56 protein-coding genes, 1 tRNA gene and 2 rRNA genes (2 of these 59 running past the window's edge) are annotated in these 54426 nt (G+C 56.1%); 21 read left to right on the forward strand and 38 right to left on the reverse strand.

The genetic code is table 11. From position 1 onward, the window contains the following. The 3 genes in view from L1065_RS06280 to argH are tightly spaced (at most 1 nt apart) and all read right to left on the reverse strand, a layout consistent with a single transcriptional unit that may run on beyond the window. Positions 1-272: the 5' portion of a DUF2834 domain-containing protein gene (locus L1065_RS06280; RefSeq protein ID WP_237094620.1), read on the reverse strand. 46 nt of this gene lie to the left of the window's left edge; the window shows 272 of its 318 coding nt (coding positions 1-272); its start codon is at positions 270-272; the stop codon falls past the left edge of the window. Between the two features lies 1 nt (position 273). Continuing rightward, positions 274-444, reverse strand: a complete 171-nt coding sequence (locus L1065_RS06285) for a hypothetical protein (protein WP_237094621.1) — start codon at positions 442-444, stop codon at positions 274-276. Further along, complete coding sequence (gene argH, locus L1065_RS06290) at positions 441-1832, reverse strand: argininosuccinate lyase (protein ID WP_237094622.1); 1392 nt, start codon at positions 1830-1832, stop codon at positions 441-443. Before argH ends, L1065_RS06285 begins: the two co-directional genes overlap by 4 nt. Positions 1833-1859: 27 nt before the next feature. On the opposite strand from argH, the gene L1065_RS06295 reads away from it, so the two are divergent. Beyond that, on the forward strand, positions 1860-2504 hold the full coding sequence (locus tag L1065_RS06295; RefSeq protein ID WP_237094623.1) for a TlpA disulfide reductase family protein: 645 nt from the start codon (positions 1860-1862) through the stop codon (positions 2502-2504). On the opposite strand, the gene L1065_RS06300 is transcribed toward L1065_RS06295, so the two are convergent. Beyond that, positions 2446-3030, reverse strand: coding sequence for a DNA-3-methyladenine glycosylase I (locus L1065_RS06300; RefSeq protein WP_237094624.1), 585 nt, complete (start codon positions 3028-3030; stop codon positions 2446-2448). The genes L1065_RS06295 and L1065_RS06300 overlap by 59 nt on opposite strands. 117 nt (positions 3031-3147) lie before the next feature. On the opposite strand from L1065_RS06300, the gene L1065_RS06305 reads away from it, so the two are divergent. The 5 genes from L1065_RS06305 to L1065_RS06325 all read left to right on the forward strand — a co-directional run bounded on the left by L1065_RS06305 (position 3148) and on the right by L1065_RS06325 (position 8399). Then, positions 3148-4005 (forward strand): EAL domain-containing protein, encoded by an 858-nt coding sequence (locus L1065_RS06305; RefSeq protein WP_237094625.1) that lies wholly within the window; start codon positions 3148-3150, stop codon positions 4003-4005. Positions 4006-4213: 208 nt separating this feature from the next. After that, positions 4214-5389, forward strand: coding sequence for an acetyl-CoA C-acetyltransferase (locus L1065_RS06310; protein WP_237094626.1), 1176 nt, complete (start codon positions 4214-4216; stop codon positions 5387-5389). Positions 5390-5443: 54 nt separating this feature from the next. After that, on the forward strand, positions 5444-6169 hold the full coding sequence (gene phbB, locus L1065_RS06315) for an acetoacetyl-CoA reductase (protein WP_237094627.1): 726 nt from the start codon (positions 5444-5446) through the stop codon (positions 6167-6169). Between the two features lie 416 nt (positions 6170-6585). Continuing rightward, a complete protein-coding gene (locus tag L1065_RS06320) occupies positions 6586-7527 on the forward strand; it encodes a transcriptional regulator GcvA (RefSeq protein ID WP_237094628.1) in 942 nt (313 codons plus the stop codon). Further along, complete coding sequence (locus L1065_RS06325; protein ID WP_237094629.1) at positions 7524-8399, forward strand: DMT family transporter; 876 nt, start codon at positions 7524-7526, stop codon at positions 8397-8399. The genes L1065_RS06320 and L1065_RS06325 overlap by 4 nt, the downstream gene beginning before the upstream one ends. Positions 8400-8402: 3 nt before the next feature. On the opposite strand, the gene L1065_RS06330 is transcribed toward L1065_RS06325, so the two are convergent. The 3 genes from L1065_RS06330 to L1065_RS06340 all read right to left on the reverse strand — a co-directional run bounded on the left by L1065_RS06330 (position 8403) and on the right by L1065_RS06340 (position 9643). Beyond that, positions 8403-8570: a YdcH family protein gene (locus L1065_RS06330; protein WP_237094630.1), complete on the reverse strand. Its 168-nt coding sequence runs from the start codon at positions 8568-8570 to the stop codon at positions 8403-8405. Between the two features lie 126 nt (positions 8571-8696). Beyond that, positions 8697-9428, reverse strand: coding sequence for a tRNA1(Val) (adenine(37)-N6)-methyltransferase (locus L1065_RS06335; RefSeq protein WP_237094631.1), 732 nt, complete (start codon positions 9426-9428; stop codon positions 8697-8699). After that, a complete protein-coding gene (locus L1065_RS06340) occupies positions 9428-9643 on the reverse strand; it encodes a DUF2007 domain-containing protein (protein WP_237094632.1) in 216 nt (71 codons plus the stop codon). The genes L1065_RS06335 and L1065_RS06340 overlap by 1 nt, the downstream gene beginning before the upstream one ends. Positions 9644-9696: 53 nt before the next feature. Here L1065_RS06340 and L1065_RS06345 point away from each other — a divergent pair, with 53 nt between their 5' ends. Beyond that, positions 9697-10698 carry a polyprenyl synthetase family protein gene (locus tag L1065_RS06345; RefSeq protein ID WP_237094633.1) on the forward strand — a complete coding sequence of 334 codons (1002 nt, stop codon included), beginning with the start codon at positions 9697-9699 and terminating at the stop codon, positions 10696-10698. Here the strand turns inward: L1065_RS06345 and L1065_RS06350 are convergent. The 3 genes from L1065_RS06350 to L1065_RS06360 form a co-directional block, all read right to left on the reverse strand. Further along, entirely contained in the window at positions 10691-11518 is an 828-nt protein-coding gene (locus L1065_RS06350; protein ID WP_237094634.1) for a 4-(cytidine 5'-diphospho)-2-C-methyl-D-erythritol kinase, read from the reverse strand. The two genes, L1065_RS06345 and L1065_RS06350, sit on opposite strands and share 8 nt — an antisense overlap. Positions 11519-11557: 39 nt before the next feature. After that, positions 11558-13252 (reverse strand): tetratricopeptide repeat protein, encoded by a 1695-nt coding sequence (locus L1065_RS06355; protein WP_237094635.1) that lies wholly within the window; start codon positions 13250-13252, stop codon positions 11558-11560. 102 nt (positions 13253-13354) lie between these two features. After that, entirely contained in the window at positions 13355-15007 is a 1653-nt protein-coding gene (locus tag L1065_RS06360) for an electron transfer flavoprotein-ubiquinone oxidoreductase (RefSeq protein WP_237094636.1), read from the reverse strand. Between the two features lie 246 nt (positions 15008-15253). Between L1065_RS06360 and greA the strand changes: the two genes are divergently transcribed. Together greA and L1065_RS06370 are read left to right on the forward strand one after the other, a co-directional pair. Further along, positions 15254-15724, forward strand: coding sequence for a transcription elongation factor GreA (greA, locus tag L1065_RS06365; RefSeq protein WP_237094637.1), 471 nt, complete (start codon positions 15254-15256; stop codon positions 15722-15724). 3 nt (positions 15725-15727) lie between these two features. Beyond that, positions 15728-16717: a hypothetical protein gene (locus L1065_RS06370; protein WP_237094638.1), complete on the forward strand. Its 990-nt coding sequence runs from the start codon at positions 15728-15730 to the stop codon at positions 16715-16717. On the opposite strand, the gene glp is transcribed toward L1065_RS06370, so the two are convergent. From glp to L1065_RS06390, 4 genes are read right to left on the reverse strand one after another with little or no spacing between them, the layout of a single operon-like run. Next, positions 16710-18803, reverse strand: a complete 2094-nt coding sequence (glp, locus tag L1065_RS06375; RefSeq protein WP_237094639.1) for a gephyrin-like molybdotransferase Glp — start codon at positions 18801-18803, stop codon at positions 16710-16712. The genes L1065_RS06370 and glp overlap by 8 nt on opposite strands. Further along, positions 18803-19288: a molybdopterin-guanine dinucleotide biosynthesis protein B gene (mobB, locus tag L1065_RS06380; protein WP_237094640.1), complete on the reverse strand. Its 486-nt coding sequence runs from the start codon at positions 19286-19288 to the stop codon at positions 18803-18805. Before mobB ends, glp begins: the two co-directional genes overlap by 1 nt. Beyond that, positions 19288-19878 carry a molybdenum cofactor guanylyltransferase MobA gene (mobA, locus tag L1065_RS06385; RefSeq protein WP_237094641.1) on the reverse strand — a complete coding sequence of 197 codons (591 nt, stop codon included), beginning with the start codon at positions 19876-19878 and terminating at the stop codon, positions 19288-19290. The genes mobB and mobA overlap by 1 nt, the downstream gene beginning before the upstream one ends. Further along, positions 19875-20744 carry a formate dehydrogenase accessory sulfurtransferase FdhD gene (locus tag L1065_RS06390; protein ID WP_237094642.1) on the reverse strand — a complete coding sequence of 290 codons (870 nt, stop codon included), beginning with the start codon at positions 20742-20744 and terminating at the stop codon, positions 19875-19877. The genes mobA and L1065_RS06390 overlap by 4 nt, the downstream gene beginning before the upstream one ends. A gap of 59 nt (positions 20745-20803) precedes the next feature. Here L1065_RS06390 and L1065_RS06395 point away from each other — a divergent pair, with 59 nt between their 5' ends. Next, positions 20804-21514, forward strand: coding sequence for an AzlC family ABC transporter permease (locus L1065_RS06395; protein ID WP_237094643.1), 711 nt, complete (start codon positions 20804-20806; stop codon positions 21512-21514). After that, complete coding sequence (locus tag L1065_RS06400) at positions 21511-21840, forward strand: AzlD domain-containing protein (RefSeq protein ID WP_237094644.1); 330 nt, start codon at positions 21511-21513, stop codon at positions 21838-21840. The genes L1065_RS06395 and L1065_RS06400 overlap by 4 nt, the downstream gene beginning before the upstream one ends. Here L1065_RS06400 and L1065_RS06405 read toward each other — a convergent pair. The 4 genes from L1065_RS06405 to L1065_RS06420 all read right to left on the reverse strand — a co-directional run bounded on the left by L1065_RS06405 (position 21829) and on the right by L1065_RS06420 (position 25444). Next, a complete protein-coding gene (locus tag L1065_RS06405; protein WP_237094645.1) occupies positions 21829-22446 on the reverse strand; it encodes a hypothetical protein in 618 nt (205 codons plus the stop codon). The two genes, L1065_RS06400 and L1065_RS06405, sit on opposite strands and share 12 nt — an antisense overlap. Positions 22447-22450: 4 nt before the next feature. Then, positions 22451-22585 carry an aa3-type cytochrome c oxidase subunit IV gene (locus L1065_RS06410; RefSeq protein WP_237094646.1) on the reverse strand — a complete coding sequence of 45 codons (135 nt, stop codon included), beginning with the start codon at positions 22583-22585 and terminating at the stop codon, positions 22451-22453. A gap of 120 nt (positions 22586-22705) precedes the next feature. After that, positions 22706-23734, reverse strand: coding sequence for an MBL fold metallo-hydrolase (locus tag L1065_RS06415; RefSeq protein WP_237094647.1), 1029 nt, complete (start codon positions 23732-23734; stop codon positions 22706-22708). A 9-nt stretch (positions 23735-23743) separates the two neighbouring features. Beyond that, positions 23744-25444, reverse strand: a complete 1701-nt coding sequence (locus tag L1065_RS06420) for an acyl-CoA dehydrogenase (RefSeq protein WP_237094648.1) — start codon at positions 25442-25444, stop codon at positions 23744-23746. Positions 25445-25569: 125 nt separating this feature from the next. On the opposite strand from L1065_RS06420, the gene L1065_RS06425 reads away from it, so the two are divergent. Then, on the forward strand, positions 25570-26487 hold the full coding sequence (locus L1065_RS06425; RefSeq protein WP_237094649.1) for an L-threonylcarbamoyladenylate synthase: 918 nt from the start codon (positions 25570-25572) through the stop codon (positions 26485-26487). Here the strand turns inward: L1065_RS06425 and L1065_RS06430 are convergent. Beyond that, entirely contained in the window at positions 26484-27050 is a 567-nt protein-coding gene (locus L1065_RS06430; protein WP_237094650.1) for a YqgE/AlgH family protein, read from the reverse strand. The genes L1065_RS06425 and L1065_RS06430 overlap by 4 nt on opposite strands. Before the next feature lie 174 nt (positions 27051-27224). Here L1065_RS06430 and L1065_RS06435 point away from each other — a divergent pair, with 174 nt between their 5' ends. Next, complete coding sequence (locus tag L1065_RS06435) at positions 27225-27968, forward strand: protein-disulfide reductase DsbD domain-containing protein (protein WP_237094651.1); 744 nt, start codon at positions 27225-27227, stop codon at positions 27966-27968. Here L1065_RS06435 and L1065_RS06440 read toward each other — a convergent pair. From L1065_RS06440 to L1065_RS06455, 4 genes are all read right to left on the reverse strand, one after another. Further along, complete coding sequence (locus L1065_RS06440; RefSeq protein WP_237094652.1) at positions 27965-31342, reverse strand: efflux RND transporter permease subunit; 3378 nt, start codon at positions 31340-31342, stop codon at positions 27965-27967. The two genes, L1065_RS06435 and L1065_RS06440, sit on opposite strands and share 4 nt — an antisense overlap. Further along, positions 31342-32796, reverse strand: coding sequence for an efflux RND transporter periplasmic adaptor subunit (locus L1065_RS06445; protein ID WP_237094653.1), 1455 nt, complete (start codon positions 32794-32796; stop codon positions 31342-31344). The genes L1065_RS06440 and L1065_RS06445 overlap by 1 nt, the downstream gene beginning before the upstream one ends. Positions 32797-32902: 106 nt before the next feature. Next, the gene (gene moaB, locus L1065_RS06450) at positions 32903-33445 is read right to left on the reverse strand and encodes a molybdenum cofactor biosynthesis protein B (RefSeq protein ID WP_237094654.1); all 543 of its coding nucleotides are present in this window, start codon (positions 33443-33445) and stop codon (positions 32903-32905) included. Next, positions 33442-34218, reverse strand: a complete 777-nt coding sequence (locus tag L1065_RS06455) for a uracil-DNA glycosylase (protein ID WP_237094655.1) — start codon at positions 34216-34218, stop codon at positions 33442-33444. The genes moaB and L1065_RS06455 overlap by 4 nt, the downstream gene beginning before the upstream one ends. Positions 34219-34331: 113 nt before the next feature. On the opposite strand from L1065_RS06455, the gene L1065_RS06460 reads away from it, so the two are divergent. From L1065_RS06460 to plsY, 5 genes are all read left to right on the forward strand, one after another. Further along, positions 34332-35282, forward strand: coding sequence for an aspartate carbamoyltransferase catalytic subunit (locus tag L1065_RS06460; protein ID WP_237094656.1), 951 nt, complete (start codon positions 34332-34334; stop codon positions 35280-35282). Beyond that, complete coding sequence (locus L1065_RS06465) at positions 35279-35674, forward strand: hypothetical protein (protein ID WP_237094657.1); 396 nt, start codon at positions 35279-35281, stop codon at positions 35672-35674. The genes L1065_RS06460 and L1065_RS06465 overlap by 4 nt, the downstream gene beginning before the upstream one ends. Next, positions 35671-36222 carry a hypothetical protein gene (locus L1065_RS06470; RefSeq protein ID WP_237094658.1) on the forward strand — a complete coding sequence of 184 codons (552 nt, stop codon included), beginning with the start codon at positions 35671-35673 and terminating at the stop codon, positions 36220-36222. Before L1065_RS06465 ends, L1065_RS06470 begins: the two co-directional genes overlap by 4 nt. A 64-nt stretch (positions 36223-36286) precedes the next feature. Then, positions 36287-37579 (forward strand): dihydroorotase, encoded by a 1293-nt coding sequence (pyrC, locus tag L1065_RS06475; RefSeq protein WP_237094659.1) that lies wholly within the window; start codon positions 36287-36289, stop codon positions 37577-37579. Next, complete coding sequence (gene plsY, locus L1065_RS06480) at positions 37576-38187, forward strand: glycerol-3-phosphate 1-O-acyltransferase PlsY (RefSeq protein ID WP_237094660.1); 612 nt, start codon at positions 37576-37578, stop codon at positions 38185-38187. The genes pyrC and plsY overlap by 4 nt, the downstream gene beginning before the upstream one ends. On the opposite strand, the gene L1065_RS06485 is transcribed toward plsY, so the two are convergent. The 3 genes from L1065_RS06485 to L1065_RS06495 form a co-directional block, all read right to left on the reverse strand. Further along, positions 38188-39558, reverse strand: a complete 1371-nt coding sequence (locus L1065_RS06485) for a glutamate--cysteine ligase (protein WP_237094661.1) — start codon at positions 39556-39558, stop codon at positions 38188-38190. Positions 39559-39620: 62 nt separating this feature from the next. Next, the gene (locus L1065_RS06490) at positions 39621-40142 is read right to left on the reverse strand and encodes a hypothetical protein (RefSeq protein ID WP_237094662.1); all 522 of its coding nucleotides are present in this window, start codon (positions 40140-40142) and stop codon (positions 39621-39623) included. Continuing rightward, the gene (locus tag L1065_RS06495; RefSeq protein WP_237094663.1) at positions 40139-40861 is read right to left on the reverse strand and encodes a 16S rRNA (uracil(1498)-N(3))-methyltransferase; all 723 of its coding nucleotides are present in this window, start codon (positions 40859-40861) and stop codon (positions 40139-40141) included. The genes L1065_RS06490 and L1065_RS06495 overlap by 4 nt, the downstream gene beginning before the upstream one ends. Before the next feature lie 12 nt (positions 40862-40873). On the opposite strand from L1065_RS06495, the gene ubiA reads away from it, so the two are divergent. From ubiA to L1065_RS06510, 3 genes are all read left to right on the forward strand, one after another. Beyond that, positions 40874-41854 (forward strand): 4-hydroxybenzoate octaprenyltransferase, encoded by a 981-nt coding sequence (gene ubiA / locus L1065_RS06500; protein WP_237094664.1) that lies wholly within the window; start codon positions 40874-40876, stop codon positions 41852-41854. Positions 41855-41917: 63 nt separating this feature from the next. Next, entirely contained in the window at positions 41918-43774 is a 1857-nt protein-coding gene (locus tag L1065_RS06505; protein WP_237094665.1) for an OmpA family protein, read from the forward strand. Beyond that, complete coding sequence (locus tag L1065_RS06510) at positions 43761-44087, forward strand: hypothetical protein (protein ID WP_237094666.1); 327 nt, start codon at positions 43761-43763, stop codon at positions 44085-44087. Before L1065_RS06505 ends, L1065_RS06510 begins: the two co-directional genes overlap by 14 nt. 84 nt (positions 44088-44171) lie before the next feature. Here the strand turns inward: L1065_RS06510 and L1065_RS06515 are convergent, their stop codons facing one another. The 12 genes from L1065_RS06515 to L1065_RS06570 form a co-directional block, all read right to left on the reverse strand. Then, entirely contained in the window at positions 44172-44612 is a 441-nt protein-coding gene (locus L1065_RS06515) for a molybdenum cofactor biosynthesis protein MoaE (protein WP_237094667.1), read from the reverse strand. Further along, a complete protein-coding gene (gene moaD / locus L1065_RS06520) occupies positions 44612-44857 on the reverse strand; it encodes a molybdopterin converting factor subunit 1 (RefSeq protein WP_237094668.1) in 246 nt (81 codons plus the stop codon). The genes L1065_RS06515 and moaD overlap by 1 nt, the downstream gene beginning before the upstream one ends. Beyond that, complete coding sequence (gene pgsA, locus L1065_RS06525; protein WP_237094669.1) at positions 44857-45519, reverse strand: CDP-diacylglycerol--glycerol-3-phosphate 3-phosphatidyltransferase; 663 nt, start codon at positions 45517-45519, stop codon at positions 44857-44859. The genes moaD and pgsA overlap by 1 nt, the downstream gene beginning before the upstream one ends. Before the next feature lie 149 nt (positions 45520-45668). Further along, complete coding sequence (gene uvrC / locus L1065_RS06530) at positions 45669-47528, reverse strand: excinuclease ABC subunit UvrC (protein ID WP_237094670.1); 1860 nt, start codon at positions 47526-47528, stop codon at positions 45669-45671. A gap of 290 nt (positions 47529-47818) precedes the next feature. Continuing rightward, the gene (locus L1065_RS06535; protein WP_237094671.1) at positions 47819-48598 is read right to left on the reverse strand and encodes an SDR family oxidoreductase; all 780 of its coding nucleotides are present in this window, start codon (positions 48596-48598) and stop codon (positions 47819-47821) included. Positions 48599-48608: 10 nt separating this feature from the next. Further along, a complete protein-coding gene (locus tag L1065_RS06540; protein WP_237095171.1) occupies positions 48609-49547 on the reverse strand; it encodes a calcium/sodium antiporter in 939 nt (312 codons plus the stop codon). Positions 49548-49715: 168 nt separating this feature from the next. Further along, complete coding sequence (locus tag L1065_RS06545) at positions 49716-50507, reverse strand: S49 family peptidase (RefSeq protein WP_237094672.1); 792 nt, start codon at positions 50505-50507, stop codon at positions 49716-49718. Between the two features lie 65 nt (positions 50508-50572). Next, positions 50573-51334 carry an ABC transporter permease gene (locus L1065_RS06550; protein WP_237094673.1) on the reverse strand — a complete coding sequence of 254 codons (762 nt, stop codon included), beginning with the start codon at positions 51332-51334 and terminating at the stop codon, positions 50573-50575. Then, a complete protein-coding gene (locus L1065_RS06555; protein ID WP_237094674.1) occupies positions 51331-52257 on the reverse strand; it encodes an ABC transporter ATP-binding protein in 927 nt (308 codons plus the stop codon). The genes L1065_RS06550 and L1065_RS06555 overlap by 4 nt, the downstream gene beginning before the upstream one ends. 119 nt (positions 52258-52376) lie before the next feature. After that, positions 52377-52453, reverse strand: a tRNA-Met gene (locus L1065_RS06560). A gap of 79 nt (positions 52454-52532) precedes the next feature. Beyond that, positions 52533-52647, reverse strand: a 5S ribosomal RNA gene (rrf, locus tag L1065_RS06565). Positions 52648-52753: 106 nt separating this feature from the next. Further along, positions 52754-54426 (reverse strand): 23S ribosomal RNA (locus L1065_RS06570) (it continues 1159 nt past the right edge of the window).

Raw genomic sequence — 54426 nt, forward strand, 5'->3', positions numbered from 1 at the left:
GGCAATCCACAGCTGACCCCGATGCAAAACGTGGCAGGGATCACCAGAAGATAGCGCCACATTCGGGTCGTCGCGGCCTCATAAATAACCCATACCGTCAGCGCAACGGCGGCAACAGTCAGATCCCAAACCAGACCACTGCTGGCGTCATTGGCGTGCCATGCGTCTACCATCGGGCCAAGCGCATATCCTTCGGCCTCAAACCAGCTGATGAAATAATACATCGGATGGATCGTGCCCCAGACCGCCAGCGCCAAAAACAACCAGCGCATGTTACAGCCCGATCCGCACGTTCACAGGACCCGCTTTGGCCCCGACACTTGCCGATGTGCGCACACCGTTAGGCCCAACGTTCACATTTACGCCGCCTGTGGGTTTCACAGGTTCGCCGTCCGCACCGCACGCCGCCAGCGCCAAAGCCGCCAAGACAATCAATTTCTTCATTCCAAAATCTCCTTCCAAGCCGCAATCTGCTTGCGTACCTCGCTTGGTGCTGTTCCGCCAAACGACGTGCGCGATGCAACTGAATTATGTACGCCCAAAACACCAAACACATCATCCGTAATCTGATCATGAACTGACTTCATCTGTGCAAGCGTCAAGTCAGGCAAATCGCACCCCTGCTTTTCGGCCATCGCAACCAAAGCGCCCGTGACATGGTGGGCATCGCGAAACGGCAGGTTCAATTCGCGCACCAGCCAATCGGCCAGATCCGTCGCGGTGCTGAACCCTGTGGCGGCCGCTGCTTCCAGCGCCTCCACATTCGCGGTCATATCCCGCACCATCCCGTCCATGACAGCAAGCGACAACATCAGGTTGTCGGCAGCATCAAACACTTGCTCTTTGTCTTCTTGCATGTCTTTCGAATAGGCCAGCGGCAGGCCCTTCATCACCGTCATCAGTGCGACATTCGCCCCAAAAATCCGCCCGATCTTGGAGCGAAGCAATTCAGCCGCATCAGGGTTGCGCTTTTGCGGCATAATACTGCTGCCTGTAGACCACTCATCACTGATGCGCACAAAATTGAACTGCGCGGTCGACCAGATCACAAGCTCTTCTGCAAAGCGGCTCAGGTGCATGGCGCAGATGCTCGCGCAGCTTAGGAATTCCAGCGCAAAGTCGCGGTCACTTACCGCGTCCAGCGAATTGGCTGTCGGGCGGTCAAACCCAAGCGCCTTCGCCGTCATATCGCGATCAATCGGAAATCCCGTGCCAGCCAGTGCCGCCGATCCGAGTGGCGAGGTATTCATCCGCGCGCGCGCATCGGCAAATCGCGAACGATCCCGCGCCAGCATCTCGACATAGGCCATCATGTGATGGCCCCACGTAACGGGCTGCGCGACTTGCAGATGGGTGAACCCGGGCATGACCCAATCGGCACCCGCCTCTGCTTGCCCAAGGAAGGCTTGCATAAGCCTGACAAGCGCCGCATCCACCGCATCGAACTGATCACGCACCCACAGCTTAAAGTCCGTCGCCACCTGATCATTGCGCGACCGCCCCGTGTGAAGGCGGCCTGCAGGTTCGCCGATCACCTCTTTCAGGCGGGCTTCCACATTCATGTGAATGTCCTCAAGCTCTTTGGAGAACGGAAACTTTCCTGTTTCAATCTCTGACAAGACTGTGAGAAGCCCTTCACGCATCGCTTCCGCCTCGTTAGGTGTCACAATGCCTGTGGCGCCCAACATTGCGGCATGGGCCCTTGAGCCTGCAATATCTTGCGCCGCCATCCGCTGGTCAAAATCAATGCTCGCATTAATTGCTTGCATGATATCCGAGTTACCAGCGGCAAAACGGCCACCCCACATCTGGTTTGAGGATTTGTCTGACATCGTGCAAAAGCCCTTCGAGGTAGAAATATGCGTCTTTTCGGTTTGAACCCCCTTTATCTTGGGCTTGGCATCGGTGCAATCGCAGTGGTGGGCTTTCTGGCCAGCCAAGACGCATCTGCCCCCGCCAATGAAACCGCGCAGGCGCGCGATTACAGCGGTGCTGCAGGGTTGCTTGATGGCTCAATGAAAAAGCTGCAATTTCGCAGCGCCCCCACACCTGTCTCAAGCGTGGCGTTTACGTCTTCCGAAGGTGCCGAGCTGACCTTACAGGAGTATGCGGGAAAATACACGGTCGTGAATTTTTGGGCCACATGGTGCGCGCCCTGCCGCAAAGAGATGCCGATGCTGTCAGAATTGCAAAGTGAATTCGGCGGGGACGATTTTGAAGTGGTGACAATCGCCACCGGGCGCAACAACCCCATGGGAATCAAGTCATTCTTCAAGGAAGTCGGCGTCGGCAATCTGCCCCGTCATCAAGACGCCAAACAAGCCCTTGCGCGTGATATGGCCGTGCTTGGCCTGCCTGTTACCATCATCATCGATCCATCTGGCCGTGAAATTGCACGCATGACTGGCGATGCAGACTGGGCCAGCCCCTCCGCCAAGGACATGATCAAAACCCTTCTGGCCGGACCCCAAGATCAGCGCAGCGCCGATGTTGCGGGCAACTGACTTCGTGATCGTTCACCAACCCGCAGGCTTGCATCCACGCATAAACAATCGTCGGACCGCAAAATTTGAAGCCCTCTTTCTTTAGACTTTTAGAGAGTTTTTCGCTTTCAGACGTCTGTGTCGGCCTCAGATTTTCACGATCAAATGCGTTTTGCCGCGGGACGCCACCGACATGGGACCACACAAAAGAGGCAAAGCCATCGCGTGCTTCAATTCGCAGGTAGGCCTGCGCCTTGCCGATGGTGGCGGCAATTTTCCCACGGTGTCGCACGATACCTTTGTCTTGCAGCAGCCTTTCGATGTCTGCATCACCCCACATGGAAATCACTTTGGGATCAAAGCCTTGGAAGGCCGCGCGAAACGCATCACGCTTGTTCAGAATGGTTGACCACGACAGACCTGCCTGAAACCCGTCAAGGATCAGCTTTTCCCATAGGGCACGGCCATCCCATTCAGGCACGCCCCATTCCGTATCATGATAGGCCTGCATTTTTGGATCGCTGCCAGCCCATGCGCACCTGTCCATACCCGATCTCCCTAAAATTCAAGACAATCAATCCTCGAAATTTAGGAAAATGACAGCCTTTACCTTTCGTTCAGTCGATTGCGCCAAACACAAGCCAACTTGGAAAGGGAACTTCAAATGGGACTGCACCCAAATTCCAAAGCCATGTTCGGCTCGCAGCACGTCCGCACCAATCCGTTGGATTGCGCCGTCCAGTCGCGTGATAAACACACCTTGGACATGGTCGAAGCCGCCTTGCGCCATAAAGAAACGATGCTGGCCTTTCAGCCAATCGTGGCCAGAAACACGCCGAACAAAGCAGTGATGTACGAAGGCCTGATCCGTGTGCTGGACGCAACCGGGCGCATCATCCCGGCCAAAGATTTCATGCCCGTGGTTGAGGATCTTGAGATTGGGCGGATGATTGATTGCGTGGCTTTGGAATTGGGTTTGCAATCGCTGACCGTGCAACCCGATTTACGGCTGTCCATCAATATGTCCGCCCGCTCTGTCGGCTATCAACCCTGGATGCGCACGCTTGAAACCGGGTTGCGTGCAGATCCCACTGTTGGCGAACGGCTGATCCTCGAAATCACCGAAAGCTCTGCAATGCTGTTGCCCGAAGTGGTCATCAGCTTCATGGCACAGATGCAAAACCACGGAATCGCCTTTGCGATGGATGACTTCGGGGCTGGCTATACCTCGTTTCGCTATCTGCGTGATTTCATGTTCGATATCATCAAGATCGACGGGACATTCATTCGCGGTGTTGCACGCGACCCCGACAATCAGGTCTTGCTGGCGGCCCTGATGTCCATCGCCGAACAATTTGACATGCTCACAATCGCCGAAAGTATCGAAACGGTCGAAGATGACGCTTACCTGCGCGCCACACCAATCGATTGTCTGCAGGGGTATTTCTACGGCGCACCAACCATTTCACCCCCGTGGCGCCAGACAGATCGCAAACGCGCCAGATCGCGAAGAACAGCCTAAGGCGCTTGGTCGCGCATGCTGCGTCGCAGCATATCTGGCGGAAAGAAATACCTATACGCTTGTAAACAAAGGCCAGTGACACTCTGTCCCTTTGAAGGAATCGCCAAATTCTCGTAGCTGTCCGACCCAAGCTGGTTGAGTGGTTTGGGTGCATCCTGTGCCCTTTCATGATCTCGACCAGATTGAGAAAGAAAAAAGGACAGACCCCATGACGAATGTTGTCATCGCCTCTGCCGCCCGAACTGCCGTTGGTAGCTTCGGAGGCAGCTTTGCAAACACCCCCGCCCATGATCTGGGTGCCACAGTGCTCGCCGAAGTCGTCGCGCGCGCAGGTGTCGACAAGGCGGAAGTGTCCGAAACCATTCTGGGTCAGGTTCTCACAGCGGCGCAGGGCCAAAACCCCGCACGCCAGGCGCATATCAACGCAGGCCTTCCCCAAGAAGGGGCCGCATGGAGCCTTAACCAAGTGTGCGGCTCTGGCCTTCGCGCCGTGGCATTGGGCGCACAACACATCATGCTTGGCGATGCCGACATCGTCTGCGCAGGCGGTCAGGAAAATATGACGCTGAGCCCCCATGCCGCAAACCTGCGCGCAGGTCACAAAATGGGCGACATGAAATACATCGATACCATGATCCGCGATGGCCTTTGGGACGCGTTCAACGGCTACCACATGGGCCAAACCGCCGAAAACGTGGCCGAGCAATGGCAAATCAGCCGCGAAGACCAAGATAACTTCGCCGTTGCTTCGCAAAACAAAGCTGAAGCCGCTCAAAAAGCTGGCAAATTCGCCGATGAAATCGTGCCCTTCACCGTAAAGACCCGCAAGGGCGACATCATCGTAGACAGCGACGAATACATCCGCCACGGGGCCAACATCGAAGCGATGGCAAAAATGCGCCCCGCGTTCACCAAAGATGGCTCCGTCACCGCGGCAAACGCATCTGGCCTGAACGATGGCGCCGCTGCGACCTTGCTTATGTCGGCTGAAAACGCAGAAAAGCGCGGCATCAAACCATTGGCACGCATTGCATCTTATGCAACAGCCGGTCTTGATCCGTCGATCATGGGCGTTGGTCCTATCTACGCTTCGCGCAAAGCACTCGACAAAGCAGGGTGGTCCGTCAGCGATCTGGATCTGGTCGAAGCCAACGAAGCATTCGCGGCCCAGGCCTGCGCCGTTAACAAAGACATGGGATGGGACCCTGCAATCGTAAACGTCAACGGCGGCGCGATTGCGATTGGTCACCCCATCGGTGCCTCTGGGTGCCGCGTTCTGAACACTCTGCTGTTCGAAATGCAACGCCGCGACGCCAAAAAAGGCCTCGCAACGCTTTGTATCGGCGGCGGTATGGGCGTTGCCCTTTGCGTCGAACGCGATTGATCACATCAGGCGGGCCAAGCGCCCGCCTTTTTTAATACCTAGAGGAGGAATATCATGGGTAAAGTAGCACTCGTCACAGGTGGCTCGCGCGGTATCGGCGCAGCGATCGCACAAAAACTTAAGGCCGATGGCTACACCGTTGCCGCAACATACGCGGGCAACGATGAAAAGGCAGCGGCCTTCACTGCCGAAACGGGCATCAAAACATACAAATGGAACGTGGCCGACTACGACGCATGCAAAGCAGGTGTCGCACAAATCGAAGCTGATCTGGGCCCCGTGGAAATTCTGGTCAACAACGCAGGCATCACCCGCGATGCGCCTTTCCACAAAATGACCCCGCAACAGTGGCATGAATGTATCGACACCAACCTGAATGGTGTGTTCAACATGACCCACAATGTCTGGGGCGGCATGCGTGATCGCAAATTCGGACGCATCGTGACGATTTCATCGATCAACGGTCAGAAGGGGCAGTTCGCGCAAGCCAACTATGCCGCGACCAAAGCAGGCGACATCGGCTTCACAAAATCACTGGCCCAAGAAGGCGCGCGCGCTGGCATCACGGTGAACATCGTGGCCCCCGGCTACATCAACACCGAGATGATGAGCACGATTCCCGAAAAGGTCATGAACGAAGTGATCTTGCCCCAGATTCCAGTGGGTCGCTTGGGCGAACCAGAAGAAATGGCACGCGCCGTTGCCTTCCTTGTGTCCGATGATGCGGGCTTCATCACAGGCTCCACAATCTCGGCAAATGGCGGTCAATACCTCGCTTAACGCGCCGCGCCTCATGGCAAAACGTCTGACGCATTGCCATACCGTGAGCAGACGCTAGGCCATACACGAAATGTACGACAAAAAGGGCCGCTCCGATTGCACGGGGCGGCCCTTTTCCTTGGCTGGTTCGGATGTGCTGACACCTGTCGCAACAGATGCCCAAGACCTCCGCAGCCAGCGCCTCTCGGGGGATCTTCAGATGCGCCCGCGCAACCAGTTCCAAAGCTCGCCCAAGGCTTTGCCACGCTCTTCGTGGGCACGGCGGTTGGCGTCTCGGGTGCGGGTGTCTGTGTTGGTCTCAATCATGGGTCAATTCCTTTAAACTGTTGCCTTAAGCTTGATGTGAATATGACCATGAAATGCAGGTTCCACAAACGAGACTTCACATAGCTTCAGTTAAGCTATATTAAACTGAAATGCCTGATCGCCTTCCCCCTCTTACCGCCTTACGTGCCTTTGAGGCCGCGGCGCGACACATGTCTTTTGCCGCCGCAGCTGCCGAACTCAACGTGACGCCGGCAGCCCTTTCTTATCAAATCAAGGCGCTGGAAACCGACCTTGGCACACCTGTTTTTCACCGCCTCAATCGCGCGGTAGAGCTTACCGAAGCAGGCCGCGCCCTGGCCCCGGGTGTGACCGATGGGTTTTCTGCAATCGCTGCGTCATGGCGTAACACACAGCGTTTAAACGACAATTCTACACTCACCATCACGGCGGGCCCTGCTTTCACCTCAAAATGGCTGGCCCCAAGATTGTTTGACTTTGCACAAGCCCATCCCGACATTGATCTGCGTTTTTCCGCAAGCCTGCGTCTGATTGACTTTGATCGAGATGAAGTGGATGTGGCCATTCGGTTCGGGCTTGGCCATGACAAGGATGTCTTTTCAGCCCCACTGATCCGCGAATGGATGACGCCGATGATGGCGCCCCAACTGGCCGATCAGTTCAATTCTCCTCAAGCGTTGAAAGACGCAACCCTCATCCATGATGACAGTATCAGCTTTTTCAAAACACCCACGGATTGGCCCGCATGGTGCAAAGCTGCGGGCATCACATTCGACACCTCGCATGGCGTGCGGTTTAGTCAAGCCGACCATGCACTGGATGCAGCAATTGCAGGCGCGGGTGTCGTTCTGGGCCGTGTGTCCCTTGCCACCCGCGCGCTTGAGCAAGGCCGCCTTGTCGCGCCCTTCAACGTAGGGCTTGTCACGGACGCCCAATTCAGGTTCATCTGCCCCCAAGGTCACGAGGCAAGACCCAACGTAAAAGCGTTTCATGATTGGGTCATGTCCGAAATCGAAGCGTCGAAACCATTTGAAAACGGCAGAACCTTCATCGATGCCAAATCATTGAAATGAAAAAAGAAACCGCAACATTTCTTGGGTTTGGCGCTGTGCTGCTTTGGGCTTTGCTGGCTTTGTTCACCACGGCCTCCGCCCCTATTCCGCCATTGCAACTCAACGCGATGTGCTTTGCGATCGGCGGCACACTTGGCCTGATCTGGATCACCGCGCAGGGCCGCTTGGCAGAGCTGACCCGCGTGCCACTCAAGGTCTATGCTTTTGGCACCCTCGGGCTCTTTGGCTATCATTTTCTATATTTCAGCGCCCTGCGCATGGCACCGCCCGCACAGGCAGGTCTGATTGCTTATCTCTGGCCTTTGTTGATTGTTTTGTTTTCAGGTTTGCTACCGAATGAAACCCTGCGCAAAGGCCACATTTTCGGGGCGGTCATTGGCTTTTCGGGAGCCGCTTTGATCATCGCATCGGACCTTGGCACGGTTAGTGCCTCTTCCTTGCCGGGTTACGGATTGGCCCTTCTCTGCGCGCTGACATGGTCAGGCTATTCCGTGGGCTCACGGGTATTCGGCGCGGTGCCCACATCCAGTGTCGTGGTGTTTTGCCTTACAACCGCCATCTTGTCAGGCTTTGCCCATAGCGTTTTAGAAGACACGCATTGGCCCATCGCACCCACCGCATGGTTGGCGACGATTGGGCTTGGCCTTGGCCCTGTTGGGTTGGCGTTTTTTGTCTGGGATATCGGCGTCAAAAAGGGTGATATCCAGCTTCTTGGCACCGCATCTTATGCAGCACCCCTTTTGTCGACACTTGCGTTGGTTGTGGCAGGGGTTGCGGCACCCACTCTAACCCTTGCCATAGCCGCAGTACTGATTACTGGCGGCGCGGTATTGGCCGCGCGGGCAAGTCGCGCGACCAATTATACGGATTAAGACCTAGGCCGAGACGAGCCGCTCAATCTCTTCCTTCAGTTTGAGCTTCTCTTTTTTCATGGCTGCAATTTGCAGATCGTCAACCGCGGGACTTCGTTGAAGCTGTTCGACTGTTTCGGACAGGTTATTGTGCTTTTTCCTCAGTTCCTGAATACGGGACTCTAAAGCCATGCGGTTACCTCTCTGTCATGTGTTGCAATGCTTTATCTGAGCACATCCGACCCCATCGTGTCACGCTGCACCGCCAAACAGTCTCCCTGTAGCAGCGCAGCATCGCTGAATTTTATAGCGCAAATTTTAGCGATTGATCGCAAATGGGGCGCCATGCCGCAGCATATCAGACACCTCAGGCGTGTAGTGATCCGCGTCACTTAGATGTTTGTCGCCTTCATGCAGAATCAAAGGTGCGTTCAATTTGAATGGCGCACGACTGGATTTAACAGCCTGAAGAATGATCAAATGCGCTGCCCGCCCGACACGCGGGGCAATAGGCTGCACCGTTACCTGCCCAAGACGATCATCGATGGCCTTAAGCATATCAGCCAGACGGGACGCATCTTGGATCATCGTAAGCACGCCTTTGGGGGCCAGTCGCCGTGTTGCGGCATCAATCCAGGACGCAAGTGGCGTATCCTCGCCCCGCGCCGCTTCGCGCAGGGCACCATCCGATTTCGCACCAAGAGCGCGATCAAAATAAGGGGGGTTAAAGATGACATGGTCGAAATCACGTTGCCGCACATCATCTGGCATCTGCGCCACGTCGCCGACAACGACATTCAGCCCATTGCGTTCAGCCAATTTCGCGTAGTCTGCCTCGCGCTCCAGACCAATCACTGACACACCGGGAACACGGGCCTGAACGCACAGCGACGCCACGCCTACCCCGCACCCCAGTTCCAGCAAACGATCACCTGATTGTGCAGGCACGGACGCGGCCAGCAACACGGCATCTATGCCCGCGCGGTAGCCTTTGGCGGGTTGCCACGCTTGCACCCGTCCACCAAGAAAATCGTTGCGCGTTACATCCATTATTCCGAAACAGTCAGCCCGTTGTCGCGCAAGGCCGCAGCCGCCAGGAAATGATCACTTTTGCGCACCAGAAGGCGGCGCGGCATTATGCCGATACTGCCTTCGAGGATGCTCATATTTACGTCCATTTCAAAGCAGTCTATACCCTCGCCCGAGAGCAGAGCTTTGGCAAAGGCGATGACCGTAGGGTCCGTACTGCGCAACAGTTCTTTCATATCCCCGACTTAAGGCCACAAAGCCGCGATTGTCGAGCAAAGGAAATTGCCCAATGGGTCTGGACCACGCCGCAACCAAACCGCACGAGCAATTGGCCGCAACGCTGGCCACGCAAATGGACGCCGTCAACGCGCTGATCCGCGAGCGCATGGCCTCTGAACATGCGCCGCGCATTCCCGAAGTCAGCGCCCATCTGGTTGAAGCCGGCGGCAAGCGTTTGCGCCCGATGCTGACTTTGGCCGCCGCTGAGATGTGTGGCTATGACGGGCCGTATCATGTCCATCTGGCTGCAACAGTTGAGTTTATTCACACAGCCACATTGCTACATGACGATGTGGTCGATGAAAGCGGCCAACGACGCGGGCGGCCCACGGCCAACATTTTGTTCGACAACAAATCCAGCATTCTGGTGGGCGACTATCTGTTTGCCCGGTCTTTTCAGTTGATGGTGGAAACAGGGTCCATGCGGGTCTTGGACATTCTTGCCAATGCTTCGGCCACCATCGCGGAAGGCGAAGTGCTTCAACTGACAGCAGCGCAGGACTTGGCCACAGACGAAAACATCTACCTAAAAGTGGTGCGCGGCAAAACGGCTGCTCTTTTTTCCGCGGCGACCGAAGTGGGCGGCGTGATCGCCGGCGCACCAGAAGAACAGGTCAGGGCATTACATGAATATGGTGATGCGCTTGGTATCGCCTTTCAGATTGTCGATGATCTGTTGGACTACGGCGGTGACGCCAGCAATACAGGCAAAAACATCGGTGACGATTTTCGCGAACGCAAACTGACCCTGCCTGTGATTAAGGCCGTTGCAAAAGCAAATGCCGATGAACGTGCGTTTTGGGAGCGGACAATCGAAAAGGGGCGTCAGCAAGACGGTGATTTGGAGCATGCACTGTCTTTGCTGGCCCGCCATGCGACGATGGAAGCCACGCGCCAGGATGCGCTTGCGTGGACGGCCAAGGCGAAATCTGCACTGGCGCTTTTGCCCGCGTCCGACTTGCGCCAGATGTTGATTGATCTTGCTGATTACGTGGTGGCCCGCGTCAAGTAAGCGTTGCGGGTTGTATCCACCAATCAGTATGCGCCGCACCCAATTCGTAAGCCGCAAAATGCGCTGCCTTCATATCGGGGTATATTGCGAAACAGGTCGCGCCTGATCCGGACATACGCGCAAGGCAACACTGCCGCGTACTCTCAAGGTCAGACAAGGCCCGAGCAATCAAAGGTTCGATGGTGATTGCGGCCAGCTCCAGGTCATTGCGTTGCCCTGCCAGCCATTCGGCGCAATCGACTGGTCCCGAAAAACGCGGGATGGTCACTGGCATCGGAGCATTGGTTTTTTGCTTTATCGCAGAGAACACCGCACCGGTTGGCACTTCGACCAAGGGGTTCACCAGCAACACAGGCAGCGGAGGCAAAGAGACGGGTGCGATCACCTCGCCAATCCCCGACATGCGGCTGGCGCGGGCCTCAAAGCACACGGGAAAATCAGCCCCGAGTTCTAGAAGTGCGCGCGCATCAAGGGGGGGATGTCCCATTGCACTGAGCCCGCGGAGCACCGCCGTCGCATCAGAAGACCCGCCCCCGATGCCCGCGGCGGCAGGAAGTGTTTTTACCAGCTCCATATCAACCGTCGCGCCAGCGCGTTCCGCCGCTTGCCACATCAGGTTGCGGCGGTCGTTAGGGACACCTTGTGCCCTTGGGCCGCTAACCCTCAGACCCATTTGATCTGCTTGCCGAAGGGTGACCTGATCCCCCACATCCGCAAAGGCCACCAGACTATCCAGCAGATGATACCCGTCAGGTCGTTGCCCGGTAATATGCAATGTCAGATTAACCTTGGCTGGCGCAAGGCTGGTAAAGGTCTTCATTGATGGGTCTTCATTTCTGGTATGGCTTTGGCAGAGACCTCAGCCATCTTGATCGGCTTTGGGCAAGGGCGGCTCGCCTTCTTCTTCAAGCACAATATCAAGGCCAACCTCCAGTTTGCGTCTGATCCGTTCGGCGTCGTCTTCTTCGGGATCAAAAGACAAGGCGCGCGACCATTGGAAACGTGCCTCTGTCTGGCGACCAACGGCCCACAGGACATCACCCAAATGATCGTTGACGATAGGATCAACTGGCATCAGCGCTGCCGCCTTTTCCATAGGCTCTACAGCTTCTTGGTATCGACCCAGGCGATAAAATACCCAACCAAGGCTATCGAGAATATAGCCACTGTCAGGGCGGGCTTCAGCGGCTTGCTCAATCATCTCAAGCGCTTCGTCCAGCTTCATATCTTTTTCAACAAGTGAATAACCCAGATAGTTTAGAACCGACGGTTGGCCCGGGCGCAATTCCAGCGCCTTGCGGAAATCTTCTTCTGCTTTGAACCAACGGTCCTCGCGCTCGTGGGTGATGCCGCGCGCATAGTGCAAAAACCATGCGTTAGGATCGTCAGATGGCGTCAAATCCAACGCCCGATCATAGGCTTGGGAGGCATCATCATAGCGTTCTTCACGGCGGAAAATATCGCCAAGGGTAGAGTGGACAACCGCAATGTCCCCATGCGTTTCCATAAGCTGCTGCATCACCTCGATCGCGGCATCCGGATTGCCACCGCTATAAAGCGCCTCTGCGCGGCCAATCTCAGCGGCATGAAAGCTTAGGTGATCACGTGGCACGCGGTCATAAGCGGCAACGGCCAGCGGATAGTTCTCAAGCTCTTCAAGCAGTTGTGCTGACATGATCACGGCATCGACAAAATCGCTGCGGATATAGTCTGCCGTTCGTGCGTATAGCAAAGTGTAATCTGGGCTTGTTTCGTTGCGAAGCGCGGCAGCGACGGTAAAGAATACTTCTGCCAAACCGTCCTGCGCGGAAGTGACCCCTGTAAACGGCACCATCTGTCCGTCTGCAAGCTTCATGCGAAGATCGCGCAGACCTGGGTCCAGATCACCATCAAACGCCGTTTCCAGCAATTCAATCGCGTCGGTGTTTCGATCCAACTGACTGAGCATCTCGGCGCGCATCATGACGCTTCGGCGTGTGTTGGCGAGGCTGCCAGCCGTCTCTGGACCAAACAGGGCCAACGCCCCTTCAAAATCTCCGACCACGGCGGTGGCAAGCGCCTTGTGATAATTGGCAAAACCACCAAGGCCCTGTTGCTGCGATACGGTGTCGAATTGCTCCATCGCACCTGTGACATCGCCTTCACCCAACGCAGCCCACCCAAGCAGAAGCCCGTCAACCAAAGGCCCGATTTCACGCCCTGCCGTCAGATCCTCGGCAAGTCTTGCAAAATTACCGGATGCGGCTTGCTCGGCGGTATAGACGATGTTGGAAACCTGGTTCTGCGCACCTGTCAAATTGAACCGATTGGCCAGCGTAATCGCTCGGGCCATATCGCCCTGGTTCACAAACGCGATAAGTGCCGCCTCGACCATCCGCGGATTGGAAGAATCGCGCCGAAGGGCATCAGCGTAGTATTCACCAATCGCTGCAAAATCATTTTCATATTGGGCCTGACGGCCAGCCAAATAGGAACCCGCAACACCCTGGGCCTCGGCAACAAATGGCGTGAGCAACGAAAGACTTAACGCAATAGCGCATAGATGACGGGTCATGAGGTCTCCAACACTTTAGGGCTATAGCTTGCAACAGAAGTGCGCGCCCCACAAGGAAAGGGCGCCCGACAGGCGCCCTTTGGAGATAAAATCTTTGTCAAACTACATATTGGGGTAGTTGGGACCATCACCGCCCTGCGGCGTTGTCCAGTTAATGTTCTGGCTTGGATCTTTGATATCGCAGGTTTTGCAGTGAACACAGTTCTGGAAGTTGATCACAAAACGGGTGTCTTTGCCCTCTTCCTCAACAAACTCGTAGACCCCTGCAGGACAATACCGCGCGGATGGCCCGCCGTATTTTGGCAGATTGATGGACACAGGGATGCTTGCGTCCTTAAGCTTCAGGTGCGCGGGTTGGCTTTCCTCGTGGTTGGTCATCGCAAAGCTGACGTTGGTCAGACGGTCAAATGACAAGACACCATCAGGCTTGGGATACTCAATGGGTTTATACTTGGCCGCTTCGCCTGTCGCGTCCGCGTCTGACTTTCCGTGTTTCATCGTGCCCAGAACAGACAGACCAAACAGATTGTTTGTCCACATATCGAACCCGCCAAGCGTGAGAGATGCCGCCAACCCGTACTTTGACCAAAGCGGTTTTACATTACGCACCTTCTTGAGGTCTTTTGCAATCGGTCCGTTATGAACGCGTTTGGCGTATCCATCCAGCGTATCACCGCTGCGGTCCGTTTTGATCGCTTCAATCGCAGCTTCGGCCGCGGCGATGCCTGACAACATGGCGTTATGATTACCTTTGATGCGGGGCACGTTCACCATACCAGCCGAACAGCCAAGCAAGGCACCGCCTGGAAAGGCCAGTTCTGGCATCGCTTGATAGCCACCTTCTGTGATCGCCCGCGCGCCATATGCCACCCGCTTACCGCCTTTCAAAAGGTCAGCGACCATCGGATGATGCTTGAAACGCTGGAATTCCATATAAGGGAAAAGATGCGGGTTTTCGTAGTTCAGATGGACCACGAACCCGACATATACCTGATTGTTATCAAGGTGATAGATGAACGACCCGCCGCCTGCATTTCCGTTCAATGGCCAACCCATTGTATGCGTGACAGTGCCTTCACGGTGCTTTTCGGGGTCAATCTCCCAGATTTCTTTCATGCCAAGACCGTATTTTTGCGGGCCCGCGTTCTTGTCGAGCGCATATTTGGCAATCACTTCCTTGGACAGCGATCCACGCACACCTTCGGACAAAAATACATACTTGCCATGCAGCTCCATCCCGGGCTCATAGGCATCAGACGGTGTGCCATCCGGGTTCAGGCCAAATTCACCTGCGACCACGCCTTTCACTTCGCCGCCGTTGCCATAGACCAGTTCTGAACAGGCCATACCCGGAAAAATCTCGACGCCCAATTCTTCGGCTTGTTCGGCCATCCAGCGGCACACATTGCCCATGGAAACGATGTAATTGCCGTGGTTGTTCATCAATGGTGGCATTGCGAAATTGGGCAGGCGCATCTGGCCTGCCTCGCCAAGCATGTAAAAATTGTCCTGTTTCACGGGAACGGTGATGGGCGCGCCTTTATCTTTCCAATCGGGGATTAACGCATCCAAACCACAAGGGTCCAAAACAGCGCCCGACAGAATATGCGCACCGACTTCAGAGCCCTTTTCCAGCACAACGACGTTGATATCCGCGTCCAACTGTTTGAGCTTGATGGCCGCAGACAGCCCCGCTGGCCCCGCACCAACGATCACAACATCGTATTCCATTGCTTCGCGTTCAATCTCAGCCATTCTAGACTCCTTGCATCTGATCGCGACCAGTCTCGCGTGAAAATGTCAGTTTGTTTTTCATATAGTGTTCTTTGCGATATTGCCTTGCCCATCGGCAGGGTCAATTAAAACACGGCGTCAAAATCAGAAAACCTGAGCAGAAGCGGCAATTCCTTGCGCCAATGGGGCGGCATGCCCTTGCATTTCGCACCTGTTTTGCGTTTTGTGTCGCAGGCTGCAGTTTTGTTAAAACAAAAGAAGAAATCCATGGAAAAGATCCCTTTGACACGCGCAGGCGCGGATCGCCTGAACGAAGAACTTAAAGGTCTTAAATCGACCGACAGGCCTGCAATTATCGCAGCAATCGCCGAGGCACGTGAACTTGGCGACCTGAAAGAAAACGCCGAATATCACTCTGCACGCGAAAAACAGAGCTTCATTGAAGGCCGCATTGCCGAACTGGAAGCCATCGTCAGCCGCGCAGACATTATCGACACATCCAAAATGTCGGGCAGCATCAAATTCGGCGCAACGGTTGAACTGGTTGATGAGGATACGGACGAAGAAAAAACCTATCAGATTGTGGGCGAGCCAGAAGCAGACATTGAAAATGGTTTGTTAAACATTGCTTCGCCTCTGGCACGTGCGTTGATCGGCAAAGAAGAAGGCGACAGCGTTGAGGTTCGTTCGCCTGGCGGCACCCGCTCGTATGAAATCCTGTCTGTGAAATACGCCTAGCAAATGACCAAACCCGATCAGCCCGATCTTTTGTCCCCGCCACCGCGTCCGACGGTCTCGGCCACCGAGGTGATCGCGGCTGGACTTAGTCTACTCTGGCTTGTCATGGCTGCCGTTTTTTTCATGGTTCTGCCTTCCAGCGGTGCCTTCGACAGCCTACGTTTCGTGATGATCTTATTGGCGGTTTTTCTGCCTGTTGCGCTGATTTGGGTGGCGGCCACCGCCGCGCGGTCCATTCGGGTGATGCGCGAGGAAAGCCAACGCCTACAGGCGGCCATTGATGGCATGCGCCATACCTACATCAAACAACAACAGGCCGGTGTTCCAGCGGCACGGCCCGAAGTTGAAAAAAAGCTGGACGAAATTGTCGAAACTGCCCGCGAGACATCGTCCGCGCTTGCTACCTTCACATCGACCCGCGCCGCCCCACCGCGTGTCAGCATCAGTTCGATCAAACCAAAGGGCGCAGCGGAAGATCAACCGACTCTGGCCCTTGGGACGCCGATGGAAGATCTCGAACCAAATTTGGACGCCCAAGACTTTATTCGTGCGTTAAACTTTCCCGAGACCGCGGAAGACACCGAAGGTTTTGCAGCCCTGCGACGCGCGCTCAAAGATCGAAGCGCAAAGGTCTTGATCACAGCGGCCCAAGACGTCCTCACCCTTCTGAGCCAAGAAGGGATCTATATGGACGACCTACGCCATGACCGCGCCAAGCCTGAAATCTGGCGGCGCTTTGCGCAGGGCGAACGTGGGGCCGCGATGGCCGCCCTTGGGGGCGTGCGTGATCGGTCGTGCCTTGCCCTTACCGCAGCGCGCATGCGCGAAGATCCCATTTTCCGCGATGCCGCCCATCACTTTTTGCGTAAATTCGACACCATGTTGCTAGAGTTTGAGCCTGAAGCCTCTGACGCAGAGCTTGCAAAACTTTCGACCACGCGCACGGCTCTGGCCTTTATGCTGCTTGGGCGTGTTGCAGGCATGTTCAGTTAAGGTCGAAACTCCCAAACGGGTAGTATGTAACCAAATCACCTTTTTGGATCGTGGCTGCATCGTCTGGCAGCTCGACCAGGCCTTCTGCCCACGACAATCCACTGATGCGACCTGATCCTTCGCTATGATATACCTCTGCGCGGCCCTCTCTGATACGGGCACGCAGATATTCGCGCCGCCCTGCTTTTTTGTTCTTTGCAAAACCTGCCGGCACAGAAAACCCCTGCGGCGGGGTCCAAGCCCCACCAGCAAGCTGCATGAGAGCAGGTCGCGCAAAAATCAGGCTACAGACAAACGCAGCAACGGGGTTGCCTGGCAAGCCGAACACCGGCGTCTGCGCCCACATGCCCATCGCAAGAGGACGCCCCGGTTTCATCGCTATCCGCCAAAGGGCCATACTGCCGGTTTCGTTCAGCACGCGGCTCATGTGGTCTTCATCCCCCGCAGAGGCCCCACCAGACGTGATAATTGCATCGGCTCGGGCCGCCCTGTCCAACGCGTTGCGCAGCGCATGTTCCTCGTCGGGAACGATGCCAACGTCTATCGTGTCAAACCCCCAGGTGCGCAGCATGGAAAGAAGCATTGGACGGTTTGCATCGAATGTTCCGTGCGCGTCACTTCCCGCTTCAAGCAGTTCGTCACCCGTTGAGATCACAGCAACTTTCAAGGGGCGAAAGACTTCAACAGCCCCTATTCCTGCTGCCGTTAACCGTGCAAGATCAGCCGCAGTCAATCGACGGCCCTTGTGACCAACGATGTCGTCAGCCATCATATCTTCACCCGCCTTGCGGCAGTTTGCGCCGCGCTTGAGTGCCGATTTGAACGCCACTTGCGTGTCGCTGATATTACAGTCTTCTTCCAGCACGACGGTATCAACGCCTTCGGGCAGAACAGCGCCAGTCAGCACTCTGATCGCCTTGCCGTGCGGAACTACGCCTTCAAACGCGCCGCCCGCAGCTGCGCGTCCCTCGACCAGATCAAGAACGGTGGTTTCTGCCCCAAGACTGTCAAAAGCAAACCCATAACCGTCAACGGCAGTGTTGGGGTACTGTGGGTTGCTTCGTTTGGCATGAACGTCTTTTGCCAAAACACACCCGGTTGCATTCTGGATCGATCGGCTTTGCGTCTCGACAATGGGGACCATGTTCGAACGCAAATGTGCCAGAGCCTCGCTCACGGGTGTCCAGTTCACCCCTTGCGGCAGAGCAAAACAATCATTGGACAGTCGCGGTGCCTGCAACGCGGGCCGCACCCCAAGAATCCACCCCTCTTGCTGAGCATCGTCCCCGCCTTCTACGGTGAACGCCTGCGCCAGCTGCATCGCACCAAGCGCCTCGGCCGTCGCACGCACTTGGCGTGCGTCTTTGATGTCAAAGATCGTGCCTGTATCACCATTGCGCAGACTGGCGTCATCAAGGCTTGGGAAAACCTCGGCCAAAACGATCGGCGCTGACGGGACGGTGAACCCTGTTTGCACCGGCCACACGTCAAGCGCGTCGCCAAAATGGCGCCGCATCTGGGCAAGCCGCGGCAGCCCGACCAAAGACTGCGCGCCCACCGCACCGGGCGTAAAAAGCTTCCACATGGGTTGCGCCCCTGAACAAAGCGCCTCGACTGTTCGCTTTTCTGCAAAAGGATGTGTGTCGCGCTCTGTTCCCTTTTGGCGCAAGTGGTGGGTTTGCTGGCTGGCAGGGCAACCCCAGAACGGACCGACGAACCCAAGTGTTTTATTGATCAAATCTGCGACTTCAAAACGGTTGTTGGAATTATCATCGCCATCCTCGATGTGCTGATTGAGCCAATCCCAAACCGCCAACGCATTGTCCTGCCCCGTAAGCGCGCGGGCAAATCCCCGCGGGTATCCAAACCCGAAATCAAAACCACATAGCACACGTTCATTTTGCGCAATCGCGCGGGACGCAACCCGATAGATCACGTCCATCGCCGCGGATCGGGTGCGATGGTATTGGACGTCGACCTTATGGTTTTTCTTTAGATGAGACACAAAGATCGCATCTTTGGTCGGCGCCCGCGGCGATGGTTTGGGGCGCGACGACCAATCCACAACGACGATATGGTCAAACATCACAAGCCAACCTTGGCCAAAATGAAGTCGGCAATGGCCTGCGTATCGTTCAGATCAAATACAGGTTTACTGGTGTTAAGTGCGCAATCGGCGGCATAGGCCTGGACCGTATCATCTTCGATCATGGGCTGCCCCGTTTCTTGGCGAAAAGCACAGACCTTGGCGTGCGCATCGCGTTTGAACCCTTCGACCAAGACCAGATCCACTGGCGATAGTTTTGCCAACATCGTCTCCAGGTCAGGTTCTGGCGAACCGCGCAACTCATGCATCAGAGCCCACCGCTTGCCACTGGACAACAAGACCTCTTGGGCCCCTGCTGTTCGGTGACGAAAACTGTCTTTCCCCGGTTGGTCCACATCGAATTCATGGTGGGCGTGTTTAAGGGTCGAAACGCTAAAACCACGTCCGACAATCTCGGTGACAAGACGTTCCATAAGTCCCGTCTTACCCGCATTTTTCCAGCCGATGACCCCAAAGATACGCACTACAAAAGCCCTTCTGCATGTGCCAGATCTTCTGGCGTGTTGATATTGAAGAACGGATCAAATTCCGCGACCGCAAAGCTGGCCGTCTGCGCACAATGCTGATCGGTCCATTGAACGATTTTACGAAGTCCGCCAGACAGCGCCGCGCGCAGGTCTTCTCTTAGCGTAACAGGCCAGAGCCCAAAGGTAGGATGCCGCCCATCGGTTGAGGCCAGCGCAAGAGGATACTCCATCCCTTCCGCCGCCTCCATCAGGCGCGGCACCAGATCGCAGGGAAAAAACGGGGTATCGGCCGCAGCCGTGACAATCGTTTCGGCCCCTTGGCTGGCCGCCCAATCCAAGCCCGCAAGAACGCCAGCCAATGGCCCGACAAACCCGTCAATACTGTCTGGCAGAACAGGCAAACCATAGGCTTCAAATCGCGCGGCATCCCCGTTGGCATTCAGGGCCAGCGCGTCAACCTGCGGATCAAGTCGGTCAATGACATGGCGCAACAGGCTTTGTCCCCCAAGCATCAGCGCGCCTTTGTCGCCGCCACCCATACGGCGAGCCTGTCCACCTGCCAATATCACACCAAAAGGTTGCTTCATTTTGCGGCTCCCTTGCGGCCAGCCGCCTTTGGTTCTTGCCGAACCGCTGAAATATCAGCATCACGTATCAGCCGTTCTTCACCGCTTAGACAGATAAAACGCTGGCCCCGCATCCTGCCGATCAAGGTTAGCCCAACTTGCCGCGCGATCTCGACACCCCACGCGGTAAATCCCGATCGGGACACCAGAACAGGTATCCCCATCATCGCCGTTTTTATCACCATTTCCGAGGTAAGCCGCCCCGTGGTATAAAGTATCTTATCGGCGGCTGCGGTATGTTCTGACAGCATCCATCCCGCAACCTTATCGACCGCGTTATGTCTGCCCACATCTTCCATGTAAACGAGCGGACGATCTTGGTGGCAAAGAACAGTTCCGTGAATGGCACCTGCGTCTAGATACAGGCTTGGAACGGTATTTATTTTGTGGGCCAAGCTATAAAGCCATGAGGTTTTGACATCTGCAGCAGGCAGATTGACCCCTTCCAACCCCTCCATCATGTCGCCAAAAACCGTCCCAACGGCACAGCCACTCGTGCGTGTTTTTTTCTTTAGCTTTTTTTCGTAAGTTGTCGTTTGATTGGTGCGCACCACAACCGTTTCGACCTCTTCATCGAAATCAACAGATGTGACCACCACATCATCGGGCAGCATCCCTTGATTTCGCAAAAATCCGAGGGCCAGATACTCTGGATAATCGCCAATCGTCATCGCCGTAACGATCTCTTGCGAATTCAGGTAGATCGTCAATGGGCGTTCTTCCACAACATTCAATGGCACCTTAGCCCCTGTGTGATCAAACCCGTCGACGGCACGTGTCAGACGCGAATTCCCCAGATCAGGCGCAATTATGAAATCAGCGGGCATTTACATTCCAATCTGTTGGGGGCTACTCCTCATCTCGATCAATCTAGGATGACAACGCGATGTCCACCACTGCAAAATCAGCCTTTTGGCAAGGTGTTCGGGATGGCTTCCCATTCATGCTGGTTGTTGCCCCCTTTGGGCTTTTGTTTGGCGTTGTCGGCTCGGAAGCAGGGCTTAGCCTGCTGGAGGTCATGAGCTTTTCTGTGCTGGTGATCGCGGGCTCTGCGCAGTTCACGGCCGTCCAACTTATGATAGAAGAAGCGCCCACCATCATTGTTGTCTTGACCGCGCTGGCCGTGAATCTGCGCATGGCGATGTATTCGGCCAGTCTTGCGCCCCATCTGGGCCGCGCACCGATCTGGCAACGCGCCGTTATTGCCTATTTCATGGTCGACCAAACATATGCATTAAGCCAGACAAAATACGACGAAAACCCAAGCTGGCCTATCAGCACCAAGGTATCTTATTTCATAGGTGCGATGGCGCCCGTTTGCCCGTTTTGGTATATTGCCACGCTCTTGGGGGCGGTGATCGGCAGCGCAATCCCACCCGAATACGCGTTGGATTTTGCCATCCCGATCACCTTCCTTGCTCTTGTTGCGCCTGCGCTGCGCACCCTTCCCCATGTGATCGCCGCCTTTGTCTCGGGGGTCATGGCGCTGGTTTTCATCGGATTGCCCTTTAGTCTGAACATCATCGTTGCAGCGATCATTGCGATGCTTGTCGGGGCGCAGGCAGAGGTATTTTTGAGCAAAAGGACATCCACATGATCCCCGATGGAACACCAATCTGGCCTGTCATCATCCTTTTGGGGATCGGGACCTTCTTTTTCCGGTTTTCTTTTCTGGCCTTGGTGGGCGAGCGCGAGTTGCCAGAATGGGTTTTGCGGCATCTGCGTTACACTGCTGTTGCGGTCATGCCTGCGCTGATCACGCCGCTGGTTTTCTTTCCGCCAGCCACGAACGGAGAGCTGGACCCGGCACGCTTGGCGGCTGCCGCGGTCACTTTGGGTGTGGGCGTCACCACCAAAAACGTGCTTTGGGCCGTTATCAGTGGTGCGGCTACCCTATACGGTTTGCTGTGGTTATTGGGCTAGCGCCTCTGGGCGGTAGTTGGCCAGCGCCACACCTTTATCACCGTCGTCATCTTCAAAGAATTTTTCGGTTTTTACACCTTCCAGATCCGCAAACTGGTTCATCAGATTTTTGGGGAAAGGGGTCGGGCGAATGCCTTCAAAACCTGGCAACTGACGCAATATAGCGGATGTGGATTGCGCGCAGGCGGCTTTTGGCACAGCCCCGTTCGCCATCACAAGACGCAGCGCTGCCTCGGCCACCTCGGGCGACACGTCAATCGTCTGCTCTACAACATGAAACGTGATACGTGCATGCGCACCCACATAGAGCCGTTTGATCGTCGGCGTGACCCCAAATATCACATCATTTCGCTCTGGAATGGTTTCATGCGCAAAGCTGCCGGCAGGATCAAACAACACGCGCTGCGAGCCGTTCACCATCAAGGCCGTATGCGCCCCGCTGCCAGAGCGGTTGTTGATGACTGTAAAAAGGGTTAGCGCAGATGGACCATTATGAACATAGGCTTTTTGTGCCACCAGTTCATCAGGTGCCCAGACAGCATCGCCTTGCCCACACCCCAGTAGAGCCAAGGACAAAAGGCACAAAAGACCCAATCTGCGCAGCACGGTTTTAGCCGTTTACCATCGCCAGAAAAACAAGCGCGACCAAAATGATAATCACCGAATAGGTCGTAAATTTCACAAAGCCTGCAAATGTTTTTTCTTGCTCTTTGGTGTCCATCTTGCCGTGTTCGTGGTTATCCATGTCGCGTTTCCCTTGGCTACGAGTTTTATTCCCTGCATGGCGATACCGCAGAAAGGTGCGCATTTCCAGTTACAAAACGGCGCAGCTCGGCATCACGCGACGCAACAATCGCACCGGCGCTCAACAGGCTTCGAACAGCCAGGCACCATCATCGGATTTATGTCGTGTCGCCCGCCCTTCGTGCCACAGGTGCAGGCAGTGGGCCATTGCCTCGACAAGCGCCAGGCCATATTCACCTTCGCCGATTGTGCGTTTGAACAACGGTGCAAAACACTGCCCTGCGGATTTGGGCGCATCCAAATGATTGTGCAAACGGCGTAGCGCCCCGTGGTGGTTTTCAATCAACTGGCGCATGCGCGTCGGTAGCCCCGTAAAGGGCAACTTGTGCCCGCCCAGAACAAAATGGTCATCACGTGCATATGCGGCCAAGCGCTCACACGCCTCAAGCCATTCAGCCACAGGGTCGGCCTCGGGCTCAGTTGCGTAGACACCGATGTTCGAACTGATCGATGGAATAATCTGATCGCCAGACAAAACCAAATTGTCATCTGCGCTCCAGAAGGTGGCATGTTCAGGTGAATGGCCGTTCCCGATACGGATGTCCCATGTGCGTCCACCGATTGTGATCTGGTCGCCTTCCTTGATCCGCTTATACCCAAGCGGCATCGGTGCGACGCAATCCGCAAAATTGAAGGGCCGTTCTTGTGCGCGCTTGGCCAATATTGCTGGATCCATTCCCGCAGACCGCCAGTAGGACAAGGTTTCAGACGTGGGGCGGTCATGTGCATCCAAGGTCAGCATGCGTGAAAACAGCCATGTTGTGCGGGTACAAACCAAGGCGGCATCATGTTCTGACTGGAACCAACCCGCCAACCCGACATGATCAGGGTGATGGTGTGTTACGATCACGCGGCCAATGCGCTTTCCTGCCAATGGCCCATCCATCAGCATGCGCCAAATGGCACGGCTGCGTTTGGTGTCGAACCCTGTATCGACGATGGTCCACGCATCGCCGTCGTCCAATGCGTAGACATTCACATGATCCAGCGCCATCGGCAGTGGCAAGCGCATCCACAAGACACCATCGGCAATGGGTATCGCCTCCCCTTCACAGGGCGCATCGGGAAAAGGATAGCGTAGCGGTTCCATTGGGTTGGCTTACGCCACCAAATCCTCGGTGGAAAGGGCATAGAGATCAGCCGCGCCTTCGCGTGCATGCGCCAAAAGCCCCGTATGTTCTGGCAAAAGCCTTTTGATGTAGAATGTTGCCAAGTGCAGTCGCGACGGATCGGCAATTGCCGCTTTCAAATGGAAATGCGCACCAAGAACGCGGGCAAAGCCGCGCAAGTAAGGAACAGCCCCTGCAAAGCGGTCATTGTAGTCTTTTTGCCCAACCATCCACTCAGTTGTTTCGCGTAGTGTTTCAGCCGCTGACCAAACCGCGTTGGCCAGATCAGCATGATCCTCCCGCGCTTGTTCCGCCAATTCTTCAATTTCGTAAAGCAGGGCCGAAGCGGCATCCCCGCCATCCATAAGTTTACGCGCCACCAAATCCATTGCCTGGATACCGTTGGTGCCTTCATAAATCGCGGCAACACGCACATCGCGGCTGTATTGCGCAGCACCTGTTTCCTCGATGAAGCCCATACCACCATGGATTTGGACACCCGTGCTTGCCGCTTCTATGCCCACATCCGTGCCAAAGGCCTTGGCAATCGGGGTCAAAAACGCAGCCCTTGCGGCCCAATCCTGCTCGCCCGTTGCATGCGCCATATCAATCGCAACCGCACAGGCCATCGAGATCGCACGCGCCGCAAATAAATCCGCCTTCATACTGGCCAGCATCCGACGCACATCTGCATGCTCAACAATTGTTCCCGTGCCGCCAACGCGCCCCTGTTTGCGGTCCATCGCGTAACCAAGCGCATGTTGATAGGCGCCTTCGGCAACACCCGTGCCCTGCACGGCAACGCCAAGTCGGGCGTTGTTCATCATCGTAAACATCGCGGCCATTCCTGCGTGCGGCTCGCCTACTAGCCAACCCGTTGCGCCGTCGTATTGCATCACGGCGGTCGGTGATCCATGCAGCCCCATTTTGTGTTCAAGGCTCACAACCTTCAGACTATTGGCAACACCTGCATTGCCCGCGTCATCAGGCAGATGCTTGGGAACCATAAAGAGGCTAATGCCTTTTGTGCCTTCAACCCCATCAGGCAAACGGGCCAGAACCAGATGGCAGATGTTTTCCGCCATGTCATGGTCGCCGTAGCTGATGTAAATCTTTTGCCCCGAAATCGCATAGGTGCCGTCGCCATTGGGTTCTGCTTTGCTGCGCAACGCGCCAACATCGCTGCCCGCCTGCGGCTCTGTCAGGTTCATTGTTCCCGACCACTCACCAGATATCAGCTTGGGCAGATAAAGCGCTTTAATCTCGTCGCTTGCATGATGCTCAAGCGCTTCAATTTGGCCTTGGGTCATCAACGGGTTGAGCTGTAGCGAAAGACAGGCGCTTGCCATCATCTCATTGACGGCCGTTGCCACAGTGATCGGCAAACCCATCCCCCCCGCTTTGGCGCTTGCAGTGATGCCCATCCATCCGCCTTCGGCCAATGCCGCATAAGCTTCCTTGAACCCCGGCGATGTGCGCACCACACCGTTTTCCAATTTGGCAGGATGGATATCGCCAACACGCTGCAAGGGCGCCAGGATATCTTCACACAGTTTGCCTGCCTCGGTTAAGATAGCCTCTGTCAAAGCGCCATCAGCTTCCGAAAAAAGGGGGGTTTTACGCACCTGATCCAAGCCAACAACCTGATCGAAAATGAACTGATATTCTGAAACAGGGGCACGGTATGGCATGGGAAACCTCAATCTTGTTCAAAGGGGCGGCGCACTTGGCAAACAAAGGCGGCATCGCTAAAGCACGTTGTGACGACAAACCTATCTTGCGTGCCTATCCGATCAACCAAAACGCGGCGTCATAAATGCAAACCACCTTGATCACCGACCCCAAAAGCGCGGGCATATTACTGGCCAAGGGGGCTCTTGTCGGTTTTGCCACGGAAACTGTGTATGGATTAGGGGCAGACGCGCGAAATGATACGGCCGTTGCACGCATTTTCGAAGCCAAAGGGCGGCCCACATTCAATCCGCTTATTGTGCATGTGCCTGATTTGGAAGCCGCGCAGACCCTTGTTGCCTTCAACGAAACCGCGTTGGAACTGGCGCGGCACTTTTGGCCCGGGCCCCTCACGCTGGTCCTTCCCTTAACGGACAAAAGCCTTTCGCCGCTTGTCACAGCGGGGCTTCCCACGCTTGCCATTCGCGTGCCCGCTCATGCCCAAGCACAAGCGGTTTTGCGGGCGGCGGGCACCCCCATTGCTGCCCCCTCTGCCAACCCGTCTGGCCGCATCAGCCCAACGACATCAGCCCACGTGATGGATGGGCTATCGGGGAGGGTCGATGCTGTGCTTGAGGGCGGCGCCTGCGTGGTGGGCCTTGAAAGTACGATCATCGGTTTTGAGCCCGCCCCCGTCTTGCTGCGTCAAGGGGGGCTGTCGCAAGACCGAATTGAACAAGCAATCGGCCCTTTGAAGTCCGACACGACCCCCGCAGCGGTGCAGGCGCCCGGTCAGCTTGCCTCGCATTATGCACCGCAACGTGCGGTCAGGCTGAACGCCCAGGCGCCCGAGAAAGATGAGGTGTTTTTGGGCTTTGGTCCGATGACAAGCAATTTGAATTTGTCGGAGAGCGCAGACTTGGTAGAGGCCGCAGCCAATCTCTTCGGCCACCTGCATCAACTGGATGCTCTCGATCGGCCCATCGCGGTTGCGCCGATCCCCGAAATTGGCTTGGGCCGCGCGATCAATGATCGGTTGCGCCGTGCCGCAGCACCCCGTTAAGCGCGCCCGGCATCTGCCGACAACATCAGCGGATCAATCCCAAGCCCTTTGATCGCATCCACCCATTTTTTGGACGCATCGGTGCGGAATACCAAATCTGGGTCAGCTTGTGCCGTCAGCCAGCCATTCATCGCGATCTCTTGTTCAAGCTGACCCGCCCCCCATCCTGCATACCCCATCGCCATCAAGGTCTGTTTGGGGCCAATGCCAAGCGCAATGTCTTCAAGGACATCAATGGTGGCCGTCATCCCGATGCCTTTGGCAATCTGCAGCGTGCTATCGTTTTGCTGGTAATCTGCGGAGTGAAGAACAAATCCGCGCCCATGGTCGACAGGACCACCAAAATGCACCCGAATGTCACGCACCTCGGCGCTTGGGGTAATGTTCAAATGCTTAAGAAGTCCTGCAAACGTCAGATCAGCACTGGGTTTATTCACAATCAGACCCATCGCACCATCATCGCTATGCGCACATAGGTAAATGACCGAATGCTCAAACCGCGGATCGCCCATGCCGGGCATCGCAATAAGAAGCTGTCCTGTCAAATCTGCCATATTACTCATACGTCTAAGATGGCCCCGCCCCTGACGTCTGGCAAGTGGCATAGCCGCCACGCTCACCATGTCTTGCCGTATTCGTGATTTCCACATGGCTGTGAATTGCTTAAACCTAGCGGAATGTTGCGCAACCTTTCCTTGCCCGCCGCGCTGTTAGCGCTTTGCCTTCCATCGAATGGGATGGCTGATCCTGCACGTGATGCAGTTGCCTTGGATATTTTAGGCGGCTGGCGCACCGACGACGGAACACATATCGCTGGCGTCAGGCTCACTTTGGCGGACGGGTGGAAAACATATTGGCGCAGCCCTGGTGATGCAGGTATCCCGCCCTCCTTTTCCTGGACCGGAACCCGCAATGTGGAAGCCGTGCATTTCCACTGGCCCGTCCCCGAGGTGCATGACCAAAACGGCATGCGCACCTTGGGCTATGCGGGCCAAGTCGTGATCCCGATTGAAGTTGTGCCCGATGCCGACGGGCAAATGCGGCTGAAAGGCAAAGTCCAGATCGGTGTCTGCAAAGATATTTGCGTGCCCAAAACCCTGCGGTTCAACGCCCTTTTGCCAGAAACAGGTGCACCTGATGGGCAGATCGCAGCGGCACTGATCAACCAGCCCTTGTCAGCCAAAGATGCCAATATGACAGGCATCACATGCAAGATCGCAGCTGTCGAAGATGGCATCCGACTTCATGCAGAGATTTCCATGCCTGCCCTCGGGCGGGACGAGCTTGCGGTGATCGAAGTTCCCCAAGCACACCTTTGGGTGTCCGAAGCGGATGTGGTCAGGTCAGGCAACACTCTGACAGCCAGCGTTGATATCCTCAGCCCAACAGGCGGCTATGTCGCGTTGGATCGTAGCGAATTGATCTTCACGGTAATGGCAGGCGGCCAAGCGGTAGAAGCCAAAGGATGCACAGGCCGCTAGGCTGTTTGCGACACACCTTTACGCGATATCCAAAGCGCTGAAGCCGCAAACACCAGCAACGCTGCAACAATCGTAAACGCTGCAAACCAGCCAAAGGCCAATCCAAGCCCCATTTCGGCGCCCCAGACGGTCGCCCCCGTAAATCCGACAGACCCCATCGTTGCCAAAAGCGCAACGCCACTCAGCCCGAGCAGAACCACATTTGCCCCCTTCACCGCCGCCGCTGACTGCGGTGCGCGCAAGGCACGTTTGCTGGCGGTGCGCAGGCGTTCGATATCGGTTTGCATCGCCACCAATGCAGGCACGACAAGCAACACAAGGATCATCCCAAATCCCAGACCGTAAACCAGTGTAATCACTGTGGGTTTAAGGAATTGCGCCTGACTGCTTTGCTCATACAAAAGCGGCGAAAGCCCGAGGACCGTTGTCAAAGTCGTCAACAAAACAGGGCGTAAACGATCGCAGGCGCCATCAATAATCGCAGGGATGATCCCGCGATCTTTTGCATAATCATCAATCGTCGTGACCAACACAATGCTGTCGTTGATAACGATGCCCACCATGCCGATGAGGCCCACAACCGTAAACATACTCAGCGGCACATCCCAAACCCAATGGCCGTAAATGGTGCCAACCAAACCAAATGGAATAATCGCCATCACCACCACGGGACGTGTCCAGCTTCCAAAAACCCATGCCAACGTCAGGAAAATTCCCAAAAGGCTTAGCATCAATCCGACCCGCGCATCGTTCAGGAATTCATCTTCATCCTGCGATTGGCCAGAGAACACAAAGGCCACTTGCTGTTCGCTTTCGATGCGCGGCAAAATATCGTCTTCAAGCAGCGCAAGGATTTCATTGGCACGCGCCGCGTCTTCCTGATTCAATTCGCCCGTAACGCTGATCAGCTGGATACCATTCTCGCGATTGACCGATGCAAAGCCTGTGCGCCGTTCCACCCTGACAATATCAGCCAGAGGCACATATTGCCCCGCGTCCGAGCGCACCAGCATTTCGCTCAGAAAATCCGACGTCAGGCTGCCCTCTTCCAATTCCACACGGATGGCCGCACTTCGCGGCCCCACAGGGAATGTCGCCGCCTCAATCCCGTTCAACCTGTTGCGCAGCACGCGTCCCAGATCGTCGATATTGAAACCGAGCGCCTGGCCCTTGGCCGTCAGCTCCAAGATCAGCTCTTCTTTGTCGTATGCCAGATTGTCTTCGATGGCGGACACTTCGGAAAACTGTGCAAGCGCCTCTTTCAACGCGTTACTTGCTTCTTTCAACGTATCGGCATCTGCACCGTAAAACTGCACCTCAAGCCCGTCTCCTTGGGGGCCGCTGCCCCAACTGCGAAAGCTGATGTTTTCAAGACGCGGATGACGCGCAACCTGATCTTGCAACTCTGACACGAACGTGCGGCTGGAATATCCTGGTCGCTCATCGGCTTCGATCAACTCGATGCTGACCCCACCAAGCTGGTCGGCGTCCTTGTTTTCGGTTCCCGACATGCCCCGCCCCGCGTTGCCGCCGACCTCGCCCATGACAAATGCAACCGGGTTTACACCGATGCGACCTTCCACATCGGCGGCCAAAACCTCAACGGCCTCGGTCATCAGCTCCATCTGTTCGATCGTGTCTTGGCGTGTGGCCCCATCGACCATAACAAAATTACCGGTCACAGAGCCCCGCTCAGGCGCGTTGAAAAAGCGCCACTGAACATCACCGCTGATAAACAACGTAGACGACAAAGCCAGCAGTGCCAGCACAGCAGCAAACACAGGATACCGCGCAACGATGACCCACCCCATAAGCGGGCGGAAGATGTTTTCCTTCACCCAGTTGAACCCACGGTTCACAACACGACTGGGCAGGTCATACCAGTGTTCTTTGTCCGTATGCTTCAACGCGCCTGCCATGTGATGCGGCAAGATCAAGAAACATTCGACCAAAGAGGCCAGCAGAACCACAATCACCGTAAAGGGAATATCGCTGATCAAATCGCCAAACCGCCCCCCGATTGCGACCAGCCCAAAAAAGGCGATCACCGTTGTCACGGTTGCACTAAACACCGGGCTTGCCATGCGCTTGGCCGCCGTTTCCGCGGCGCGCACAGGATCTTCGCCAAGCTTGCGGGCGCGGAAATCAGCGTGTTCTCCCACAACAATCGCATCGTCAACGACGATCCCGAGAGTAATAATTAATGCAAACAGGCTGATCATATTGATTGTCAAACCCGCCAGATACATCAGCGCCATAGCTGTGAACATCGCAACAGGAATACCCGCGGCAACCCAAAAAGCTGTCCGCGCATTCAAGAACAAAAACAACAGCAAAACGACCAACCCAAGCCCCATCAGACCGTTGTCGATCAGGATATTCAGGCGTCCACTGATTGCCTCGGCCCGTGTACGGATCAGTTGCACCTCAACGCCTTGGGGCAGAGACAGCTCAAGCTCGTCCGCAACCTTTTGCACCTTGGCTTGGATATCAATCGCATCACCTTGATCCGAACGGTCGATGCGGATGGACAACGCAGGCGCACCTTCCACGAAATAAGCGCGGTTGCGATCAATCCCATCGACACGAATACGCGCAACATCACCGACCGTCAGATTTGCGCCATCCGTGCCAGAGCGCAAAATTATCCCCGCAATCGCATCTGCATCGCGTTTGGCAACGCCCGTGCGCACACGGCTTGTGCCACCGACATCGCCCGCAGGGTCTGTATCCACCTCTGCGCCCACGGCACGTGCGATTTCGGCCATACTCACGTCATTGCGGATCAGGCTTTCCTGGCTCACCTCAACCACCGTGTTCGGGGCCGCCACGCCGCGGATGGTTGCACGCGTCACACCTTCGGCAAATAGGCGTGTGACAAATTCATCGGCAAACCGCCCAAGCTGTTCAACACCCACAGGCCCTGAAATCACAACATCTGTGACGCGGTCACGCCATGCGCCGCGCCGCACATTCGGCTCCTCGGCTTCTTCGGGCAATGTATTAACACCGTCTACAACGACTTGCACATCATCGGCCGCGCGTGCCATGTCCCACCCGGGGTCAAAATCCAGTTGGATCGACGCGCGCCCCTCCCGAGAACTTGCAGAAGAGGCCGCAACGCCTTCGACACTCAGCAATGCAGGCTCCAAGACCTGCACAATCGCTGCGTCGACATCCTCAGCGCCTGCGCCTTCCCAAGTCACTGAAACGGTGACATTGTCCACCACGACATCAGGGAAAAACTGCGCCCGCATCTGCGGGATCACCGCAAGTCCCACCGCAAGCAGAACCACCAACAGCAGATTGGCCGCTGTGGGATGGCGGGTGAAGTAGGAAAGAATACCGCCTGCGGAATTGGGCAATGCGCGCATCAGCTGCCCATCCGCTGTTCAATACGCGTGATAATACGCGCGGGCACTTTTTCATTTTGCAGCTCAGACAGAATTCGTGCGCGCGCCTCTTCAGGCATGCGCGTGTTTCCTTCGACAAAAGCGATTAGTTTCGCGCGACGCTCGTCGCTCAGCTCAACCATATCCGAGACCTCGACATCGCGGCCTTCGGGGCGAAGCGCACGCACTTTGATCCCTGCCCCCAAAACGGGCGAACGCGCAGCGACAACCTCTCGGCCCCGAAGCTGAGGTGCGCTGACGATCACATCATCCTGCTGGCGGCGCAAAACCGTTGTCTGGGCGACTTCCAAACGCTCTTCTTCGCCCAAAACCAGAACCTCGCCTGCTGCATTGACCGCAGCGGATGGCAGCAGCACCACATTCTCAAGGGGTTTTTCATCAATCGACACGCGCACAAAATCACCAGGCTTCAAACCGCGCGATGTATCCAGCGACGCAAAAATCAAACGGCCGGTTTGACCTTCCGCAACACTCGCACTCTCGCGCAAAATGCGCCCTTGCGACGTCAGATCAAACCCCAGAACCTCCAGTGTCACCGTCACAGGTGCGTCCAGCAAGCTACCTGCATCATCCAAAAGGCGGGCGTATTGCGAGGTGCTCAGACGAAAGGCCACCTCCAGTTGATCAGGGTCAACCAGCCGACCCAAAGCTTCGCCTTGGCTGGCACGGTCGCCCGTCACCACACTTACCTCTGCAAGCGTGCCGTCAAACTCTGCAATAATGCGCGTTTCTTCCAGATCACGTTGCGCATCGGCCAAGTTGATGGACTGGCGCGACAATCGCGTTTGGGCCAGATCAATGCGCGCTTGTGCATTAGCCACCGCCTGCCTGCGCGAGATCACCGCCTGACGTGCAGCCGCAGCCGCAAGTTCGGCCGTTTCCACCGCCGCTTCCGTGCCAACACCGCGGCGCTGCAAATCGCGTTGACGCTGCAAGGCCCGTTCTCTCAAATCGGCCTGGGCCTGGGCCCCTGCCAAATCATCTTCGGCCAAACCCAAGGCTTGGTTTGCATCGCGCAGCTCTGCTTGTGCCTCGGTCACATCCGCCTGCGCCCGCGATACAGTGGATTGCGCGTCCGCAGGGTCCAGTTCGATCAGAACATCGCCCTCGCGCACGCGCCCGCCTTCGGTAAAATTGGGATGCAACGCAACCACCTCACCCGATACAGCAGGGCGCAACTCAAGCGTGCGGCGGCTTTCGATCTGACCGAAAACAGTCATCTGCGGTGCAAGGGTCTGCGGCTCGAATGCAATCACATTCACAGCAAACACCCGCTCACGTGCGGGTCTGGCAAATGGTTCTTGGTTGGCGCGTTCCTGCACAGCATCACGGACTTGAAAGGCGCCAAACGCCAAAAGCCCTGTCGTCAGGGCCAAAAGAACAACGCCCAATAGGCTGCGGCTCAAAAATCGCAAATCTCAAATCCTTTTTAACGCGCTGGTCTAAAGATAGGGCCAAAACGAGACGTTCCAAACCCTTAACGGTGCAACAACGCGTTTCCGTCGAAATTGTGATATCGCATCACTTGCGGCGTTTGTGTTCATCCAGACGCGGCATGATCTCAACGAAATTGCAGGGGCGATGGCGGTAATCCAACTGTTTTACCAAAATTTCATCCCACGCATCTTTGCAAGCGCCCGTCGATCCGGGCAGCGCAAACAGGTATGTTCCGTTGCAAACACCGCCTGTCGCACGCGACTGGATCGCGCTTGTCCCGATCTTGGCCATGCTGACATGAGTGAACACCGTGCCAAAGGCATCAATCTCTTTTTCGTAAACATCACGGTGCGCCTCGACCGTCACATCGCGCCCTGTCAAGCCCGTGCCGCCCGTGCTGATAATGACATCGACACCCGCATCGTCACACCAGCTGCGCAACACATCCGCGATCATCTGGCGATCATCCACCACGATTTTTCGGTCCGCCAGCATGTGCCCCGCGCCTTCCAGCCGCGCCACCAATGTGTCGCCGCTGCGGTCATCATCCAGACCACGCGTATCGCTGACGGTCAGAACCGCAATACGCACCGGGATAAATTCCATCTTCTCGTCTATGCGGCTCATGATGCCTCCAATCGCGCTTTGATCTGCAGCAAATCGGCCCATGCCTCGCGCTTCATCACTGGATTGCGCAGCAAATACGCAGGGTGAAACATCGGCATCAGGCCCGTTCCGTTGTGATCCGCCCATGTCCCGCGCAAGCGTGTTACGCCCTTGCGCCCAAGCAACGCCTGACAACTGATGTTGCCCATCGCAACAATAACCTGCGGCTTGGCCAACGCGATATGACGTTCGATGAACGGGACCATCATCGCCAGTTCAAGCGGTTTTGGGTCTCGGTTCTGCGGCGGGCGCCACGGCATGACGTTGGTGATATAGGTATCCGTTGCCCGACTGCGGCCAATCGCGGCCAGCATCTTATCCAGCAATTGCCCCGCCGCACCGACAAACGGCACGCCCGCAATGTCCTCGTCACGGCCAGGCGCTTCGCCAACAATCATCAAAGGGGCCTCAGCCACCCCATCTGCAAAAACAAGGTGTTGCGCCCCGCGTTTAAGATCACAATGCTCAAATTGTCCCATCGCATGCTTCAGGGCAGCCAGATCGCCTGCCGCCTCCGCCGCCTTGCGCGCTTCGGCAACGGCATCGGTCTCAACCGGTTGCATCACGGCAGGCGCAGCGGCCCGTTTTGCAACAACAGGCTTGGGCGTTTGCGCAGGCGTTTCATACCGGTTGATCGGCGCATCCGCGATACATTCATCAACGCCCAAATCCACTTGCCATTCAAGTGCTGCGCGGGCGGCATGCCAATCCATATGATCCAGAGACGATTCCATAGAGTGCTAACCTAGGCTGCGGCCCCCAAAGGGTAAACACCTTGTGGCGTGCCCCTTGCCGCTTATCGCGCCCCCTTCTATACCCTTGGAAACACCAGCAAGGGGGCCACATCATGGCATGGCGCGCGAAACATCTTTTGGGCATCGAACACCTTGGCCCGGACGAGATTACGACCCTTCTGGATTTGGCCGATACCTATGTGGATCTGAACCGCAAGCGTCACAAGCATTCGGACGCGCTCGCAGGTCTGACACAGGTGAATATGTTTTTCGAAAATTCGACCCGCACGCAGGCCAGTTTTGAATTGGCTGGCAAACGGCTTGGCGCCGATGTCATGAGCATGGCCATGCAGGCATCCAGCATCAAAAAAGGCGAAACCCTGATTGATACGGCCATGACGTTGAATGCGATGCACCCTGATCTGCTGGTTGTCCGCCACCCCCATTCGGGCGCCGTGAACCTGCTGGCCGAAAAGGTGAATTGCGCCGTTCTCAACGCAGGGGACGGGCGTCACGAACATCCGACCCAGGCGCTGCTGGATGCGCTTACCATCCGCCGCAGCAAAGGGCGCTTGCACCGCCTGAATATCGCAATTTGTGGCGATATCGCCCACTCCCGCGTGGCGCGGTCCAACATCATGCTGCTTGGCAAAATGGAAAACCGCGTGCGCCTGATTGGGCCGCCCACGTTGATGCCATCGCAAATTGATCACTTCGGCGTCGAGGTTTTCGACGACATGCACGAAGGGCTGCGCGACGTGGATGTGGTGATGATGCTCCGCCTGCAACGCGAGCGGATGGACGGCGGCTTTATCCCGTCCGAACGCGAATACTACCACCGCTACGGTCTGGATCAGGCCAAGCTGGACAACGCCAAACCCGACGCCATCGTCATGCACCCCGGCCCCATGAACCGCGGCGTCGAAATCGACGGCGAACTGGCAGATGATATCAACCGGTCGGTCATTCAAGAACAGGTGGAAATGGGCGTTGCCGTTCGTATGGCTGCGATGGACCTGTTGGCCCAAGCTGCACGCGCAACCCCAACCGAGGTCATGGCTTGATCGCAACGCCCGACTTCAAGACTTTCCTCAAACGCTCCGTGCTTGGTGCGCTTTTGTTGGCCGCGGCTTTGCTGCCTCTGTTAACCGCGATTGATCTGGTGGGTGGTCTGATCGTCACCGCTGTATCGCCCATCGTTTACATGATCGCCTTTGATGACTGGCGCACGTGGCGGCGCACCCGCGAACAGGTGTGGACCTTGGACGCCCAGGGGCTCACGCTCACCGACGGGTCAGAGGAACCAAACCTCATGCCTTGGGCGGCAATCACAACGGCGCAGGAACATTGGTGGGATGGCGTAGTTGTCTCTTTGAAAGATGGCCAACGGCTCAAACTCAACTATCTGGCAAATCCAAAGGCCGTGGCACAAAGGATAAGGCAAGCAACCCAATGACCCTACAAACCCAAGTCAGCGAAAACGAACGCGGCGTCATCCGCCTTTACGAAATTGCCTTACCCCATGACGAAGCCCGCGCAATCACCGCCAGCGACATTCAGCAAGCGTTTGGCGTTGACCATTTGGATAGCGACTTTGTCGAAACCTTCCATGTGCGTGATCTGCAAGAACTGGGGCTGCGCGGTTATATGGAAACGGGCCTAGGTATCGCATCTTGCGACATTGATCCATTTGCCGAACGCATTGTCGATGTGGACGGGTGGGTGGCCCTTGTCGTCTCTCAGGCCTTTGGCGGTCGCGAAACGCGCCTTGCACCCAAACACCCCCTGCGGCCCATCGGCGCTTTCGTCGAAGAAGGCGCATCTACCCCGCTGACACGGTTGCAGGCAGAAACGGCCAAACCATCCCCACCGCCAGACGCGTCCGAAGAAAACCCCAAGGGCAAAAAACCCCGTTCTGACGCCGCGATGTCAGGCATGGTGGCCACAATCGTTCTGATCGTCCTTGCCCTTCTTGTCTTTGCGATGATCTGGGTTGGGGGTTAAGCCTCTTTCCCCCATCCGCTTTCCCCGTTAGACAGATGCCGATGCAGCGCAAGGCCCTTTTCGGATGACGGATCTCCTCCTTACAAACGCACGGTTGATTGACCCAGAGGCTGGCACAGACACTCTTGGGGCCGTTCTGGTGTCCGACGGTGAAATCAAGGGCATCTGGTCAGACACACCCGATATACCACCTTCCTTTCAAGGCAAAACCGTTGATCTGAATGGCAAATGCCTTGCGCCGGGGATCATCGACATCGGCGTCAAAATTTGTGAACCGGGCGAGCGTCACAAAGAAAGCTACGCATCCGCAGGCCGTGCCGCCGCCGCAGGCGGCATCACTACCATTGTCACCCGCCCCGACACGCTGCCCGCCATCGACACCCCCGAAGCGCTTGAATTTGTTGCCAAGCGTGCGGCGACCGATGCGCCTGTGCGCGTGTTACCCATGGCCGCGCTGACCAAAGGGCGCGCAGGTCACGAGATGACCGAAATCGGCTTTTTGCAAGATGCAGGCGCCGTGGCATTTACTGATTGCGATCACGTGATTGCAGACACCAAAGTCTACCAACGCGCGCTTACCTACGCCCGATCACTCAACGCATTGGTCATTGCCCATATTCAGGAACCCACCTTGTCAAAAGGGGCCTGCGTGACCAGCGGCAAATTCGCCTCCCTGCGCGGCCTGGCTGGCGTGTCGCCCATGGCCGAACGGATGGGGCTGGACCGCGATATCGCCCTTTTGGAAATGACAGGTGCAAAATATCACGCCGATCAAGTCACCACGGCCCGTGCGCTGCCCGCGCTCAAACGTGCGAAGGCAAATGGGCTGGATATTACCGCAGGTGTCAGCATCCATCACCTCACGCTCAACGAACTGGACGTGGCCGACTACCGCACCTTCTTTAAGATCAAACCGCCTCTGCGCAGCGAAGAAGACCGCATCGCGATGATTGAAGCGCTGGCTGACGGCACGCTTGATATCATCCACTCCATGCACACCCCCCAAGACGAAGAAAGCAAACGCCTGCCCTTTGAAGAAGCCGCAAGTGGGGCCGTTGCACTTGAAACGCTTTTGCCCGCCGCCATGCGCGTTGTGAACAGCGGGCTGATTGATCTGCCAACGCTGTGGCGCGCCCTGTCGCTGAACCCCGCTAACCGCCTTGGCCTCCCCCAAGGCCGCCTCAGCGCTGGCGCACCCGCAGATCTGGTGGTCTTTGACCCCGATGCGCCTTTCGTGATGGACCGAACCAAACTGCTGTCGAAATCCAAGAACACGCCCTTTGATGGCCAACGCATGCAAGGCCGCGTCCGCGCAACCCTCGTAGACGGCACAGTGGTGTCAGGCTCCCTTAAATGAGCGTCGTCATCTTCGCCCTCGCAGCTCTTTTTGGCTTCACCCTCGCAGCTCTTTTTGGCTATCTTTTTGGCTCAATACCCTTCGGCCTCGTCATGGCGCGGCTGTTCGGCTTGGGCGATTTGCGCACAATAGGATCAGGCAACATAGGCGCCACAAACGTCCTGCGCACGGGCAATAAACTGGCCGCCTTCCTGACCCTGATCTTGGACGCAGGCAAGGCAGGTATTGCAGTGCTGATCGCTGGCCAATTCGGTATCATCGTCGCCATGATCGCAGGGCTGGCCGCCTTTATCGGCCATTGCTACCCCATTTGGCTCAGGTTCAAGGGCGGCAAAGGCGTGGCGACCTTCTTTGGACTTCTCTTTGCGCTCGCTTGGCCGGTTGGCGTCGGCGCGGGGGCCACATGGTTGGCCGTGGCCGCCATCACGCGGTATTCATCCTTGTCGGCTTTATTTGCGGCGGGGCTTTCACCGCTCTGGGCGTGGTATCTGGGGTATCCCGCCTTGATCTGGTTGCTGATAGCATTGGCCGCACTTGTGTTCTGGACCCACCGCGAGAATATCGCCCGCCTCAAAGACGGCAGCGAAACCAAAATTGGTCAGAAGTGATCAGTAGCTGAACGCATCATAAATGCGGCTCAGATCACCGTTCCACTCTCCATTGTAGCAGTCCAGAAGTTCATCCGCGGGTGTCTGACCCGTCTCAATGCTTTCTTTCAAAGCGTTAAGGAAATGGGTCTCGTCTGGCACCATCCCGCCCGCACCTACGCGCGCGCGCGCTTTCAAACCGCTTTCGCAAATATCGACCACCTCGCGCGCAAGGGCATGCATTTTGATGCCCTCGACCTGCGCCTGAAGCCCGTCGACCGATGCCGCAACGCGCAGTGCCTCGCGCTGCTCTGCGCTCCAGCCCTTGCACAGATCCCATGCCGCATCCAAGGCCGTCTGGTCATACATCAGGCCCACCCAAAACGCAGGCAAAGCACACAACCTGCGCCAAGGCCCACCATCTGCACCGCGCATTTCGATGAACTGCTTGATCCGCGCTTCGGGAAAAACGGTCGTCAGGTGATCGGCCCAATCCGACAACAGCGGCTTTTCACCCGGAAGCGCAGGCAACTCACCCTTCAGGAAATCGCGAAACGACATACCAAGGGCGTTGATGTACCGCCCGTCGCGGTAGACAAAATACATCGGCACATCGAGAACATATTGCACCCACGCCTCAAAGCCGAAACCGTCCTCGAACACAAATGGCAGCATGCCTGTGCGGTCCGCATCCAGATCGCGCCAGATACGGCTGCGCCACGATTTATGGCCGTTGACCTGCCCTTCAAAGAATGGGGAGTTGGCAAAGAGCGCTGTTGCGACAGGCTGCAACGCCAGTGCCACGCGCAGCTTTTGGACCATGTCCGCCTCTGACCCGAAATCAAGGTTCACCTGAACCGTGCAGGTGCGCCGCATCATCGCGGTGCCCATCGTGCCGACCTTTTCCATATAGTCATTCATCAACTGATACCGCCCCTTGGGCATCAGCGGCATGTCCTCGTGGCGCCACTCAGGCGCTGCACCAAGGCCAATGAATTTCACACCCAGACGGTCCGACACCTCTTTGACTTCTGCCAGATGGGTGTTCACCTCATCGCAAGTCTGGTGGATCGTCTCAAGCGGTGCGCCCGACAATTCCAACGCGCCCCCGGGCTCAAGGCTTACATTTGCGCCATCTTTTTCCAGCCCGATGATATGCGGCCCTTCCAACACGGGCGTCCATCCAAACCCGTCGCGCAACCCCTCAAGGACCGCCTTAATCGATCGCTCGCCCTCATAGGGAAGCGGCTTATGGCTGTCCTGACAATAGCCGAACTTTTCGTGTTCGGTCCCGATGCGCCAATCCGCCTTGGGCTTGCAGCCCTTTTCCAGCAGCTCGGCCAGTTGGGAATGGTCTTCAATCGGGCCGCCGCCGCTTTGTGGAATAGACATCGGTGTCTCCTGAAACTGTTATGCCATCCGTGGCGCAGGTGCGCTTGGCTGTCAATCAACGATCAGTGCAAGGCGGTGTGCGCAGATGCAGACGGGGCTTGCCAGATCAAAGTCATAGGCGCGTCCGATTGCGGCGCACGGGCCGCTGCATCATAGTCAACACCACTCAGCACGCCCAACGCATCAAACAGGCTTTCGGCATTGCGTGCATTGTTGGGGATGGTCAACGTGGGCGCGGATTTCGCCTCAAATTCCCAAAGAAGCAGCCCACGGTGGCGAAACATCGACACGCGGATCAAATCCTCGATCGACACCACACCGCCCCCATCTGGCCCGAAATAGGCGATCTGTCGTTCTGTCACTTCGACCACGCCCGCCCCGTCGCGGCCATAGGGAAACCGCGCGCGCTGCACGCCTTCCCACAAAAACGCAAGGCCAAGCGCGGCCAACCCCCATCCTGCATAGCTGGCCAAGCCAAACCGCGTCAGGCCGAAATATGCCCCAAGCGCGATCACCACCACGCCAATGCCCACATCGCGGAACCGCCAGATGGCATCGCGGGCAGCGGGTCGAATAAAGCTCATCTCCAGTCACCTTTCGCATGCTGCCAAAGGCTCAGCGCTGCAACGGCGGCCGTATCGGCACGCAACACCCGCGGCCCCAAAGACAGCGTCTGCACAAATGGCAAATCCACCAGCCGCGCACGCTCGGCCTGCGAAAACCCGCCCTCCGGACCGATAAGAAGGGCCGCCGGCGCCGTGCGCAAACTGCCCAACTCCGAAGAGGCCCGACCAACCAAGGCCTCATCACAAAAGATCAACGCGCGATCAGGGTCCCAAGCATCCAGCACATGTGTCAACTTGGCCAGCGCATCCACAGGTGGCACAAAAGTGCCCCCGCATTGCTCGGCGGCCTCTACGGCGTGGGCTTGCAGACGGTCCTGCTTGATCCGGTCGGCATTGGTGAAATCCGTCTGCACAGGGCAGATCCGCGCGGCCCCCATCTCGGTTGCCTTTTCGACAATGAAATCCGTGCGTGCCTTTTTGATCGGCGCAAACAAAAGCCACAGGTCAGGCGGCATCTGTTGCGGCGCTGTCTGGTCTTGGCAGCTCACCGCACCACGCCGCTTGGCCGCATCCACCACCACGGCAGACCACGCGCCGTGCACCCCGTCAAAAACGGTGATCACATCGCCCAACCCCAGACGCATCACCCCAAAAAGGTAATGCGCCTGCGCTGCATCCAACGGAACCGTTTGCCCCGCGCCCAAGGGATGATCTACATAAAGACGAACCTTACTCATGGAGCGCACCCTATGCCCGAGACAATGCAAGGCCAAGTGGCAGATGCCGTAAAAGGCAACTGGGTGGATACACTCGCACCACACGCCACACGCCCCTATCTGCGATTGTCGCGCGCAGATAGGCCCATTGGCACGTGGCTTTTGCTTTTGCCCTGCTGGTGGAGCCTTGCACTGGCCATCCTGGCCACGGGACAGGCACGCCCCTTTGATGCCTGGATCTTTGTCGGCTGCGCACTGGGCGCATGGCTGATGCGCGGGGCGGGCTGCACATGGAACGACATCACAGACCGCGATTTCGACGGGGCGGTGGAACGCACCAAATCACGCCCGATCCCGTCAGGGCAGGTCAGCGTCAAAGGCGCTGTCATCTGGATGTGCGCTCAGGCTCTGGTGGCGTTCTGCATCCTGCTCACGTTCAACCTCAACGCGATCCTTCTGGGCGTCGCCGCACTTGTGCCGGTGGCCATCTACCCTTTTGCAAAACGCTTCACGTGGTGGCCACAGGTCTTTCTGGGGCTGGCGTTCAACTGGGGCGCGTTGCTGGCATGGACGGCACACACCGGCGCCCTGCACTGGCCTGCGGTGGTGCTCTATCTGTCGGGCATCGCATGGACGCTGTTTTATGATACGATCTACGCCCATCAGGATACCGAGGACGACGCACTGATCGGCATCAAATCAACCGCACGGCTTTTCGGCGAAAATTCGCCACGTTGGTTGCGGCTGTTTTTGGTGGTCACTGTGTTGTTGATGGGGCTGGCGGTTTTGCTGGTGGCACTGCCCACAGGCAACATTCTCGCACTGGTTCTGGCGCTTGGTGGCCCTTGGGCCATTGGGCTTCACATGGCCGCACAGCTGGCGCGGTTCAAACCAAGTGACGGTGCAGGTCTTGTCACTTTGTTCAGGTCCAACCGAAACGCAGGGCTGTTACCCTTTGTCTTTTTCGCCTTGGCGGCGCTCGTCTCGATTGCACCTTTCGGCCCTTGGGCGTAAGCACAGACAAGACAGGGAAAAACATCCGTCAGAGCATCAGTCAAAGGCATCAGACACACCCATATGAGACTTCAGTCCGTTCTCTTTAGTTTTCTCGCATTTGCCGCCGCTGGCGGTAGCGCCGTTCTGGCTGCGCGTGCGGTGGTTACTCTGGTCGAGGACCGCTCTGCCATCGAAGTCGGGCAAGCCTTCGTCGACAATCAGTTGAACTGGGCCGAAGTCACCACCGATGGTCTGAACGTCGTGCTGACCGGCGAAGCCCGTGACGAGGCCCAACGGTTTGAAGCGATCTCGGTCGCTGGCAGCATCGTCGAAGCGAGCCGCGTCATCGACAGCATTTCGATCTCGCAATCCGAACAAACGATCATCCCGCGCTTTTCCATGGAATTGCTTAAAAACGATGCGGGCCTGTCCCTGATCGGTTTGGTGCCCACCAGCATTGATCGCGACCGGTTGATCCAGGATATCACCCGCGTGGCACGGGGTGCCGAAATTTCTGATCTGCTGGAAACCGCCGACTACCCCGTCCCCGACGGATGGGACAGCGCCGTTGAATTTGGCCTTGCCGCCATGCAGAACCTGCCCCGCTCAAAAGTGTCCATCGCCGCAGACCGCGTGGCGATTGTGGCCGCCGCCGAAAGCCTCGATGCCAAACAACGTCTCGAAAGTGTTCTGGCCCGCGAAGCCCCCGAAGGCGTCACCCTCGAGATGGACATCACCGCGCCGCGCCCCGTGATCTCGCCCTACACGTTGCGTTTCCTGATTGACGACGCAGGCCCCCGCTTTGATGCCTGCGCCGCAGATACGCCGATCATGCGCGGCCAAATCCTGAACGCCGCCCGCGCAGCAGGGCTTGAAGGACAGGTGGACTGCGTTTTGGGTCTGGGCGTGCCATCGCAACAATGGGGTGCAGCGGCGCAAGCTGGCATCGAAGCGGTTGCCGAACTGCAGGGCGGCTCACTGACCATGTCGGATACCAACGTCTCGCTGGTTGGACCCGACACTGCGACCCAAGGTGTGTTTGACCGCATCGCCGGTGATCTGGAAGCCAAATTGCCCACGCTCTTTAGCCTGACCGCGACACTACCTGTTGCAGCGGGCAGCACTGGCGCAGATGGCCCCGTGGAATTCGTGGCCATCCGTACGCCAGAAGGTCAGGTTCAACTGCGGGGCAGCGTCCCATCAGACCTAGTGCGCACCGCATCCGAAAGCCTTGCGCGCGCCGAATTTGGCGCCAGCAACGTCTATAACGCCTCGCGCGTCGACGAAGCACTGCCCGAAGGTTGGCCCATTCGCGTGCTGGCTGCCATCGAAGCACTGGCCGAGGTCAACAACGGGTCCGTGCGCGTCTCTGCCGATCGCGTCGAAGTGCGCGGCAACACGGGCGACACCCGCAGCCGCGCCAATATCAGCCGTATCCTTGCGGATAAATTGGGCAACCAAGGCACCTTCCAGATTGATGTGCTGTATAAAGAGGCGCTTGATCCGATCGCCTCTATCCCCACAGCCGAGGAATGTGTGACCGAGATCACAGGCATCCTTGCGCAAAAGAAAATCACATTTGAACCTGGGTCATCCAACATCGATGCAAGCGCGCGTGACACGATCGACAAAATTGCCGAACTGCTGAAAACCTGCGTAGACGCCCGCGTGCAAATTGCAGGCTATACCGATAGCCAAGGCTCCGAAGAGCTGAACGCACGTATCAGCCAGGACCGCGCCGATGCCGTGCGCACCGCGCTCGTCACCCGCCGCATCACCCCTGCCCGTCTTGAAGCGGTCGGGTTTGGCGAAGCAAACCCGATTGCCGACAACGGCACCGAAGCAGGGCGCGAAGCAAACCGCCGCATCGAATTTACCCTGATTTCGAACGATCCCCCATCAGACACGGACGAGGCCGAGACCGATGAACAGAACTGAATTTATCGTCGCGATTGCAGCCATCCTATTTGTGGCCTTCATGCTTGGCTGGTTTGCCCACTGGCTGATCAGCCGCTTTACCCGCGTATCGCAATCTGACGTGGGCGAGTTGGACAAGATGGCCCAAGCCCTGCACGAAGCCGAAGAAACCCGCGACCAAGCAATCACCTATTTGCAGCAGCGCGAGGCGGAAATCAGCAACCAGATGGCCCAGACCGAAGCAGAGCTGCGCGCAGCGATGGACGGACTGCGCGATGCCCGTCATGAAGCCGAGGAACTGCGCAGTTATATCGAACGTGCGCAACAAGGCTGAACTGTCGGGTTTTAGGTATTTTTACAACAATGAAGCAGCACGCGTGCTGTTTCGCAAAGGGTGCGCGTTAACCTTAATGCGGGATTACCAGCGCGAGAGCGCATCTTCGTCCTGCGCTTTGCTTTCGACCCAATCCGCGCTGGTCTGCGTGATCTCTTTTTTCCAGAAAGGGGCGCGGGACTTCAGGTAATCCATCAAAAACGCGGCCCCTTCAAAGGCCGCCTTGCGGTGTCGGCTGGCTGTGGCCACCATCATGATCTGTTCGTCTGGTCCCAAATCGCCAAAGCGGTGGATCACCATCACATGCGCCAGATCAAAACGGTCCGTCGCTTGTTTGGCAATATCCGTCAGTGCCTTTTCCGTCATGCCGGGATAATGCTCTATCGTCATGGTGTTCAGCCCGCCGGCCACATCACGCACGATCCCCGAAAAGCTGACAATCGCACCTGCCCCTTGGGCGGCATTCGTAAAAGCGTTTAGTTCAGCGCCTGCATCAAACGCCGCTTCTTGGACCCGAATATCCATCAGCCACCTGTCATGGGCGGGAAAAAGGCGACCTCGCGCACGCCTTTTAAGGGGGCGTCGAAATCGCTCAGTTCCTGATCAAGGGCCACGCGCAGGGCGCTCACGTCCTCAAAGGCCGCATCATATCGGGCCTCACGCGCGCGCAGTTCCGCTACAAGATCAGCCACCGTTTCAGCCTGTGTCTCGACCGTTTCGCGCGGCAGTCCAATGCGTTCCCGCACCCATGCAAAATAGACAACATCCATCAGCCATCCCTCAGATACGGCAGCGACTTACGAAAATAGTCCCAGCCTGTGATTAAGGTTAACACCGCCGCGACCCAGAGCAAGACAAGCCCGATGGACCAGCTCAGATCCCAGCCCGCATCTTTCCAGCGCAGGCCAAGCACGTCGTCAGCCTCTCCCGCTAAAATAGCCTGAACCAAAGCAGGGTCCATGCCCACTGTCTGCTCGATCAGGTAGTGTTCGAACGCGCCTTTTGAAAATAACACCGCAATCGCCACCATCTGGGCCGTGGTTTTCCATTTGGCCAGTTTCGTGACCGCAAGCGTTTTGGCGTCATCGCCCAAAAACTCGCGCAGACCGCTGACAAAGACCTCGCGAAAAATGATCACGGTGGCAGGCAGCAACAGCCAAGGGTCCATGCCCGAAAAACCCACAATGATCAGCAGCGCAATCACCACCATCGCTTTGTCGGCAATGGGGTCCAGCATCGCGCCGAACTTGCTGGTCTGGTTCCACGCGCGGGCCAGATAACCGTCAAAGAAATCCGTGATCGCCGCCGCCGCAAACAAGATCAGCGCAAACCAGTCTGCCCAAGGACGGTTGAAATACAAAAACATAATCACCACGCCGAAACAGGCAAACAGGCGACCAATCGTCAGGATATTGGGTAGGTTCCACTTCATAGCTCAGATGTAACCTGTCTCTTCTACGTTAACAAATGGCTAATGCACCGAACGTCTGACGCATTGCCATACCGTGAGCAGACGCTAGGCCATACATCGGCTGTTCGTAAATTTTCACTTAATTTCATAGGCTTGTCCCCGCGGGGACACTATTTTTCATGGAAAAAATCGTAAATCGTCTGCGCCATCGCCTCCGAAATACCCTCGACGGCCTTCAGATCGGCCAAATTTGCGCGCCCCACCGCCTTTGCAGAGCCGAAATGCATCAAAAGCGCTTTCTTACGACGTGCGCCAACGCCCGGAACATCATCGAGTGGGGTCACGCCAACAGCCTTGCTGCGTTTGGCGCGGTGCGTTCCGATTGCAAATCGGTGGGCTTCGTCTCGCATACGCTGAACGAAATAAAGAACGGGGTCGTTGTGGCGTAGCGCCATGACCTGTTTGCCCGTGCGATGAAATTCTTCTTTACCAGCATCGCGGTCCAACCCCTTGGCAACCCCCACCATCGGAATATCGCCGACGCCCATATCTTCCATAATCTCCCGCACGGCGCTGACCTGCCCCGCGCCGCCATCGATCAACAGAAGATCAGGCCAATCGCCCTTGGACCGATCAGGATCTTCTTTCAAAAGGCGTTTGAAGCGGCGCTTCAAAACCTCTTTCATCATCCCAAAATCATCCCCGGGCGTAAGCTCTTCTCCACGAATGTTGAACTTGCGGTAGCTGTTTTTCATGAATCCTTCGGGGCCCGCGACAATCATCGCACCCACGGCATGCGCCCCTTGGATGTGGCTGTTATCATATACTTCGACCCGCTGTGGGGGGGCATCAAGATCAAAGGCCTCGGCCAGACCTTTCAGCAGTTTTCCTTGGGTCGCACTTTCGGCCATTTTGCGCGCAAGGCTTTCGCGGGCGTTGCGTGCCGCGCCAGCCACAAGATCCATCTTTTCACCGCGTTGGGGCACGATGATATCAACCTTGCGTCCGGCTTTTTGGGACAACGCATCAAGCAACAAATCCTCGTTTTCGACACCGTGAGATAAGATCACCTGCTTGGGCGGTTCCTTGGTGTCATAGAACTGGCCAAGAAAGGCCTCCATCACTTCGGTTTCAGACACGTCAGCGGCCAAACGTGGATAGTAGTCGCGGTTCCCCCAATTCTGGTTTGCACGTATGAAAAACACCTGCACACAGGCCTGTCCGCCATCCATATGAAGCGCGATCACATCAGCCTCTGACACACCGCGCGGATTGATACCTTGGGCTGTCTGCACTTGGGTCAGAGCGCGGATACGGTCCCGCATGGCAGCTGCACGCTCGAACTCCATTGCTTCGGATGCTTTGGCCATTTCATCTGCCAGACGTTCCTGAATACCAGTGGTCTTGCCAGACAGAAACTTCTCGGCGTCACGCACACTGGCGGCGTAATCGTCTTGCGATATCTTGCCGACACACGGCGCGCTGCATCGTTTGATCTGGTAATTCAAACAGGGCCGCGTGCGCCCTTCATAGGTGCTATCTGAACAATCACGCAGCAAGAACACCCGCTGCAACTGGTTCAGCGTTCTGTTCACGGCGCCAGCACTTGCGAAGGGGCCATAGTAAGACCCTTTGGTCTTTTTGGCCCCGCGGTGTTTGCGGATTTGCGGAAAGGCGTGATCCTTGGCGACCAGAATATTGGGAAATGATTTATCGTCGCGCAGCAGCACATTGTATTTCGGCTTGAGCTGCTTGATCAGGTTTTGCTCAAGCAGCAGTGCTTCTGTTTCGGTCGCGGTGGTCAAAAACATCATCGAACGGGTTTCAGAGATCATCCGCGCGATACGGCCAGAATGTCCCGTCGGACGTGCGTAATTGCTGACACGGTTCTTCAAATTCCGCGCTTTGCCAACGTAAAGCACGCGCATCTGCTCATCCAGCATGCGGTAAACGCCGGGCGACGCATCAAGCGTTTTAAGGTAGCTATGGATCAACTTATGGCCTGTCAGCGGCGCGTCTGTCTGGGTCATATTCCGATACTTATGATTCCTACTCTTGGCTGCAATGGGAAACAGGGCAGGGCAAGAGCAAAGGCATCCACGAATGCTGTGGATAACTTCGTGGAAAATCTTTGGGGATTTCGAAATTTCCTAATGTTTTTGGGCCCTTCGTTGGTTTGCTCAAAAAATGGGCAAAAACCTAACGTATTGATAAAAAGGGATATTTTTTGTTCAAACCTCAAGCGATTGAAATCATTAAGGTTTTAGTAACGAAAATGTAACGGCCGTGTGGTCTGGTGCATAAGTGCCCCTAGGTCAGATTATTCGACGCCCAAAACATCTGGTGTTTGCCAAGCAAGATGCTGCCCGCCGTCCACGCACAAAAGCTGCCCCGTGATTGCCGGCGCATCAAGGAAATAGCCCAGAGCCGCCGTGATATCCGTGGTGTTGGCGCCGCGACCCAGAACCGTATTTGCACGTTGCTTTGCAAAATGTTCAGATGATTGACGGCCGCCTTGAAGCGTCGGGCCAGGTCCGATGGCATTGACACGGATATCGGGGGCAAGCCCTTGCGCGGCTGTTTTGGTCAGCGCCCACAGCCCCATCTTTGCAATCGTATAGGTCGAAAATTCAGGTGTCAGTTTGCGCACACGCTGGTCAATCATGTTGATCACAAGACTTTGCGCAATCGGTTCGCCCGCGTCATCCACTGCCCCTTTGGGCGCATGTTGCGCAACAGCTTGGGTCAACACGTAGGGCGCACGCAGATTGCTTTCGAGATGACGGTCCCACAAGGTGCGTGTGGCGCTTTCGATGGTGTCATATTCAAAGATTGAGGCATTGTTGACCAAACACGTGATCGGGCCACCCAAAGCCGTCATCGCAGATGGCACCAAGGCTTGGGTCTGGTCCTCAACCAACAGATCCGCTCGAACAGAAACCGCGTTTTGACCCTTGGCCTTGATCAGTGCGACAACTTCGTCTGCTGCCGCGCGTGAGCTGGCGTAATGCACCGCAACATCGAACCCCCGGTCCGCCAGATAAAGCGCCATGGCGCGGCCCAGTCGTTTGCCCGCGCCCGTGACCAATGCATTTTTCATAACCCGCCCCTTAGACCAGCAATATAAACATATACGCCAGATAGAGCGTGGTCAGAACGATGCCAGCAGGCCGCAGCAAGTTGACCTTGAAAAAGACAAATGGGATCAGAATGAGCGAAGATGCCAGCATGACCCACAGATCAAAGCGCAGGAATTCAGGATCAACGGGAATATTGCCGACAAAACTGGACAGCCCGATGATGGCCAGCAAGTTGAACATGTTTGAGCCAATGACATTGCCAAGCGCGACATCAGCTTGTTTGCGATAAGCCGCCGCAACAGTTGTGGCCAACTCTGGCAGAGAGGTTCCAATCGCAATCAGGGTTAGGCCGATGACAGCCTCGGACACGCCAAAGCTGCGCGCGATGATGACTGAGTTATCGACAAGCAAATCCGCACCAAGGGGCAAACCGATCAGCCCCAATAGCAAATAGCCGATGATCTGCCACCAAGGCATATCTGGGTCGGCACCTTCGGGCTCTTCTAACTCAGCAGCCGCATCGCGGTGCCGTTTCGCTTCGAAGAACTGATCAAGTAGAATGGCAACGAGAACCGCCAGTAACAGCAGGCCATGCATCCAAGTGATCGGCCCAAAGAAACACACGCCAATAAACAAAACCGTTGCCGCCATCATGTAGACAAACGTCTTACGGGTGTTGCAATCGGCCGTATGAAGCCCCGCCAGTAACGCCGGCACACCTAGAACAAGCAATACATTCGCAGTGTTGGACCCGACAACATTGCCCAAAGCAATCGCAGGTGCCCCATCAGAAATCGCGGCCGTTGCGATCAAAAGCTCGGGCGCGGAGGTACCAAAAGCGACAATGGTCAGACTGACAATCAGCGCGGGGATACCAAGGCGAAGCGCAAAATTCACAGCGCCTTTCACCAATGCATCACCTGCCAACAGCAAGATCACAAGGCCCAAGCCCGTCAACAAAAGCGGCATCGTCATTTAGAAGCCCCGCAGGCGCAGGGACCTTTGCCGATCCGAAAACGTCCGCATGATTTGCACTTGGCGCTGGCCAGTCGGGCTTGGCCAGGAAACCGAAGCCGACCGAACATCGCCAACACGACCATGCCAATCAGAAAAAGAGAGACGATTTTTACCAGCACGTCAGAGGCCAAACTGCGCGCGCAACGCACGTTCTTCTAGGCTATCAAGTGTGTCGTCTAAAACACGGGCACCAAGTCTGGCCAATAGCGGTTTTTTCTGCCCGTAAACACGAAACTGAACCTTATCGCCAAATTGATCCTTCATCTTGGGAACCAGATGGGCAACGCCGTCAGCCAAACCAACCTCAACGGCTTTTTGGCCCACCCAAATTTCACCTGTGAACAAATCCCGATCAGCCAGCTTGTCGCCACGTGATCCGGTTATTTGGGCTTTAAATGTCTCGTGAAGCTGCTCAAGAATGGTTTTGAGGCGCGCAACATCTTCGGGGTTTTCGGGTTTGAACGGATCATTCATGCTTTTTGATGTGCCAGCCGTATAGACCCGCCGCTCAACACCGTATTTTTCGATCAGACCATGCAACCCAAAACCTGCGCTAATCACACCGATAGAGCCAACAACAGACGTTGGATCAACATAGATTTCGTCGGCGGCCGACGCGAGCCAATAGCCGCCAGACGCAGCCACATCTTCGACAAACGCGTAGACGGGAACGTCTTTTTCATCGGCCAACCGGCGAATACGGGCACCGATCAGTGACGATTGCGCGGGGCTTCCGCCAGGGGAGTTGATCACGAGGGCAACCGCCTTCGGCTTTCCTTTGCCAAAGGCTTTTTCAATCATACCAGCGACGCCTTGATCATTCAGACCCCGTGGCCCGCTTGCGATCATGCCATTGAGACGAACCACCGACACAACAGGGTCGGATTTCATAAAGGGTATCCAGCGTTTCATACTTCGGATGTAGAGTGCTGCACGCGCGGCTACAAGGGCATGTGGTAAATCGGATACGCCTATCGCTAACTGCGGATTTTATAGCCGGTTTTGAAGATCCACCAGATCACAGCCATACAGAGCAACGTGAAGCCGCCTATCGCAATCAGGCTGATCGTTACGTCCACGTCCGCTTCGCCAAAGAAGGACCAGCGAAAGCCCGAAATAAGGTAGACCACAGGATTGAATAGCGTGATCGTCTGCCAGATGGGAGGAAGCATGCTGATCGAATAAAAAGAGCCCCCCAAAAACACAAGCGGGGTAATCACAAGGAGGGGGATCAGCTGGAGCTGCTCAAAATTTCCCGCCCAAATCCCGATGATGAACCCAAGCAAGCTGAACGACAGACAGGTCAGTGTGAGAAAGGCTATCATCGCGAACGGATGCTGGATCGTTATATCAACAAAGAAGAACGACGTAGCGAGGATGACCAGGCCGATAAACATCGATTTCGTTGCCGCCGCGCCGACATATCCGATCACAATCTCTAGGAAGTTTACGGGTGCCGACAAGAGCTCGTAGATCGTGCCGATGAACTTGGGGAAATAGATGCCAAAACTGGCGTTGCTTGTCGATTGTGTCATGACCGAGAGCATGATCAGTCCCGGGACAATAAATGCACCGTAGCTGACGCCATCGACTGTATCGATCCTGCTGCCAATCGCGGTGCCGAACACGACGAAATACAGACAGGTCGAAAGGACGGGCGACAGGAACGACTGGGCCAGCGTCCGAAAGAAACGCGCCATTTCGTAAACGTAGATGGATTTGATCGCCGAAATGTTCATTGCTTTTCCTTCACCAGACCGACAAAGATATCCTCAAGGCTACTTTGTTGTGTCTGAATATCGGTCATCACAAGCCCTGCGGACTGCAGATCGGCCAAAAGGGTGGTAATACCTGTGCGCTCGCCCGTGGCATCATAGGTATAGAGCAGCGATGCGCCGTCAGGCGCGAGATCGAGGCCATATTGCGCCAGCGCATCTGGCACGGAATGAACAGGTTCGGAAAGATCAATCCGCAACTGCTTTTGTCCCAGTTGCTGCATCAACGTTTCTTTCTCCTGAACGAGAAGAATTTCGCCATGATTGATCACGCCAATGCGATCGGCAATTTCTTCGGCCTCTTCGATATAGTGGGTCGTCAGGATAATAGTCACGCCGCTGGCTTTAAGATCACTCACGACATCCCACATATCCTTGCGCAATTCGACGTCAACGCCTGCAGTTGGTTCGTCCAGGAACAGAACCTGCGGTTCATGACTGAGGGCTTTGGCAATCAGAACACGGCGCTTCATCCCGCCCGACAACTCGCGTATTTTGGCGTCTTTCTTGTCCCACAAGCTTAGTTGACGCAAAATCTTTTCGATGTAGGCATCGTTGCGGGGTTTGCCGAAAAGACCACGAGAAAATCTGACGGTACTTATAACGGCCTCAAACGGCTCCAAAGCAATTTCCTGAGGGACGAGCCCAATCATCTCGCGGGTGTGACGATAGTCTTTTGCAATATCGTAGCCACCAACAAGGACGGATCCGCTAGAAGGGACGGTAATGCCACAGATCGTGCTGATTAGCGTGGTCTTGCCTGCGCCGTTTGGACCGAGAAGGGCAATGATCTCGCCTTTCTTGATCTCAATGGAGACTCCTTTCAGGGCTTCAAAACCAGAGCCGTAGATCTTTTTTAGATTATCAACCTTGATCATGACGGACATCCGCTACGCCTTTCTGGTTTTGGAGCACTTTAGGGGCAAATAAAGCGATAATCACCCTGCATCATTGCACAACTACATATAGAAAAACCGCCCAACGCAGTGCTGCGGGGCGGTGTATTTGGTTGCGGGAGTAGGATTTGAACCTACGACCTTCAGGTTATGAGCCTGACGAGCTACCGGGCTGCTCCATCCCGCGCCAAAAGCGCAACCTCAAGTCCAGAAAGATAGGTTTGAGGTGCATCGTAAGAGAGGTGTTCAAACTGAGTTCTTATTAGGTTTGGCGATGACCTACTCTCCCACACCTTAAGATGCAGTACCATCGGCGCTACAGCACTTAACTGCCAGGTTCGGGATGGAACTGGGTGTTTTGCTTGCGCTATGATCACCAAACCGAAAAAGAACTCGGTTCGAACTTACAAACATCAAAGTCAAGAAGACTTTCTGTGTAGTGCAGTATGCTTTTGATATGTCCATAGAAGACTGTCTTCTACTGGATCAAATCAAGCCTATCGAGCAATTAGTACCGGTCAACTGAGTGCGTTACCGCACTTACATCTCCGGCCTATCGACGTGGTGGTCTTCCACGGCTCTCAGGGATACCTTGTTTTGAGGGGGGCTTCCCGCTTAGATGCCTTCAGCGGTTATCCTGTCCGATCATAGCTACCCAGCACTGCTCCTGGCGGAACAACTGGTACACCAGTGGATCGTTCACCCCGGTCCTCTCGTACTAGGGGCAACTCCTCTCAAGTATCCTACACCCACGGCAGATAGGGACCGAACTGTCTCACGACGTTCTAAACCCAGCTCACGTACCTCTTTAAACGGCGAACAGCCGTACCCTTGGGACCTGCTCCAGCCCCAGGATGAGATGAGCCGACATCGAGGTGCCAAACGGTGCCGTCGATATGGACTCTTGGGCACCATCAGCCTGTTATCCCCGGCGTACCTTTTATCCGTTGAGCGATGGCCCTTCCACTCGGGACCACCGGATCACTATGGCCGTCTTTCGACTCTGCTCGACTTGTCAGTCTCGCAGTCAGGCTGGCTTCTGCCATTGCACTCAACGAGCGATTTCCGACCGCTCTGAGCCAACCTTCGCGCGCCTCCGTTACGCTTTAGGAGGCGACCGCCCCAGTCAAACTACCCGCCACACAGGGTCCCGGATCCGGATAACGGACCGCGGTTAGACATCAAGCAAAGCAAGGGTGGTATCTCAAAGGAGGCTCCACAATGACTGGCGTCACTGCTTCAAAGCCTACCACCTATTCTGCACATGCTTGGCCTGATGCCAATGTGAAGCTGTAGTAAAGGTGCACGGGGTCTTTCCGTCTAACCGCGGGAAGCCTGCATCTTGACAGGCAATTCAATTTCGCTGAGTCTATGTTGGAGACAGCGGGGAAGTCGTTACGCCATTCGTGCAGGTCGGAACTTACCCGACAAGGAATTTCGCTACCTTAGGACCGTTATAGTTACGGCCGCCGTTTACCTGGGCTTCAATTCAAGGCTCTCACCTCTCCTTTTAACCTTCAGGCACCGGGCAGGCGTCAGACCCTATACGTCGTCTTGCGACTTCGCAGAGCCCTGTGTTTTTAGTAAACAGTCGCCACCCCCTGGTTTGTGCCCCCAGTCAATACTTGCGTAGAAACTGGGCCTCCTTCTCGCGAACTTACGGAGGTATTTTGCCGAGTTCCTTCAACATAGTTCTCTCAAGCGCCTTGGTATTCTCTACCAGTCCACCTGTGTTGGTTTAGGGTACGATCTGATGATGGAGCTATTTCCAGGAACCTCTAAGCGGCCCTTCCAATCCAATAAGGAAGAACAACCCTCGAGATCCGTCACTACCATCTGGCTCAGGAATATTAACCTGATTCCCATCGACTACGCCTTTCGGCCTCGCCTTAGGGGTCGGCTTACCCTGCTCAGATTAACTTTAAGCAGGAACCCTTGGACTTTCGGCGACAGGGTCTCTCACCCTGTTTGTCGCTACTCATGTCATCATTCTCACTAGTGATCTCTCCACCGGATGGCTCACGCCCCGGCTTCATCGAAAACTTCTCTCCTCCAATCTAGGCGAACCTAGCAAGGAGGAATGAAGTTATTTCACACTACGCTCTGCTACCATGCAATAAATGCATCCTAAGCTTCGGCTCATGGCTTGAGCCCCGTTAC

It is taken from the genome of Nereida sp. MMG025 (genome assembly GCF_021654165.1).
GTDB lineage: Bacteria > Pseudomonadota > Alphaproteobacteria > Rhodobacterales > Rhodobacteraceae > Nereida.

What these genes read in the sequence shown, in the direction of transcription:
- L1065_RS06285 (WP_237094621.1), bottom strand. Translation starts at nt 444, where the DNA reads ATGAAGAAATTGATTGTCTTGGCGGCTTTGGCGCTGGCGGCGTGCGGT.
- argH (WP_237094622.1), bottom strand. Translation starts at nt 1,832, where the DNA reads ATGTCAGACAAATCCTCAAACCAGATGTGGGGTGGCCGTTTTGCCGCT.
- L1065_RS06295 (WP_237094623.1), top strand. Translation starts at nt 1,860, where the DNA reads ATGCGTCTTTTCGGTTTGAACCCCCTTTATCTTGGGCTTGGCATCGGT.
- L1065_RS06300 (WP_237094624.1), bottom strand. Translation starts at nt 3,030, where the DNA reads ATGGACAGGTGCGCATGGGCTGGCAGCGATCCAAAAATGCAGGCCTAT.
- L1065_RS06305 (WP_237094625.1), top strand. Translation starts at nt 3,148, where the DNA reads ATGGGACTGCACCCAAATTCCAAAGCCATGTTCGGCTCGCAGCACGTC.
- L1065_RS06310 (WP_237094626.1), top strand. Translation starts at nt 4,214, where the DNA reads ATGACGAATGTTGTCATCGCCTCTGCCGCCCGAACTGCCGTTGGTAGC.
- phbB (WP_237094627.1), top strand. Translation starts at nt 5,444, where the DNA reads ATGGGTAAAGTAGCACTCGTCACAGGTGGCTCGCGCGGTATCGGCGCA.
- L1065_RS06320 (WP_237094628.1), top strand. Translation starts at nt 6,586, where the DNA reads ATGCCTGATCGCCTTCCCCCTCTTACCGCCTTACGTGCCTTTGAGGCC.
- L1065_RS06325 (WP_237094629.1), top strand. Translation starts at nt 7,524, where the DNA reads ATGAAAAAAGAAACCGCAACATTTCTTGGGTTTGGCGCTGTGCTGCTT.
- L1065_RS06330 (WP_237094630.1), bottom strand. Translation starts at nt 8,570, where the DNA reads ATGGCTTTAGAGTCCCGTATTCAGGAACTGAGGAAAAAGCACAATAAC.
- L1065_RS06335 (WP_237094631.1), bottom strand. Translation starts at nt 9,428, where the DNA reads ATGGATGTAACGCGCAACGATTTTCTTGGTGGACGGGTGCAAGCGTGG.
- L1065_RS06340 (WP_237094632.1), bottom strand. Translation starts at nt 9,643, where the DNA reads ATGAAAGAACTGTTGCGCAGTACGGACCCTACGGTCATCGCCTTTGCC.
- L1065_RS06345 (WP_237094633.1), top strand. Translation starts at nt 9,697, where the DNA reads ATGGGTCTGGACCACGCCGCAACCAAACCGCACGAGCAATTGGCCGCA.
- L1065_RS06350 (WP_237094634.1), bottom strand. Translation starts at nt 11,518, where the DNA reads ATGAAGACCTTTACCAGCCTTGCGCCAGCCAAGGTTAATCTGACATTG.
- L1065_RS06355 (WP_237094635.1), bottom strand. Translation starts at nt 13,252, where the DNA reads ATGACCCGTCATCTATGCGCTATTGCGTTAAGTCTTTCGTTGCTCACG.
- L1065_RS06360 (WP_237094636.1), bottom strand. Translation starts at nt 15,007, where the DNA reads ATGGCTGAGATTGAACGCGAAGCAATGGAATACGATGTTGTGATCGTT.
- greA (WP_237094637.1), top strand. Translation starts at nt 15,254, where the DNA reads ATGGAAAAGATCCCTTTGACACGCGCAGGCGCGGATCGCCTGAACGAA.
- L1065_RS06370 (WP_237094638.1), top strand. Translation starts at nt 15,728, where the DNA reads ATGACCAAACCCGATCAGCCCGATCTTTTGTCCCCGCCACCGCGTCCG.
- glp (WP_237094639.1), bottom strand. Translation starts at nt 18,803, where the DNA reads ATGTTTGACCATATCGTCGTTGTGGATTGGTCGTCGCGCCCCAAACCA.
- mobA (WP_237094641.1), bottom strand. Translation starts at nt 19,878, where the DNA reads ATGAAGCAACCTTTTGGTGTGATATTGGCAGGTGGACAGGCTCGCCGT.
- L1065_RS06390 (WP_237094642.1), bottom strand. Translation starts at nt 20,744, where the DNA reads ATGCCCGCTGATTTCATAATTGCGCCTGATCTGGGGAATTCGCGTCTG.
- L1065_RS06395 (WP_237094643.1), top strand. Translation starts at nt 20,804, where the DNA reads ATGTCCACCACTGCAAAATCAGCCTTTTGGCAAGGTGTTCGGGATGGC.
- L1065_RS06400 (WP_237094644.1), top strand. Translation starts at nt 21,511, where the DNA reads ATGATCCCCGATGGAACACCAATCTGGCCTGTCATCATCCTTTTGGGG.
- L1065_RS06410 (WP_237094646.1), bottom strand. Translation starts at nt 22,585, where the DNA reads ATGGATAACCACGAACACGGCAAGATGGACACCAAAGAGCAAGAAAAA.
- L1065_RS06415 (WP_237094647.1), bottom strand. Translation starts at nt 23,734, where the DNA reads ATGGAACCGCTACGCTATCCTTTTCCCGATGCGCCCTGTGAAGGGGAG.
- L1065_RS06420 (WP_237094648.1), bottom strand. Translation starts at nt 25,444, where the DNA reads ATGCCATACCGTGCCCCTGTTTCAGAATATCAGTTCATTTTCGATCAG.
- L1065_RS06425 (WP_237094649.1), top strand. Translation starts at nt 25,570, where the DNA reads ATGCAAACCACCTTGATCACCGACCCCAAAAGCGCGGGCATATTACTG.
- L1065_RS06430 (WP_237094650.1), bottom strand. Translation starts at nt 27,050, where the DNA reads ATGAGTAATATGGCAGATTTGACAGGACAGCTTCTTATTGCGATGCCC.
- L1065_RS06435 (WP_237094651.1), top strand. Translation starts at nt 27,225, where the DNA reads ATGGCTGATCCTGCACGTGATGCAGTTGCCTTGGATATTTTAGGCGGC.
- L1065_RS06440 (WP_237094652.1), bottom strand. Translation starts at nt 31,342, where the DNA reads ATGCGCGCATTGCCCAATTCCGCAGGCGGTATTCTTTCCTACTTCACC.
- moaB (WP_237094654.1), bottom strand. Translation starts at nt 33,445, where the DNA reads ATGAGCCGCATAGACGAGAAGATGGAATTTATCCCGGTGCGTATTGCG.
- L1065_RS06455 (WP_237094655.1), bottom strand. Translation starts at nt 34,218, where the DNA reads ATGGAATCGTCTCTGGATCATATGGATTGGCATGCCGCCCGCGCAGCA.
- L1065_RS06460 (WP_237094656.1), top strand. Translation starts at nt 34,332, where the DNA reads ATGGCATGGCGCGCGAAACATCTTTTGGGCATCGAACACCTTGGCCCG.
- L1065_RS06470 (WP_237094658.1), top strand. Translation starts at nt 35,671, where the DNA reads ATGACCCTACAAACCCAAGTCAGCGAAAACGAACGCGGCGTCATCCGC.
- pyrC (WP_237094659.1), top strand. Translation starts at nt 36,287, where the DNA reads ATGACGGATCTCCTCCTTACAAACGCACGGTTGATTGACCCAGAGGCT.
- plsY (WP_237094660.1), top strand. Translation starts at nt 37,576, where the DNA reads ATGAGCGTCGTCATCTTCGCCCTCGCAGCTCTTTTTGGCTTCACCCTC.
- L1065_RS06485 (WP_237094661.1), bottom strand. Translation starts at nt 39,558, where the DNA reads ATGTCTATTCCACAAAGCGGCGGCGGCCCGATTGAAGACCATTCCCAA.
- L1065_RS06490 (WP_237094662.1), bottom strand. Translation starts at nt 40,142, where the DNA reads ATGAGCTTTATTCGACCCGCTGCCCGCGATGCCATCTGGCGGTTCCGC.
- L1065_RS06495 (WP_237094663.1), bottom strand. Translation starts at nt 40,861, where the DNA reads ATGAGTAAGGTTCGTCTTTATGTAGATCATCCCTTGGGCGCGGGGCAA.
- ubiA (WP_237094664.1), top strand. Translation starts at nt 40,874, where the DNA reads ATGCCCGAGACAATGCAAGGCCAAGTGGCAGATGCCGTAAAAGGCAAC.
- L1065_RS06505 (WP_237094665.1), top strand. Translation starts at nt 41,918, where the DNA reads ATGAGACTTCAGTCCGTTCTCTTTAGTTTTCTCGCATTTGCCGCCGCT.
- L1065_RS06510 (WP_237094666.1), top strand. Translation starts at nt 43,761, where the DNA reads ATGAACAGAACTGAATTTATCGTCGCGATTGCAGCCATCCTATTTGTG.
- L1065_RS06515 (WP_237094667.1), bottom strand. Translation starts at nt 44,612, where the DNA reads ATGGATATTCGGGTCCAAGAAGCGGCGTTTGATGCAGGCGCTGAACTA.
- moaD (WP_237094668.1), bottom strand. Translation starts at nt 44,857, where the DNA reads ATGGATGTTGTCTATTTTGCATGGGTGCGGGAACGCATTGGACTGCCG.
- pgsA (WP_237094669.1), bottom strand. Translation starts at nt 45,519, where the DNA reads ATGAAGTGGAACCTACCCAATATCCTGACGATTGGTCGCCTGTTTGCC.
- uvrC (WP_237094670.1), bottom strand. Translation starts at nt 47,528, where the DNA reads ATGACCCAGACAGACGCGCCGCTGACAGGCCATAAGTTGATCCATAGC.
- L1065_RS06535 (WP_237094671.1), bottom strand. Translation starts at nt 48,598, where the DNA reads ATGAAAAATGCATTGGTCACGGGCGCGGGCAAACGACTGGGCCGCGCC.
- L1065_RS06540 (WP_237095171.1), bottom strand. Translation starts at nt 49,547, where the DNA reads ATGCCGCTTTTGTTGACGGGCTTGGGCCTTGTGATCTTGCTGTTGGCA.
- L1065_RS06545 (WP_237094672.1), bottom strand. Translation starts at nt 50,507, where the DNA reads ATGAAACGCTGGATACCCTTTATGAAATCCGACCCTGTTGTGTCGGTG.
- L1065_RS06550 (WP_237094673.1), bottom strand. Translation starts at nt 51,334, where the DNA reads ATGAACATTTCGGCGATCAAATCCATCTACGTTTACGAAATGGCGCGT.
- L1065_RS06555 (WP_237094674.1), bottom strand. Translation starts at nt 52,257, where the DNA reads ATGTCCGTCATGATCAAGGTTGATAATCTAAAAAAGATCTACGGCTCT.